Source organism: Xanthomonas sp. BRIP62411 (genome assembly GCF_003993525.1).
GTDB classification, from domain to species: domain Bacteria; phylum Pseudomonadota; class Gammaproteobacteria; order Xanthomonadales; family Xanthomonadaceae; genus Xanthomonas; species Xanthomonas euroxanthea.
The window spans coordinates 57672-115342 of sequence record NZ_QEZI01000022.1 but is presented as its reverse complement, the minus strand read 5'-3'; the positions used below and the strand labels follow the sequence as shown (position 1 = coordinate 115342).

Here is a 57671-nt window from a genome sequence, read left to right as displayed (position 1 = left end):
CCCGCTCGAGGTACCCGCCTGCGCCAGCACATTGCGCGCCTGCAGCTGCAGACGCTGGCCGTATTCGAGCAGGCGCAGTTCTTCGGCCGCGTCGATCAGGACATTCGAATCCGAACCCACGCCAAAGCGCCCGCCCGCGGCGGCAAATGCCTGCATCGGGAACACGCCATCGCCCAGATTCGCCTCGGTGATCGGGCACAGCCCGACCACCGCGCCGCTGCCGGCGATGGCCTGCAGCTCGCTCGCGTCCACGTGCGTGGCATGCACCAGGCACCAGCGCGCATCCACCGGTGCGTTGGTCAGCAACCACTGCACCGGGCGCTGGCCCGACCAGGCCAAGCAGGCCTCGACCTCGCGCTGCTGCTCGGCGATATGGATATGGATCGGGCCATCGGTAAGCGGCACCAACGCTGCCAGCTGCTCCGGCGTGACCGCGCGCAGGCTGTGCGGCGCCAGCCCAAGCACGGCATCCGGCAACGCCGTGAGGCTGCGCCTGCAGTCGTCCAGCAACCGCGCGAAACCATCGATGTCATGGATCAAACGACGCTGGGCTGCGCTGGGCGCGAGGCCGCCGAAATCCGAATGCGCATAGAACACCGGCAACAGCGTCAGCCCGATGCCGGTAGTGGCGGCGGCAGCGGCGATGCGCGCGGACATTTCACCGGCCTGCGCATACGCCGCACCACCGGGGCTGTGGTGCAAGTAGTGGAATTCGCCGACGCGGGTGAAGCCGCTTTCGAGCATTTCCACATAGGCCTGTTCGGCGATCGCCTGCAGGCTGTCGGGATCGAGCCGGTCGACGAAGCGGTACATCAGCTCGCGCCAGCTCCAGAAACTGTCGCCGCTGCGCCCGCCCACCTCGGTCAGGCCGGCCATGCCGCGCTGGAACGCGTGGCTGTGCAGGTTGCCCAGCCCGGGCAGCAGCAGCGTGACCCGGGTATCGCCGGCGACAGGTGCGCGATCGGCCTGCACCGTGGCGATGCGCCCTTGCGCCAGCGTGATCCGCACATCGCCAGCCCAGCCATCGGGCAGGAGCGCCCGCGCTGCCCACAACGCCTGCACCTGTTGGTCTGCCACTGGACACCCTCGATTGCCGGTTCTATTGTATATACATATCAGACAGCATGAGCCTGCGCCATGTATTGCGACGTCCTCTGGCACAACGCACGGCTGATGACCCTGGACGCGGCCGATGGCGGCCTGGGCATCGTGGACGATGGCATTCTGGCCTGCCAGGACGGCCGCATCGCCTATGCCGGCCCGGCCGCGCAGGCGCCGGCGTTGAAGCCGGACATTGCGCACGATTGCCAGCGCCGCTGGATCAGCCCCGGCCTGATCGATTGCCATACCCATCTGGTGTACGCAGGCAATCGCGCCAACGAGTTCGAGCAACGCCTGCGCGGTGCCAGTTATGCCGAGATTGCCGCAGCCGGCGGCGGCATCGTGGCCACGGTGCGCGCCACCCGTGCCGCCGATGACGCAGCGCTGCTGGCCGCCAGCCTGCCGCGCCTGGACGCGATGCTCGCCGAGGGCGTGACCACGCTGGAAATCAAATCCGGCTACGGGCTGACGCTGGAGGACGAAACCAAGCAGCTGCGCGTGGCACGTCAGCTCGCTACGCTGCGCAAGGTCGAAGTGGTGCCGACCTTCCTCGGCGCGCACGCGGTGCCACCGGGCGGCGATGCGCAAGGCTACATCGACGCCGTCTGCACGCAGATGATTCCAGCGATTGCCGCGCAAGGCCTGGCCGAGGCGGTGGACGTGTTCTGCGAACACCTGGCGTTCTCGCCCGCGCAGGCCGAACAGGTCTTCCTCGCCGCGCAGGCGCACGGCTTGCACGTCAAGATCCATGCCGAGCAACTGAGCAACCAGCACGGCGCGCAACTGGCCGCACGCCATGGCGCCTTGTCGGCCGATCACGTCGAATACCTGGATGACGCCGGCGTTGCCGCGATGGCCGGCGCCGGCACGGTCGCGGTGCTGTTGCCCGGCGCGTTCTATTTCACCCGCGATACCCAACTGCCGCCGATCGCTGCGCTGCGCGCCGCCGGCGTGCCGCTGGCCCTGGCCACCGACTGCAACCCCGGCACCTCGCCGCTGACCAGCCCGCTGCTGGCGATGAACATGGCCGCCACGCTGTTCCGCATGACCGTGGACGAGTGCATTGCCGGCTTCACCCGGCACGCCGCACGCGCGCTGGGGCGCGGCGAGCGGCTCGGTCGGCTGCGTGCCGGCATGCACTGCGACCTGGCGATCTGGGACATCGATGCGCCGGCCGACCTGGTCTACCGCATGGGCTTCAATCCTCTTCATGCCCGCGTCTGGCGCGGGCATTCCTGCTGAATCCGGAGTCCTCATGAGTGCATCTGTTGTCCTGCAGCCCGGCCAGGTCACGCTGGCGCAGTGGCGTGCGCTGTATCGCGGCGCCGAGGTCGTGCTGGACGACGCCTGCGCGGCCGCGGTGCTGCGCAGCGCGCAGACGGTGGAGGCCATCGTGGCGCGCGGCGAGCCGGTCTATGGCGTCAATACCGGCTTCGGCAAGCTGGCCAGCGTGCGCATCGAGCGCGAGGACCTGCAGACCCTGCAGCGCAATATCGTGCTCTCGCACGCGGCCGGCGTCGGCGAGCCCACGCCGGTGCCGGTGGTCCGGCTGATGATGGCGCTCAAGCTCACCAGCCTGGCCCAGGGCGCCTCGGGCGTGCAGCCGGGCACGCTGGCATTGCTGGAGGCGATGCTGCGTACAGGCATCACGCCGGTGGTGCCCTGCCAGGGTTCGGTGGGCGCATCCGGCGATCTGGCGCCGTTGTCGCATCTGGCCGCGGTGATGATCGGCGTCGGTGAGGCCTTCGTCGGCGGGCAACGCCTGCCTGCCGCCGACGCGCTTGCGCAGGTGCAGTTGCAGCCGCGCGTGCTGGGCGCCAAGGAAGGCCTGGCGCTGCTCAACGGCACCCAGTTCTCCACCGCCTGCGCATTGGCCGGCCTGTTCGAGATCGAGACCGTGCTGCAGGCCGCGCTGGTCACTGGCGCCTTGTCGGTGGAAGCGGCCAAGGGCTCGGACACGCCATTCGATGCGCGTATCCATGCCCTGCGCGGCCAGCCCGGGCAGATCGCCACCGCTGCGGCACTGCGCGCGCTGATGGCCGATTCGAGCATTCGCGAATCGCACCGGCTGGGCGATGTGCGCGTGCAGGATCCGTACTGCCTGCGCTGCCAGCCGCAGGTGATGGGCGCGGCGCTGGACATCATGCGCCAGGCCGCACGCACGCTGGAGATCGAGGCCAACGGGGTCTCGGATAACCCGCTGGTGTTCAGCGATACCGGCGAGGCCTTGTCCGGCGGCAACTTCCATGCCGAGCCGGTGGCCTTCGCAGCCGACATGCTGGCGATGGCGGTGTGCGAAATCGGCTCGATCAGCGAACGCCGCACCGCGATGCTGGTCGACCCGGCGTTGTCGGGCCTGCCGGCGTTTCTCACCCCGCGCCCGGGCCTGAATTCCGGTTTCATGATTCCGCAGGTCACCGCTGCGGCGCTGGTGTCGGAGAACAAGCAACGCGCGTATCCGGCCAGTGTCGATTCGATTCCGACTTCGGCCAATCAGGAAGATCATGTATCGATGGCCGCGCATGGCGCGCGGCGCTTGCTGGCGATGGCCGAGAACGCCGCACACGTGATCGGCATCGAACTGCTGGCGGCCGCGCAAGGCTGCGACTTCCATGCGCCGCTGCGCTCAAGCGCCGCACTGGAAGCCGCACGCGCGTTGCTGCGCGCGCAGGTGCCCACCTTGCAGGACGACCGCTATTTCCACCCCGACATGCTGGCGGCCAGCGCGTTGGTGCGTTCGGGTGCACTTGCGCAGGCGGTTGCCACGGCATTGCCAGGCGTGGAGCAGCAGGCATGATGCGAGACGCCGCATGAGCGCCCTGCCCTGGCTCGACATCCACCGCGGCGATGCGCCGCTGATCCTCAGCTTCCCGCATACCGGCACCGAGCTGCCCGACGCGCTGGTGGACCAGTTCGTCTCCCCCTGGCTGGCACGTCGCGATGCCGACTGGTGGGTGCATCAGCTGTATGACTTTGCGCAATCGCTGGGCGCCACCACCGTGCGCACCGCGATCTGTCGCTCGGTGATCGACGTCAACCGCGACCCCAGCGGGGCGTCGTTGTATCCGGGCCAGAACACCACCGGCCTGTGTCCGCTGACCACCTTCGACAACCAGCCGCTGTATGCCGATGGCGCCGAACCCGACCAAGCGCAGATCGCCTGGCGCCGCACGCGCTGGTTCGACCCCTATCACGCGGCGATTGCCGACGAAATCGCGCGCCTGCGTCGGCTACATCCCCGAATCGTGGTGTACGACGCGCACTCGATCCGCTCCTTCATCCCGCATCTGTTCGATGGCGAGCTGCCGCAGTTCAACATCGGCAGCAACGACGACCGCAGCTGCGCTCCGGCGCTGGCCGATGCGGTGGAGCGGCTGTGCCGCAGCAGCGGCTCGAGCACCGTGCGCAACGGGCGCTTCAAGGGCGGCTGGATCACCCGCCACTATGCGCAGCCCGAGCAGGGCGTGCATACGCTGCAGATGGAGCTGGCATGCCGCGGCTACATGCGCGAGCCGGACGCGATCACCCCGCAGAACTGGCCGACGCCCTGGCTCCCCGCGCATGCAGTCGCGCTGCGCGCGGTGCTGCGGCACGTGCTGCTGGCCTGCCTGCAATTTGCCGCCGACAGCGCTCAGTCCTCCGACACCACGCCGCCTGCGGCGCACCGTTGATTGCAAGGAAACCGGCATGACCCGTCACGATGCAACCCGCGTCATCCGCGCCGCCACCGGCACCACGCTCACCGCCAGGAGCTGGCTCACCGAAGCGCCGCTGCGCATGCTGATGAACAATCTGGACCCGGACGTGGCCGAGCGCCCGCAGGAGCTGGTGGTCTACGGCGGCATCGGCCGCGCCGCGCGCGACTGGGAATCCTTCGATGCGATCGTCGCCGCGCTCACCCGCCTGGAGGATGACCGGACCTTGCTGGTGCAGTCCGGCAAGCCGGTCGGCGTGTTCCGCACGCATGCCGATGCGCCACGCGTGCTGATCGCCAATTCCAACCTGGTGCCGCGCTGGGCCACCTGGGACCACTTCAACGAACTGGATAAAAAAGGTCTGGCGATGTACGGCCAGATGACCGCCGGCAGCTGGATCTACATCGGCGCACAAGGCATCGTGCAGGGCACCTACGAGACCTTCGTGGAGATGGGCCGCCAGCATTACGGCGGCAACCTGTCCGGGCGCTGGTTGTTCACCGGTGGCCTCGGCGGCATGGGTGGCGCGCAGCCGCTGGCTGCGGTGATGGCCGGCGCCTCGTGCCTGGCGGTGGAATGCCGCCGTTCCAGCATCGACATGCGCCTGCGCACCGGCTATCTGGACACCTGGACCGACGACCTGGACGAAGCGCTGCGCCTGGTCGAGGAATCGTGCACGGCCAAGAAGCCGATGTCGGTCGGCCTGCTCGGCAATGTCGCAGACGTGCTGGACGAACTGCTGCTACGTGGAGTCAAGCCGGACCTGCTGACCGACCAGACCTCCGCGCACGACCCGGTCAACGGCTACCTGCCGCAGGGCTGGACGGTGGAGGAATGGGACGCCAAGCGCGTGTCCGCACCGAAGCAGGTGGAAGCGGCCGCGCGCGAGGCGATGGCCAACCACGTCCGCGCCATGCTCACCTTCCATGCCCTGGGCGTGCCCACCGTCGACTACGGCAACAACCTGCGCCAGATGGCGCTGGAAGCAGGCGTAGACAACGCATTCGACTTCCCCGGCTTCGTGCCCGCCTACATCCGGCCGCTGTTCTGTCGCGGGATCGGGCCGTTCCGCTGGGTCGCGCTCAGCGGCGATCCGGACGACATCGCCAGGACCGATGCCAAGGTCAAGGAACTCATTCCCGACGATACGCATCTGCACCGCTGGCTCGACATGGCGGCCGACAAGATCGCCTTCCAGGGCCTGCCTGCGCGGATCTGCTGGGTCGGTTTGGGTGACCGCCACCGGCTCGGTCTGGCCTTCAATGCGATGGTGCGCAGCGGCGAGCTCAAGGCGCCGGTGGTGATCGGCCGCGACCACCTGGATTCGGGCAGCGTGGCCTCGCCCAACCGCGAAACCGAAGCCATGGCCGACAGCTCGGATGCGGTCTCCGACTGGCCGTTGCTCAACGCGCTGCTCAATACCGCCTCCGGTGCCACCTGGGTGTCGCTGCACCACGGCGGCGGCGTCGGCATGGGGTTTTCGCAACATGCCGGCATGGTCATCGTCTGCGACGGCAGCGAGGCCGCCGACAGGCGCCTGGAGCGCGTGCTCTGGAACGACCCGGCCACCGGCGTGATGCGCCACGCCGATGCCGGCTACGCCATCGCCACCGACTGCGCCAGGCAAAAAGGCCTGGATCTGCCGGGGATTCTCGGCTGAGGATCCTCGGCCGCGGTTTCGCCGGCAGCGTGTACGCTGCACGCTGTCGGCACTTACCACGCCTACATCACTGGTTCTAGGCGCGCTGTCCGCAGCACGCGCCGACTGGCCGCTACATTCTGTCAGCGGCTTTCATTTCCATCACTGTCTACTGGCAGGCCGATGCAGCAGCAGCCAGCAATGCGTCGTCATCGAGCGCCGGCGCCGCCCCGCTTGCCGGATAGGCGGCTGCGATCGCCTTCGCCGCGCGATCGGCGTGCGCCTGGATATACCACTGCGATGACGGCGGCAGCGAACGCCCGCGCACCGCCTGCTCAAAGCGATACTGTCCCCAATAGATCGCCAGTGGTTCTTCCAGCGCGTTGAGCGGGTTCGGCAAGCTGGCCGCACCCGGACACAGCCGCATGAAGTTGGCAGCGAGCAGGCGTTTACGCGCCGATGGTTGCCCCGCAGACAGGTGATGACTCAATTCGTGCAACACGATCGGCGCCCAGTCCATCGAGGCCGTGCCGGCGAGCGCATCCTGCTGCGCATACAGCAGCATGGTGCGTCCGCGTACCTTGGCCTGGGTGGTGTCCGGCTCCGGCCACCAGACGAATCTTGCCTGGAACACCGCAGGCTCCGGCACCGCAAAGAACGCCCGCATCTGCGACGCCAACCGCGCAACGGCGGGGTTGGAAAGTTCCTCGCGCAGCATGCGCGCCTGTTGCTCGAAACGGGGGGCGGCTGTGACCAGCCGCCTGGCGCGTGGAACGAAGCGGGCAAGATACGCACGCAACATCGTCTGGTCATCCGCCGACTGCTCCGCAATGGCGGCGCCCGCTGCAGCCTCGAATTCTGCATCCCCGAGGAAATGCCGCGAGAAAGGATCCACATCACGGGTGGCCTCTGGCGCAAACACACGGTCAAGCACTTCCGGATCGTCGCCCTTTGCCAGCCCCGAGGTGCGGCGGCGGAAATCTGCATAGGCGACCAGTGCTGCGCGATCGGCCTGATCCAGCCCTCCATGGGTTTCGAAATAGCTGCGATACACGGGCACCGTAAAACCCGGCAACCAGTCCGACAGGTTATCCAGCAGGTTGAACAGATCCGTGGCTTCGCTGTAACCCACCTGCACCGGTGCCGATGGCGGCACGGGTGGCGCGGCATGCGCGGTGGCATACAGCAACGCCCAGAGCAGTCCCACTGAGCCGATGCCCCGCAGCATTGGCGGCCAGCGATCGATCCATCTGCGCATGCAAGGCTCCGGGCTGGCGAGTGCGCTGATTCGAGCATGCCTGGATACCGCCCGCCACGTGCCGTTCGTCAGGGGGCGGTGAGAGCTTCCGGCATCAGGATGCAAGCGGGGGACATCGTCATCCATCACATTCCCGACGATTGCCCTCAAGTCCGCGGCGTGCAGGCCGACAAGGTATGCAACGTTTTGAGGAATCTCCATGGGCATCTTGATCTACCTGGTGCCTGCATTCGCGCTCTGGGCGCTGATTGCCACCGTGCTGGCGTTCGTGCGTGGCCGGCAGCTGCGCGCCGAATCCGGCCAGCTCGCCAGCACGCAGGACAGCCTGGCCCGCTACCAGGCCGCGCTCTCGCAGCTGAAGGCGCGCGCGGCCGCCAGCGCGCTGGAACTGGAATCGCTGCAGCGCAGCTATACCGTGCTCAAGCAATCGCTGGAACAGCGGGAACAGACAGCAGCCGAACAGGCGCCGGCCGCTGACAGCCAGGTGATTCCGATGGTGATGGTGCAGCGGCTGGATATCGCCAACGAAATCGGCACGTTGTTCACGCACGTCGCACGGGTGGCACGCAGCCTGCGCCGCTACAGCGCCTACAGCCGCGGCCACACGGCGCCGGAACCGGCCACGGCCCGCTACGACCTGCACTGGCTGGCCGATTGCCTGCACAGCTTCGACCAGATCGGTTATGCCTTGTTGCGCGGCAATGTCGCAGCGCTGATCACCGCCTGCCAGGACCTGCTGTCGATGTACGACCATTACCTGAAGGATGGGTCCGGCTATAACAGCCGCGATACCTTCCAGCGCCTGGGCAGCGATGTGCCGCTGTCGGATGCCACCGATGCCATCCGCTCGATCATCGTCAAGGCGACGCTCGCGCAGGATGTGCGCGATGCGGTGATGGAAGATGCGGCCGCTGCCAACGTCGGGTGATTCGGGAATCGGGAATCGGGAATCGGGAATCGGGAATCGTAAGAGCGTGGATGCGGGGTTCTGTTAGGTCAACAGGTAGATGCATGTTGTTTGGCCACGATGCGATTGCCCATGAAAAAAGCGCACCGCTTGCGGTGCGCTTTTCGTTTCAGGCTTCGGGAGTGGCTAGCAAGCCTCAGCTAGCGCATTCGCTCGCTGCGTGCATCACGGTGCCTTTTGCGGCAGCGCGTAGGCCACCACGGCATCACCTGCAGGCGTCTCCATGAAGTGGTGGCCGCCGGCCATGATCACCAGATACTCGCGGCCGTTGTAGGCGTACACCATCGGGTTGGCCTGGCCGCCGGCCGGCAGCTTGGCATGCCACAGCTCCTTGCCGGTGGCCAGATCGATGGCGCGGATCAGGTCGTCGGTGGCTGCGGCAATGAAGATCAATCCGCCGGCCGTCACCACCGAACCGCCATTGTTCGGCGTGCCGATCTCGATCGGCAGACCCGAACGGATACCGAACGGACCATTGCCGCGTGCGCTGCCGAACGGACGGTCCCACAGCGTCTTGCCGCTGGCCAGGTCGATCGCACGGATGCCGCCATACGGCGGCTGCTTGCACAGCAGCTTGGTGAACGGCAAACGCCAGCCCGCATTGACGTTGATCGCATACGGCGTGCCGGCCTGCGGATCGCCCGCGCCTTCTGCGCCCCCCGTATCGCCACGCACCTCATCGCGCGGCGCCCAGCCCAGCTTGTCGGCCTTGGCGCGCGGCACCAGCAGGTTGTAGTTGGGCATGTCGTTGTAGTTGGCCACGATCACGCCGCGCTGCGGATCCACCGACACGCTGCCCCAATCCGAACCGCCGTTGTAACCAGGATATTCGATCGAATGGCGGTCGGCTTCCGGCGGCGTGTAGATGCCCTTGTAGCTGGCCTTGCGGAACTGGATGCGGCAGACCAGCTGATCGATCGGCGTCATCCCCCACATGTCGCGCTCGGTCAGATCCGGCTTGCGCAGCGTGTGGTACAGCGAAAATGGCTGGGTCCTGGCACGCATCTGCGGCTCCACGCCGCCACCCGGTACTGCACGTTCCTCCACGCCCACCAGCGGCTTGCCGGTGCGCCGATCCAGCACGTACAACTCGCCCTGCTTGCTCGGCAACAACACCGCCGGCACGTTGACGCCGTCCTTGGGGAAGTCGATCAGGCTCGGCTGCGAGCCCAGGTCGTAATCCCAGGTATCGATATGCGTGGTCTGGAAATTCCATACCGGCTTGCCGGTGGTGACATCCAGCGCAACCAGCGAGGTCGCATAGCGATTCTCCTGCGGCGTGCGCGAGCTGCTCCAGTAATCGGCGGTGGAGTTGCCCATCGGCAGATACACATAGCCCAGCTGTTCATCGGCCGCGGCGGTGGTCCACATGTTCGGCGTGCCACGCGTCCAGGTCTGGCCCGGCGGCGGTGCGCCGTTCCAGTCCGGATGGGTCATGTCCCAGGCCCAGCGCAATTGGCCGGTCACCGCATCGAAACCCTCGATCACACCGGACGGCTCGTAACGCTTCTGCCCGTCCAGCACCTGATGTCCGGTGACGACCACGCCGCGCACGATGGCGGGCGGCGAATTGATCGACACATACCCCGGTGGCGTCTGCCCCATGCCGGCGGTGATAGCGACCTGGCCGTTGTTGCCGAAGTCCGTACACGGCTTGCCGCTACGTGCATCCAGCGCGATCAGGCGGCCGTCCAGCGTGCCTTCGATGATGCGCGTGCGGCACAGCGCCGACGCATCGGCCGCCGCCGCTGCCGCGGCATCGTTGGCCGCCGCCGGCACCTGGTAGTACGACACGCCACGGCAGGCGGCCGTATACGGAATCGCCTCGTCCTTGACCTTGGGATCGTAGCGCCAACGCTCCTTGCCACTGGCGGCATCCAGCGCGATCACCTGGTTGCGCGCGGTGCACAGGTACAGGCTGTCGCCCACCTTCAGCGGCGTGGTTTCTGCACCCCAGCGCTTGCTCGGCAGGTCGCCGGTGTGGAAGACCCAGGCCTGCGTCAGCTGCGCCACGTTGTCGCGGTTGATCTGCTGCAGCGGCGAATAGCGCTGCCCGGCCTGGCTGCGTCCGTACGCGGCCCAGTCGTCGTCGGCAGGTGCATTGGCCGGTTGACCATCAGAGACTGCAGGCGATGCAGACGCACTGCGCTTGACCAGGCCCGCAGCCATGGCGGCAGCATGTGCCAGCACACCATCGGCCTCGGTCACTCCAAACGGCACGAAGGCGAGCGCGAAGGCCACCACGAACACCGCTGCCAGGACGCCGGCCACGCTGCGCGACACCGCGCGCGACACCGGGCGCTCCAGCTTCGGCAGCAGCAGCGCCAGCACGAACGCCAGGCCGACGATCAAGCCCAGCCGCGGCACCCAGCGCCAGTAGTCGCTGCCCGATTCCCACCATGTCCACAGCAGTGACGCCGCCACCACGGCGGCAAACCACCATGCGCCCGCATTGCGACCGCGAAACAGCAGCACGCCGGCAATCAGCAACGCCGCGCCCGCAGGCGCGTAATACCAGGAGCCGCCCAGCGCGGCCAGCCACACGCCGCCTGCCAGCAGCACGGTGCCCAGCACTCCAATCACGCCTCCCAACGTCGCCAGCGCCCAGTGGCCGCGACGGGAAGGACGATGCAATGTCGTCATCAGTTGTTCCTCTTCGATCTGCGGCGACGCAACGCCGCCGCACCGCCGACAACCTTCGACCCGCCACGGTGAAAAAGCCGCGTTCTTTGCGAACGCCGTCGAAAAACACTGCGTTGCAGATGTCACCGCGTGCAATAAAAAAACGCCGGCTGTGCGCCGGCGTTTTTCTTCAACTGCGTTGCTCCCCTGCTGCGATCACGCTTCGGTCGGTGGCAGCTCGCCTGTGCTGGCTGCCGGTACGCCCGCTGCATCGTCCAGCACATCCTCGGCCTCCTCCAGCGAGGCATCCAGGCGTTCGACCGCCTGCAGCTTTTCGCCCTTGGACAAGCGGATCAATGTCACGCCCTGGGTATTGCGACCCACGCGCGAGATCTCCGAACCGCGGGTGCGCACCAGGGTGCCGCCATCGGAAATCAGCAGCACTTCGTCGGTGGCGCCCAGCAGCACCGCACGCACCAGCTTGCCATTGCGTTCGGTGGTCTGGATGCCGATCACGCCCTGCGTGCCGCGCCCCTTGCGCGGGTACTCGGTCAGCGGGGTGCGCTTGCCGTAGCCGTTCTCGGTGGCAGTGAGGATGTAGGCCATGTCGTCGCTTTCGGCGCCGTCGATCACCTCTGCCTCGACGCCGTCCGTGCTTTCCACCACGTCCTCGACACCCTCGTCCTCGACATCGCCTTCGATGCCGCCGGCACGCTCGGCCACGATCAGGCTGACCACCTCTTCGCCCTTGGTCAGGCGGATGCCGCGCACGCCGGTGGCGGTACGGCCCATCGAGCGCACCGTGGATTCGCCGAAGCGCACGGTCTTGCCGTTGGAGGCGAACAGCAGCACGTCGCGATCGCCATCGGTCAAGGCCACGCCGACCAGCGCATCGCCCTCGTCGAGGTTGATGGCGATCTTGCCGCGTGCCAGACGGAACGCGAATTCGCTCAACGGGGTCTTCTTGACCGTGCCGTTGCGCGTGGCAAAGAACACATAGCGGTTGTCGGCGTACTCGCGTACCGGCAGCACTGCCTGCACCCGCTCGCCCGGTTCCAGCGGAATCCAGTTGATGATCGGACGACCACGCGCATTGGAGCCGGCCTCCGGCAGCTGGTACACCGGCAGCCAGAACACCTTGCCGCTGCTGGTGAAGGTCAGCAGCGTGTCGTGCGTGTTGACCAGCCACAGCTGGTCGATGAAATCCTCTTCCTTGGTCGCCGCCGCAGACCGGCCACGGCCGCCACGGCGCTGCGCACGATACGCGCTCACCGGCTGGCGCTTGGCATAGCCGGCGTGCGAGAGCGTCACCACCACGTCTTCCGGCGAAATCAGGTCCAGGATGTCCAGATCTTCTTCGCTGTGGCGGATCTCGGTGCGGCGTTCGTCGCCGTACTCTTCGCGAATATTGATCAGCTCGTCGCGGATCACCTGCAGCAGCACGTCCGGGTTTTCCAGGATGCGGATCAGGCCCTGGATCACCTCGAGCAACTGCTTGTACTCGTCGGTCAGCTTTTCCTGCTCCAACCCGGTCAGGCGATGCAGGCGCATTTCCAGGATCTGCGAGGCCTGCACTTCACTGAGCTGGTACAAGCCGTTGGCCAGGCCCACGCCCGGCGCCAGGTCTTCCGGCTTGGAGGCTTCGGCACCGGCAGCGCCCAGCAGCGCGCCGACCAGACCCGGTTCCCAGGTCTTGGCCAGCATGCGCTCGCGCGCTTCCTGCGGATTGGCCGAGGTCTTGATCAGCTCGATCATCTCGTCGATGTTGGCCAACGCGACGGTCAGACCTTCCAGCACATGCGCACGCGCACGCGCCTTGCGCAGTTCATAGATGGTGCGGCGGGTCACCACTTCGCGGCGGTGGCGGATGAACGCCTGCAGCATCTGCTTGAGGTTCATCAACTGCGGGCGGCCATCGATCAGCGCCACCATGTTGATGCCGAACACCGACTCCATCTGGGTCTGCTGATACAGGTTGTTGAGCACAACCTCGGCCGACTCGCCGCGCTTGACCTCGATGTAGATGCGCATGCCGTCCTTGTCGGACTCGTCGCGCAGCTCGCTGATGCCTTCGAGCTTCTTTTCCTTGACCAGCTCGGCGATCTTCTCGATCAACCGCGCCTTGTTCACCTGATACGGAATCTCGGTGACGATGATCGCTTCACGGCCATTGTCGGCCACTTCCACGTCGGCCTTGGCGCGCATGCGCACGCGGCCACGGCCGGTGCGATACCCGGCAGCGATGCCGGCGGTGCCGTTGATGATGCCGGCGGTGGGGAAATCCGGACCGGGGATGTACTCCATCAGGCCTTCGACATCCAATTCCGGCGTGTCGATCAAGGCGATGCAGGCGTTGATCGCCTCGGTCAGGTTGTGCGGCGGGATATTGGTGGCCATGCCCACCGCGATACCGGCCGAGCCATTGACCAGCAGGCTCGGGAACCGGGTCGGCATGACCGTCGGTTCCAGTTCCTTTTCGTCGTAATTGGGCTGGAAATCGACGGTTTCCTTGTCGATGTCGGCCATCAGCTCATGCGCCAGCCGCGACATGCGCGACTCGGTGTAACGCATCGCCGCGGCGGAGTCGCCGTCGACCGAACCGAAGTTACCCTGGCCGTCCACCATCATGTAGCGCAGCGAGAACGGCTGCGCCATGCGCACCAGCGTGTCGTACACCGACTGGTCGCCGTGCGGGTGGTACTTACCGATGACGTCGCCGACGATACGCGCCGACTTGAAGTAGGCCTTGTTGCTGTGAGCGCCCAGCTCGTGCATGGCGTACAGGACGCGGCGGTGCACGGGTTTGAGGCCATCACGGGCATCGGGGAGTGCGCGGCCCACGATCACGCTCATCGCGTAATCGAGATAGCTCTTGCGCATCTCGTCTTCCAGATTGACCTGGATGATTTCCTTGGCGGTTTCTGCCATTCGGGTTCCGTAAGTGAGGTGGCGGGCCAGCCGGAAAGCCGCGTCGGGGGCGCCTTGGTCACAGGCTGCCGACCCCACGCTCCCGCCGATCGATTCAAGCCCCGGATTGTATCACGAAGGGGCACCACGATGCCGCCGGTTTACCGGCCAGAAACAAGCACTTGCAGGATTTTGACGGGACGATGCGGCGATAGCGCGCCGCACTGGCCTCAGCCGCCGAACGCCGCCTGCATGCGCGCCGGGTCCGGCTGCACGATCACTCCGCGTTCGGTGACGATCGCATCGATCAGGCTGCCGGGGGTGACGTCGAACACCGGATTCCAGGCATGGATGCCATCGGCCACCGTGCGCACGCCGCCGACCCCGAACAACTCGCCCGGATCGCGCTGCTCGATCTCGATCTGCTCGCCGCTGGCGGTGTCCATGTCGACCGTGGACGACGGCGCCACCACCATGAACTTGACGCCGTGGTGGCGCGCGGCGATCGCCAGCTGGTAGGTCCCGATCTTGTTGGCGGTATCGCCATTGGCGCAGATGCGGTCGGCGCCGACGATGACCCACTGCACCAGCCCGGACTTCATCAGATGCGAGGCGGCCGAATCGGCGATCAGGGTCGCGTCGATGCCGTCCTGCTGCAGCTCCCACACGGTCAGGCGCGCGCCCTGCAACCACGGCCGGGTCTCGCCGGCAAACACCTTGGCGATGCGCTGCTGCGCCACGCCGGCGCGGATCACGCCCAGCGCGGTCCCGAAACCGGCGGTGGCCAGCGAACCGGTATTGCAGTGGGTCAGCACGCCGCTGCCGGTGTCGATCAACGCCGCACCAAGCGCGCCCATCTGCCGATTGGCCGCCAGGTCTTCATCGGCGATGGCCTGCGCCTCGCGCGCGATCACCTCGCGCCAGTCGGCGCCGGCAGCGCCCAGCACGCGACGCATGCGCATCAGCGCCCAGGCCAGGTTGACCGCGGTCGGACGCGCGGCATTGAGCCGCAACAGCGCCGGTTCGAGTTTCTGCAAGGCCGCACTACCGTCCTCGGCAGCGATGTCGCGCGCCGCCAGTACCACGCCCCACCCGGCCGCGATGCCGATCGCCGGCGCCCCGCGCACGGCCAGCGAGTGGATCGCCTCGGCCACGGCGTCGCTGGTGTCGCAACGCACATGCTCGACCACGAACGGCAGCTTGCGTTGGTCGAGCAGTTCCAGGGCATCGCCGGTCCACAGCAGTGGGCGGATATGGTCGTAGCGGGCGTAGTCGATATGGGCGCTGTCGTTCATGCGGACATTGTAAGTCATGCCCTGCCTGCAACCACGCACGCCGACCGTCGTGACTGGTCCTTGCCCGCTCACCACCGCGGGACCTTACGCGGCAGGGATGCCTCGTAAGAGCCTACAAGGACGTACTTGCGGCGTGTCCTGCGATGGTGGGCGGCCAAGGGCCCTGCGGCCAAGCCGCAGATCGTCCGCGCTACAGCCGGTAAATCCGCAACCCGCTCAGTCCTCTCAAGACAACCGAGGGCTTGAGTTGTTGATCAATTCTCTCAGTCGACGATGAACTCGGCGCGGCAGCCATCGTTGACCCAGACGCCGTCGCGGCTCCAGCCCCAGGTCTGGCCTTCCACGCATTCTTTTTTGGAGAGCTGCCGGCCCACACGCACCCGGCGCTCCACCGAGACGCCGCAGGTGCGACGTGCACCCTTTTTCGATTCGCAGGTCACCATGCGCGGCACTGCCACGAAGCCGGAACCGTCCTCGGCAGCGACTTCGAATTCGCCATCGCAGCCGCGCGAGACCCAGATTTCGTTACGGCGCGCGCCCCAGCTGCGGCCTTCCTTGCACGGCCAGACAGAGCGCTGGCGCAGCAAGCGCACCGGCGCACCACGCAGCACCACCGGGCAGACCACCTTGCCGCCGTTGGAATCGCAGCGCACCACGCGGCGCATCTGCGGGGCCTGCGACGCGCGCGCGCTGGCAAACTCCGCACGGCAGCCCTGTTCGACCCACACGCCATCGCGTTCGACATCCCACTCGCTGCCGCGGATACAGCTGGTTTCGGACAGCTGGCGCACCAGTTGCACGCCATGTTCGGTATCCATCGCGCAATGCACGCGTGCCATGTCCTTGGACTCGCAGCGCACCACGCCGGAGACGCGATCGACCGCGCGCGCATCGGCGAGCATCAGCAGCGGCACGCACCACAAACCGCATAAGCTGATCAGCCACTTCATGCCGACAATCCTCACCCAAACACACTCTGCGCCGCGCCCCCCGTGGACGCCACGATGAGAGCATCATCGATGTGAAGATAGCAATACGGGGGACATGACAGCGGGATGGCAGCGGGGCGCACCGTGCGCGACGATGCCACGCCGGGGCCATTGCAGTCCTTGCCGGGGTCAGGCGCGGGCGAACGCGAAGGCCAGCACATCGGCAATCTGCGTGGTGTTGCGCATGGCCATCAACAGCCGGTCCACGCCGACCGCCACCCCGGCGCAGTCGGGCAGTTGCGACAGCACCGCCAGCAGCCGCTCATCCACCGGCAGCTGCGGCAATCCGCGCGCCGCGCGCACCGCGTTGTCGCGCATGAAGCGCGCACGCTGCTCCTGCGCATCGTTGAGCTCGTGGTACCCGTTGGCCACCTCGTAAGCGCCCAGATACAGCTCGAAGCGCTCGGCCACCGGCGGCTCGTCGGGGCGGATGCGCGCCAACGCGCACTGGCTGGCCGGCCAGTCGTGCACCACGGTCAGCGTGTCGCTGGCAAAGCCCGGCTGGAGCCGATGGGTCATCAGCAGATCCAGCCAATCGTCGCGGGTCAGGCCCTCCGGATCGATCGCGACATCGTGCAGCGGTGCGCGCAGCGTTTCGATCGGGTCGCGCAACGGGTCGATGCCCAGTGCCTGCACGAACAACGCGCGATAGCTCAGTACCTGCACCTGCGCCTGGCGCCCGACCAGCGCAAGCGCGCGGCGCACCAGCGCGATGGTTTCCTGCGCCAGCGCGCGATCGTCCCAGCCCACCCGGTACCACTCGAGCATGCTGAACTCGGGATTGTGGCGGCCGCCGGCCTCGCCGTTACGAAACACCCGCCCCAGCTCGTAGCAATCGCCCACTCCGGCGGCCAGCAGCCGCTTGAGCGGATATTCCGGCGATGTGCGCAACCAACGCACCGGCGCGCCGGCATCGACATGGCCGCTGAAGCGCGTGCTGAAACTGTCGATATTCGGCTCGGTGTTGCCGGCCTCCGACAGCACCGGCGTCTCCACTTCCAGCACGTCGCGCTCGGCGAAGAAATCGCGGATCAGCGCGTTGAGCCGCGCGCGTAACCGCAACGCGGCCAGATCGACCTGCGCTGCATTCATGGCTGCTGGCCGTGCTCGCCGAGGAAGGCCAGCAAGCGCGCCTCATCCCAGATCTCCACACCCAGCGACTGCGCCTTGTCGAGCTTGGACCCGGCCTCTTCGCCGGCCACCAGAAACGCGGTCTTCTTGGAGACGCTGCCGGCGACCTTGGCGCCCAGCGCCTCCAGCCGTTGCTTGGCCGCATCGCGGGTGAGCGCAGCCAGGGTGCCGGTGATCACCACGGTCTGGCCGTCGAGCGGGCCCGTTTGCAGCGCATCGGCTGCGGGCAGACGCGCCAGCACCGTTTCCATCGCCTGTTGCGCGGCGCTGGCCAGGGCCGCGTTTTCCGGCCGCTCCAGCCATTGCAGCAACGACGCCACCACCGCCGCCGGAACGCCGGCCTGCTGCAAGGCATCGGACCCCGCATTGCGCAGCGCGTCGAACGAAGCCACCGCGGCAGCCAGTTGCTGCGCACGCACCGGCGTCACCTTGGGGATGTCCATGTCTTCCAGCACGCTGGCAAAGCTCAGCGCCTCGCGCAGCTTGGGCGATGGCGGATGCGCATCGCCGATGCGCACGCCACGCTGCAGCAGGTCGTCGATGGCCTGCTGATTGCCGGGCTGGTCGAGGAAGTGCCCGAGCGAACGCGCCACCTCGCCACCGATGTCCGGCACGCGCTTGAACAGCGGCCACGGCAGATGGCGGATCAGTTCAAGGTCGCCGAACCACGCCGACAAGGCCTTGGCGGTGCTTTCGCCGACATGCTCGATACCCAGCGCGAACAGGAAACGCTCCAGCGTGGTATCGCGCGATTGCGCGATCGCCGCAATCAGGTTTTCCGCCCACTTGGTGGCGATCTTCTTGCGGTTCCAGTCGAACGCCGGCAGGCCGGCGCGCAACAGGTCCGCCTGCCAGGTGTGCGGCACCTCGCGCTCGCCGGCCAGGTCCACACCGATGCCGACCACGGTGGTTTCCAGCTGGCCATACGCACCGCTGGCCAGATGCTCGCGCGCCTCGCGCAGGAACGCATGCGGGCTCTCGGCGGTGCTGATCAGGCGCAGTTGCAGCAGCTGATCCACGGTGAGCAGATACAGGTCGGCCACGCCCTGCACCACACCGCTATCGACCAGCACCTCGATGAATTTTTCGCCCAGGCCATCGACATCCATCGCGCGGCGCGAGACGAAATGCCGAAACGCTTCCTTGCGCTGCGCCGGGCAGGTCAGCTCGCCGGAGCAGCGCCACACCGCCTCGCCCTCCTCGCGCACGATCTCCGACCCGCACACCGGGCAGTGCGTGGGCATCTGCCATGGCTGGGTGCCGGGTGGCCGTTGCTCGGCAACCACGCCGGCCACCTCCGGAATCACATCGCCGGCACGCCGCACGATCACGGTATCGCCCACGCGCACATCCAGCCGCGCGATCTGGTCGGCGTTGTGCAAGGTGGCATTGGTGACGATCACCCCGGCCACGTGCACCGGCTTCAGCCGCGCCACCGGCGTGGCCGCACCGGTGCGGCCGATCTGGATCTCGATCGCCTCCACCGTGGTGGACTGCTCCTGCGCCGGGAACTTGTGCGCAATCGCCCAGCGTGGCGCGCGCGCGACAAAGCCCATCTCGCGCTGGCCGGCCAGATCGTCGAGCTTGTACACCACGCCATCGATGTCGAAGGGCAAGCCATCGCGCGCTTCACCGATGCGCTGGTAGTAGGCCAGCAGGCCCGCGCTGCCCTGCACCACCTCGACCAGGGCGCTGACCGGGAAACCCCACGTGCGCAACTGCGCCAGGATTGCCGAATGCGTCTGCGGCAACGCACCTTCGCTCACTTCGCCCACGCCGTAGGCAAAGAAACTCAGCGGGCGCTGCGCCGTGATGCGCGCATCCAGCTGGCGCAGCGAACCGGCGGCGCCATTGCGCGGATTGGCCAGCACCTTGCCGCCGTGCAGGCGCATCTGCGCGTTGTAGGTTTCGAAGGCGGCGCGCGGCATGTACACCTCGCCGCGCACTTCCAGCACCTGCGGCCAGCCTGCGCCACGCAGGCGCAGCGGAATCGCCTTGACGGTACGCAGATTGGCGCTGACATCCTCGCCGGTAGCGCCGTCGCCGCGCGTTGCGCCCTGCACGAACTCGCCGTTTTCGTAGCGCAGGCTGATCGCCAGGCCATCGAGCTTGGGCTCGGCCGAGAACAGCGGCTGCTTCACCTCCAGCCGCTCGCTGATACGCCGTACGAACTCGGTCACTTCCTCGTCGCTGAAGGCATTGCCCAACGACAGCATCGGCAGGGCATGCCGCACTTCGGCAAAGCGCGAGGCGGCCAGGTGGCCGACGCGCTGGGTCGGCGAATCGGCGCTGGCCAGCTCCGGATGCGCGGCCTCCAATGCCTCCAGTTCACGCATCAGGCGGTCGTAGTCGACGTCGGCCATCTGCGGCTCGTCGAGCACGTGATAGCGGTAGTTGGCGTCCTCGATACGATGACGCAGGGCGTCGATACGCTGCGCGGGGTCCGGGCTGACAGTCATGCGATCGCTGGGCTGGCTCTGGGCCGCCCATTCTAACGGGCCATGCCGGGGTGCAAGTGCGGCCGGGCAGCTGGCAAACCGTGCGACAGCGAGCCCTGCAGCGATTTTCCCGATAGGCAGACAGGCGCAAACCCGCTAGCGTGGCGCCCTCTTTGCCTGCTCGCCTGGAGCTTACCCGTGTCGTTGCCTGTCTCGCGCCGTTCGTTTCTCAGCCTCGCCAGCGTTGGCGTGGCAGTTTCCGCACTGGGGCTGCCCCCTGCGGCCGAGGCAGCCCGCAAACGCGCGGCTGCGCCGGCCAAGCCCGGCGTGGCGCCGGCAGCGGGCGCGGTGTTTCTCAACCTCAACGAGCATCCGCTTGGCCCCGCACCGGCCGCACTGGATGCCGCAACCCGCTCGCTGGCACGCGCGGGCCGCTATCAGGTCGAGATGGAGCAGGACCTGCGCAATCTGATGACCGGCGAGCTGCAGCTGCCCGGCGACCATCTGGCGTTCTTTCCCGGGTCCAGGGATGCGCTGAATCGTGCCGGCAGCCTGTTCACCTCCGCGCGTGCAGGGCTGGTGGTGGCAGACCCAAGCTTCGATCCGATCGTCGACAGCGCAAATGCCCGCGGCGTGCCGGTACGCAAGGTGCCGTTACGGGCCGACGGCGCCCACGACGTCAAGGCAATGGCCAAGGCCGACCCGACTGCTGGCCTGATCTACCTGTGCAATCCAGGCAACGCCAGCGGCGCCATCACCCCGCGCGCCGATATCGAGTGGCTGCTGGCCAACAAGCCGGCCAGCGCCGTGCTGGTGGTCGACGAAGCGTATATCCACTACAGCAACGAGCCGTCCGTGGCCGACCTGGTGCGTCAGCGCCAGGACCTGATCGTGCTGCGCAGCTTCTCCAAGCTCTACGGCATGGCCGGCCTGCGCCTGGGCGCCGCGCTGGCGCCGCCGGGGCTGCAGACCAAGCTCGCCAGCCTGGGCAGCAACCCGCTGTCGGTCACGGCAATGGCCGCCGGCATCGCCAGCCTGCGCGACCCGCAACTGGTGCAGACCCGTCGCGCGGAAAACGCCCGCGTGCGCGACGACACCATCGCCTGGCTCAAGACCAAGGGCTACACCTGCCTGCCCACGCAGGCCAACTGCTTCCTGCTCGACGTCAAGCGCGATGCCGGCGTGTTCGCCGATTCGATGCAGAAACAAGGCGTCATCGTCGGCCGCAGCTGGCCGATCTGGCCCAAGCGCGTGCGTGTGAGCGTCGGCACCGAGGCGGAGATGCTGCGGTTTCGCGAGGCCTTTGCCAAGGCGAAGCGCTGAGCGCACGGCACTGGGTGGTCATCCCTTCTCCCATCGGGAGAAGGTGCCCCGAAGGGGCGGATGAGGGTGCAAGCGAAGCCTTGTGCCGTCCAACTACCCCAGGGCTTCGCCCCGTACCCTCACCCCAACTCCTCTCCCGCAGGAGAGTGGCTTTGATGCCCTCTCCTGCGGGAGAGGGAACTCACCAGCGCGGCGACTTGGTCAGCGGCGGGGCCTGGTGCTGGCGGTCGTAGGCGCGCAGCTCGTCGCGGATATGCGCCACCCGTTGACGGCCCAGCGCATTGCGGCTGTCGTCCAGCACCACGCCGTCGAGCAGTTCGGCCATGCGCTGCACGGTCGGCAGCATCTTTTCCCAGGCATCCAGCGCGGTCATCGGCGCCGGCAAGGTGAGGAAGAACGCAATCGCCGGGGTCTGCATCTCGCGGATGTTGGCCATGTCGAAACTGCCGGGCTTGAGGATGCTGGCCATGCTGAAGATCGGCCCGCGCTCCGGATGCCCTTCCACCAGGCGGTGGAACACATTCATGTGCCCGAACACCAGCCCGGTCTTCTCGGCAGCGACGACAATGTCTTCGCCGCGCAGGACCTGGCCGGCCTTGGCGGCCACGAACAGCGACACGATCTTGTCGAAGTCCTGGTTCGGGCGCTTGCCGACATCGTTGCCGCCGGCCGCATCGGCATCGTCCAGGTTCAGTTCGCTTTGCTCGGCGCCTTCACTGCGCGCGAACGGGTCGCCCTCCACGCCGGGCTCGCCGGAAATCACCGGCTCGCGGCGCTCGCGCGGCTGCCCGTCGTCCTTGTCGACCCGGCGGCCTTGCGGCGATTTTTTCGGGCGACCAAACAGGAAGATGGCCGCGACCAGCAGCAGTCCAGCGATCAGGATCCCGATCCGGATCATGGCCATGTCGGACATTCAGCGTGCCTCCGCATAAGAGTGACAGGTGTCTATATTCCAACAAGCATGGCACGTCATGCCGCACCCGCCAAACGTGCGGCCTCTTCCAGGTCCACGCTGACCAGGCGGCTGACGCCCGGCTCGCGCATGGTCACGCCCGAGAGCTGACGCGCCGCCTCCATCGTTGCCTTGTTGTGACTGACGAACAGGAACTGCACCTTCTCGCTCATTTCCCGCACCATGTTGGCCAGCCGGCCGACATTGGCTTCGTCCAGCGGTGCGTCCACCTCGTCGAGCAGGCAGAACGGCGCCGGATTGAGCTGGAAGATCGCAAACACCAGCGCCACCGCGGTCATCGCCTTCTCGCCACCGGACAGCAGCGAGATGCTGGACACGCGCTTGCCCGGCGGGCGCGCCATGATGGTCACGCCGGTATCGAGCAGGTCTTCGCCGGTGAGCTCCAGATAGGCGTGCCCACCGCCGAACAGGCGCGGATACAGCGCCTGGACGCCGGAATTGACCCGGTCGAAGGTGTCCTTGAAGCGGCCGCGGGTTTCGCGGTCGATCTTGCGGATCGCCTCTTCCAGCGTCTCCAGTGCAGTGTTGAGATCCAGGTTCTGTGCGTCCAGATATTCCGAACGCTGCGCAGCCTCGCCGTACTCCTGGATCGCGGCCAGATTGACCGGCTCCAGCCGCCGCATGCGCCCGTCGATCTGGCCGACTGCCGCTTCCCACTCGGCCACGTTCGCTGCTTCCGGCAATCCATTGACGACGTCCTCGAGCACGAAGCCGGCCTTCACCACGGCGGCCTCCAATTGCTCTGCGCTGAGCACCAGCGCCTGCTGATCGAGCTTGCGCTGCGAGATGCGCTCGCGCTGGGCCAGCGCCTGTTCGTCGCGTTGCTGACGGGTCTGCTCGTAGCTGCGCAGTTCGCCATCGATGCTCTCCAGCATCGTGCGCGCTTCGCTCAGCACGCGCTCGGTACGCACACGCTCGCTCAAGGCGGCCTGATGCTCGTGTTCCAGCGTTTCCACCGGCGAGTCACCGTCGCTGAGCTGGGCGACCAGATCCTCAAGGCGCGTATCGAGCTGGCCGCGCTGGCTGTCCATGCGCTCCAGCGTCTGGCTCAGCGAGGTGATCTGGGTGCGTTGCGATTCCAGCGTGAGCGCCAATGCGTGCATCGCATCGCGCACGCCACGTGCGGCATCGCGGGCCTGGTCGCGCGCATCGGTGAGCTGGCGGCGTTCGTTCTCCAGCGCCTCGCGGGTCCCTTGCAGATCGCCCATCAGGGTCACCGCGTCTTCGAGCTTGGCGCGTGCCTCGCGTGCCTGCTCGCGGCTGGTGTCCAGCGTTTCCAGCAGCTGCGACAATTCGTTTTCGATGCGTTCGATGCGCGTGCGCGCGGCATCGACCTTGCCCTGCTGACTCTGCAGCTGGCCGGCCAGTTCGGACACGCTGCGATGCGCCATGTACAACTGGCGCTGCGCATCTTCGCGCTGCTGTTCGGCCGCCAGCAGCTGCTCGCGGAAGCTGCCCAGGCGCTGTTCAAGCTCGGCTTCGCGCTCCTGCAGCGTTTCGATCTGCGCGCGCAGTTCCTGGATCTCGCGCTCGCGCAGCAAGGCGCCCTGCTTGGCGGCGCCGGAACGCGATACCCGCACCCAACCCTCGCCCAGCCGCTCGCCGCTGCGGGTGATGACCGAATCGCCCTCGGGCAGGCTGCGCTGCAGCGTACGTGCCGCGTCCAGATCCTCGGCCGCGTGCAGGCGCGCGAGCAGGCGACGGATCGCGATCGGCCCCTGCACCTTGGCCGCCAGCGAGGTCGGCGCAAATGTCGCGTTGTCGTCGGCACTGGACACCAGCGCGATGCGGCCATCACCCAATTCGCCCAGCGCATCGACCAGTTGTTCGGGCGCCTCCACCAGCACGCCTTCGATCAACTGCCCCAAGGCGCCTTCGACCGCGTTTTCCCAGCCGCTTTCGACCGTGATGCGCTCGCCCACACGCGCGGCAGAATCCAGCCCGCGCGAGGTCAGCCACGCCACCGCCGCGCCCTGCTCCTGGCCGAGTGCGGCCTGCTGCAAGGTTTCCAGCGACGACAGCCGGCCACGCGCGGCCTGCGCCTGCTTGCGCACCTCGGCCAGCTCGCCCTGGCTGGCGCGCTGTTGTTCCTGCAGCCCGCCGAGCGCGTGCTTGCGCGCTTCGACCTGTTCGGTCAGCCCGTCCAGCGAGGTCTTCTGGGTTTCGTGGCGCAACTCGATCTGCTCGAACGCCTCGGCCAGCGCGTCCAGATCCAGCCCGGCGCGCTCGTTGACCAGCGCTTCGCGGCGGCGTTCGGCCTCCAGCGACTGGCGATCGAGATAATCCACACGCGTGCGTTCCACCTCGCCGGCACGCGAGGCTTCGCCGGTGTCGCGGTTATGGGTTTCCCAACGCTGCTGCCAGTCGGCCAGGCGCGCCTCGGCTTCGCGTAGCGACTCCTGGCGGAATTCGTGGTCTTCGCGCAGCTGTTCCAGCTGCGGTTCGGCAGCGTCCACCGCCTCGCGCAACACCGCCAGCCTGGCCGAGTCGCCGCTGATGTGCTGGGTCAGTTCCTGCAGTTGGCTCTGCGCCTCGTCGCGCGCCTTGTGCAGGCGATGCGAGAGCTCGCGCTGGTGCTGGATCTGCTGCTCGATGCGCGCCAACGCACCACCGACCTGATAGACATCGGCCTGCGCCTTGGCCACCGCTTCGGCGGCTTCCTCGCGACGCGCGCGCCCGGTTTCGATCCGCGCCTCGGCATCGCGCTGTTCGGCGATCAGCTGCTGCAGCCGGGTCTCTTCCTGGTTCAATTTCTCGCGCAGGCCCTGCAGCCGCCCGTCCAGCCCGCGGTATTCCAGCGCCTTCCACTCGGCGTCCTTGATCCGGCGCTCTTCCTGCAAGGCCTGATACTGCTCGGCCTGGCGCGCCTGGCGCTGCAGATGCGCCAGCTGCTTGGTGATCTCTTCGCGCAGGTCGCCCAGGCGATCGAGGTTCTCGCGGGTATGCCGGATGCGCGTTTCGGTTTCCTTGCGGCGCTCCTTGTACTTGGAAATGCCGGCGGCTTCCTCCAGGTACACGCGCAGGTCTTCCGGGCGCGCCTCGATGATCTGGCTGATCATGCCCTGCTCGATGATCGAATAGCTGCGCGGGCCAAGACCGGTGCCCAGGAACAGGTCGGTGATGTCGCGGCGCCGGCACTTGGTGCCGTTGAGGTAGTAGGCGCTGTTGCCGTCGCGGCTGACAAGGCGCTTGACCGAGATCTCGTTGAACGAGGCGAACTCGCCGCTGATGGTGTGATCGGAATTGTCGAAGATCAGCTCCACCGTCGCCTGCGACACCGGCTTGCGCGCCGAGGAGCCGGAGAAGATCACGTCTGTCAGCGAGTCGCCGCGCAGGCGGCTGGCCGAACTTTCGCCCATCACCCAGCGCACCGCGTCGATGATGTTGGACTTGCCGCAGCCATTGGGTCCGACGATGCCGGTCATGTTGGTGGGCAGGTGCAACGTGGTCGGGTCGACGAACGACTTGAAACCGGACAGTTTGATCGTGGACAGGCGCATGGGGCTGAAGGTTCCGGGCACCGCACGGGCGAGGCCGGCAGGCGCTTTTTCCTGTGAAGCCGACACCTAAGCCCTTGATCCACAAGATCTGCAGGCCGTGGAACCGGCAATGGAACACGAGTATAGCGGGCCTGCCATCGTTGGCGCGGCCGCACAAAGACGAAGGGCGCCCAACCAGGCGCCCTTCGGGTACAGCGTGCAGCGTGGATCAGGCGTCGGATTCGACGATGACCTTGACCGAGGTTTCCACATCGGCGTGCAGGTGCAGCACAACGTCGTACTCGCCGACATTGCGGAACGCGCCTTCGCCCAGGATCACTTCACTCTTTTCCAGCGGCAGGCCGGCGGCGGTGAACGCCTCGGCGATGTCGCGCGGACCGACCGAGCCGTACAGCTTGCCTTCGGTCGACGCATGCGCGCCGATGGTGACGCTGGCGCCTTCGAACTTGCCGGCGCGGCTCTGGGCATCGGCCAGGATGGTGTTGGCCTTGGCTTCGTAATCGGCACGCTTGGCTTCAAACGCTTCGACGTTGGCAGCGGTGGCCGGTACGGCCTTGCCCTGCGGCACGAGGAAGTTGCGGCCGTAACCCGGCTTGACGCTGACCTTGTCGCCCAGGCCGCCGAGATTGGTCACTTTCTGCAGAAGAATCAGATCCATGGTGGTGCTCCGTTATTCGTTAGCGCCGGCGCTTTGGCCGACGCAACGTTTGCTGTCCGAAAAGACGGGATTCGGGAATCGGGATTTGGGAATCGCAACAGCACGATCAACACCGCATCTCGAACGACCGGCCTCTATATTTTTAGTAACCCGCACATGGATGTGCGGGCTCTTGTGAGGGACCCATATACAACTGAGGGACTCACATACAACCGTGCGGGCTATTCCGAGGGACTCGGATTAGACGTCGTGATTGTCCGTGTACGGGATCAGCGCCAGGAAACGCGAGCGCTTGACGGCCGTGGCCAGCTGACGCTGGTACTTGGACTTGGTGCCGGTCACGCGGCTCGGCACGATCTTGCCGTTCTCGGTGAGGTACTGGCGCAGGGTGTTGAGATCCTTGTAATCGATCTCCTTGACGCCCTCGGCGGTGAACTTGCAGAACTTGCGACGACGGAAGAACTTGGACATGACAGCGCTCCTTAAGCGGCTTCGGCGTTGTCGCCGTCGGTATCGGTGGCGGCAGGTGCAGCATCGCCCTCATCGTCATCACGACGACGACGCTCGCTACGCTCGGGCTTGTCGCCCTTCTCGTCCTTGCTCTTCATGATCAGCGACTGCTCGGTGTCCGGGCCATCGCGCTTGACGACCAGGTGACGCAGCACCGCATCGTTGAAGCGGAAGCTTTCCACCAGCTCGCTCAGCACGGCCTGGTCGACTTCGATGTTGAGCAGCACGTAGTGCGCCTTCACCAAGTTCTGGATCGGGTAGGCCAGCTGACGGCGGCCCCAGTCTTCCAGACGGTGGATGGTGCCGTTACCGCCCTCGATCAGCGACTTGTAGCGCTCGATCATGGCCGGGACCTGCTCGCTCTGATCCGGGTGGACCAGGAACACGACTTCGTAATGACGACTCATGTTGTATTACCTTTCGGATGTGGCCACGTGGGCCGGACAGCTCCCCGGTGACCCGCGCAAGGCGGCCGGTGGAGCAAGGGTTCCCGCCCGGAACCGGGCAGGAAGCAGGAAAGTATGGCAGTTCAGTCGCTTAGCCGCAACCAGGCAGACTGCCGTGAGGCTAAAAGCCCCTCTCCTCTCGGGAGAGGGGTTGGGGTGAGGGTCGGGTGGCGAAGCCCGCGCAGCATTCGAAGGCTCATGGCTTCGCCCGTGCCCTCATCCGCCCTTCGGGCACTTTCTCCCCTGGGGAGAAGGGACTCCAGTGCCGGTGGGCTCAGCCGGGCTCAGCGATGCTCGGCTTCGGTCGTGAAGCTTTCCCCGCACCCGCACTCGGCGGTCGCGTTGGGGTTGCTGAAGGTGAAGGTCTCGCTGAGGCCGTGCTTGCCGAAATCGATGCAGGTGCCATCGACCAGCGGCAGGCTGACCGCGTCGACGAAGATGCGCACCCCCTGCTGCTCGAACACCGCATCGTCGTCGCGCTTCTCGCGCGCCAAGTCGGTGACATGGCCCCAGCCCGAGCAACCGGTCTTGGTCACGCCAAAGCGCAGACCCAGCGTCCCCGGGGTCTGCTGCACGAAACGCTGCACGCGCTCCAGCGCGGCGGGGGTGAGGCTGATGGCCATGGGAGATGCTCCGAAAACGATGGTAAAACACTGGTGGCAAGTATAGCGAGGCTGCACCGACCGGGGCTGCGCCCGCTGATACGACGTGTTCCCCAGATGGGGCCATGCCCCGCCGTCGACAAGCGCGACCACCGGCAAGCCGTTCAGATGCTCGCGCCAGCGCGCCCGCAGCCAGTAAACTCGCAGACCATTCAAAGTCGCTACGGCGAGGACAAGTCATGACGGTGGTCAGCGTTGAACATGCGCTTGCGGGAAAACTCCCGGAAGGCGGCGAAGTCACGGTACGGGGGTGGGTGCGCACGCTGCGCGGATCTGCCGGACTGGCCTTCATCAACGTGACCGATGGCTCGTGCTTTGCCCCGATCCAGGTGGTGGCCAACGACACCTTGCCCAACTTCGACGAGATCAAGCGCCTGACCAGCGGCTGCTCGCTGATCGCCAAGGGCGTGCTGGTGAAATCGCAGGGCAAGGGCCAGTCGTTCGAGATCCAGGCCAGCGGCGTGGAGATCGTCGGCTGGGTCGAAGACCCGCTGACCTACCCGATCCAGCCCAAGCCGATGTCGCCGGAGTTCCTGCGTGAAGTGGCGCACCTGCGCCCGCGCACCAACCTGTTCGGTGCGGTCACCCGCATCCGCAACTGCCTGGCGCAGGCGGTGCACCGCTTCTTCCACCAGAACGGCTTCAACTGGATCAGCACCCCGATCATCACCACCTCCGACGCCGAAGGCGCCGGGCAGATGTTCCGCGTCTCCACGCTGGACATGGTGAACCTGCCGCGCGATGCCAGCGGTGCGGTGGATTTCAGCCGCGACTTCTTCGGCAAGGAAACCTTCCTGACCGTGTCCGGCCAGCTCAACGTGGAGGCGTACTGCCTGGCGCTGAGCAAGGTCTACACCTTCGGCCCGACCTTCCGCGCCGAGAACAGCCATACCACGCGCCATCTGGCCGAGTTCTGGATGATCGAGCCGGAAATCGCCTTCGCCGACCTGACCGAAGACGCGCGCCTGGCCGAACAGTTCCTCAAGTACCTGTTCCGCGCCGTCCTGGACGAACGTGGCGACGATCTGGCCTTCCTGGCCGAGCGCGTGGACAAGAACGCCATCAGCAAGCTGGAAGCCTTCATCAATGCGCCGTTCGAGCAGATCGACTACACCGAGGCGGTGAGGCTGCTGCAGAACTCGGGCAAGAAGTTCGACTTCCCGGTCGAATGGGGCCTGGACCTGCAGACCGAGCACGAGCGCTGGCTGACCGAAGAACATATCGGCCGCCCGGTGGTGGTGACCAACTACCCCGAGCACATCAAGGCCTTCTACATGCGCCTGAACGACGACGGCAAGACCGTCGCGGCGATGGACGTGCTGGCGCCGGGCATCGGCGAGATCATCGGAGGCAGCCAGCGCGAAGAGCGCCTGGACGTGCTGGATGCGCGCATGGCGCAGTTCGGCCTGGATCAGGAGCACTACGGCTGGTACCGCGATTTCCGTCGCTACGGCTCGGTGCCGCATGCCGGCTTCGGCTTGGGCTTCGAGCGCCTGGTGGTCTACGTGTGCGGGCTGAGCAATATCCGCGACGCCATCCCCTACCCGCGCGCACCGGGCAGCGCCGAGTTCTGACCGTGCGCCTGCTGGCTGCCGCCGCCCCGCACCTGCAATCGCCGGCCTTGGCGCCGGCCCTGCCAAGCCTCGGCATGGCAGGCGTGTGCGGCGTCCGGCCAGCCGAGCCGGCAGCCACGCTTCCGGTTCCAGGTGCGTGGCGGCAGGGTGACACGGCACGCCAGGCCCTCCTCCGGGCCAGGCGTCCGTTAGGGTGGAGCATCGCTGCGCCGGTGGCTGGCGCAGCACTTCTGCAACGCTTACTGAGGCCGGCGGGCACATGACCCTGTTCTTCGCACTGTGTTTTGTCGGCGTCGCCGTCGCCGGGCTCACCGCCTTGCTGATCTTCTGGCCACTGACGCTGGTGCACCTGCGCGACCGTCATCCCGAGGCGCTGGCCAGCTTCGGCGATCCGGCCTTCATCAGCCCTGCGGCACTGCGCTGGTTGCTGACACGGCGCTACCGCAGCCACCGCGACAATGCGCTGTCCGGTCTGGCCACACCCGCCTGGCTGTCGCTGCTGACCATCTTCTTCGGCCTGGGCATGGCGGCCCTGCTCGGCCTGCTTTCCAAGGTAATGCCATGAATACCCCGCAAGACACTGCACAGGACCACCACGATTCGTGGTGGCTGGCCACGATCGGCCGCACGCTGATCTGGGCGCGCCTGCGCGTCAAGCAGGCCGGTACCGCCGAAGTCCTGGACAGCGACGGCAAGATCCTGCCCTACGACAGCGAAGACAGCGCCCGTGCGGCCTTGTTCGATGCCGAATTCGTCGCGCTCGACGGCCTGGACGAGGAAGACGCGCTGATGCGTGGCTTCTCGCTCGACGAGGTGTCGCCGCCGCGCGGCGACGACGATGCCGACCTGCGCGAACGCATGGTGCTGACCCTGGGCGGTCGCGCCTGACATGTACGCCCCGCGCGCGTTCGCGCAGACCGATCTGGCACTGCTGGACTGGCTGATCGCGCGCGACCCGTTCGTCACCCTGATCAGCGGTGGCGAGGACGGGCAGCCGGCGATCTCGCATCTGCCGGTGCTGTACCGACGCCAGACGCAGGCAGTGGTCATCGAAGGCCACTGGGCGCGCCCCAATCCGCAGGCGCGCAGCCCCGGCGATGCGGTAATCGTGGTGCAGGGCCCGCACGCCTATGTGTCGCCGAGCTGGTATCCGGACAAGGAAACGGCCGCACGCGTGCCGACCTGGAACTACGCCGTGGCGCATCTGCATGGACGCTGCGAGCAGGTCAGCGATGAGGTGGCGCTGGGCGACCTGATCGGCCGCATGAGCGCGCACTTCGAGCAGCGCGTCGGCAGCGACTGGCTGTTCGAGATGGAACGCGACAGCCACCGCCGCCAGTTGCGCGGCCTGGTCGGCTTCCGCTTCGTCCCCAGCCGCATCGAGCTGACCTTCAAGCTCAGCCAGAATCATCCGGCCGGTAATGTCGCTGCCGTGAGCGAGGCACTCCAGCAACAGGCGTCCGCCGACTCCCGCGAGCTGGCATCGCTGATGCGCGATGCCCTGCAGGTACGCGATGGCGCAGCATGAGCGGTGCCATACAGCATCGATTTGCGCATCACTTCCTTTCGCTCATCTGTCGATCACACACTGCCCTTCGTCCTCTGGAATACTGCCCCCATGAACGAGCTCAACCATTTGCTTGAAAACAACCGTGCCTGGTCCGAGCGCATCCGTCGCGAGGACCCGGAATTCTTCTCCAAGCTGTCCACCCAGCAGACGCCCGAGTATCTGTGGATCGGCTGCTCGGACTCGCGCGTGCCGGCCAACCAGATCATCGACATGGCGCCGGGCGAGGTGTTCGTCCATCGCAACATCGCCAACGTGGTCGTGCACACCGATCTGAACTGCCTGTCGGTGATCCAGTTCGCCGTCGACGTGCTCAAGGTCAAGCACATCCTGGTGGTCGGCCATTACGGCTGCGGCGGCGTGTTTGCCAGCCTGACCCAGAAGCGCATGGGCCTGGTCGACAACTGGATCCGCCACGTCACCGATGTGGCCGACAAGCACGAGGCCTGCCTGCACGATGCGGGCGACCTGCCGATCCAGCATGCGCGCCTGTGCGAGCTCAACGTGCTCGAACAGGTGGTCAATGTCTGCCGCACCACCATCGTGCGCGATGCCTGGGAGCGCGGCCAAGCGCTGCAGGTGCATGGCTGGGTCTACAGCCTGCGCGACGGACGTGCGCACGACCTGGGCATGTCGATCGACCGCCCCGAACTGCTGCAGGAACGCTACGACGCGGCGCTGGCACAGATCCAGGCCGATCACGCCGAACGCTGAGCCGCACCCGCACGCCATCCCGCCGCGGCGCCCATCGGCGCCGTCGGTTGGCTATGCTGGACGTCTTCTTTGCCGAGGAACGTCGATGCTGGTCCCGCCGATCAACCTGCAAGCCTGGATCGAGCAACACCGCCACCTGCTCAAGCCGCCGGTGGGCAATAAATGCATCCAGCAGGACGGCTTCATCATCATGATCGTCGGCGGGCCGAATGCGCGCACCGACTATCACTACGACGAAGGCCCGGAGTGGTTCTTCCAGCTCGAAGGCGAGATGGTGCTGAAGGTGCAGGATGACGGTGTGGCACGCGACATCCCGATCCGCGCCGGCGAGATCTTCCTGCTGCCGCCCAAGGTGCCGCATTCGCCGCAGCGCGCGGCCGGCTCGATCGGCCTGGTGATCGAACGCGAGCGCCTGCCCGACGAGCAGGACGGCCTGCAGTGGTATTGCCCGCAGTGCAATCACAAGCTGTACGAGGCGATGTTTCCGCTGCAGGACATCGAAACCGATTTTCCGCCGGTGTTCGATCATTTCTACCGCTCGCTCGCGCTGCGCACCTGCACCCGGTGCGGACACCTGCATCCTGCGCCGGAGCGCTATGCCACTGTCCAGGCATGAGCGGGCGATGACGTATGGCACGGCTGGGCACGTCTTGCGCAGGTCTTCGGAGCGCGTTCGCTCGATGGCCGCGCGTGTGCGTCACGTCGGCAGCGTAATGCCGCGCAATTGCAACGACGGCGCAACTGCCCGCAACGTGCTGCGTTTCAACCGCGTGCACGCGCGGCGGCCACGCTGCGTGCCCGCGCTGAGCCGCATGCCATGCTGCGCACGCTGATCGACCTCAAACCGCGCGACGTGCCGCTGCGCGTCGCGCTGCGCAACACCGCCGCGGTGGTGCTGCCGCTGGCGGTCGGCGTGGCCACCGGGCATGTCGCCGCCGGCCTGGCCGTGTGTACCGGCGCGCTCAACACCATGTTCACCGACCAGCCCGGCCCGTATCGCGCGCGCCTGCAACGCATGCTGATGGCCGCGCTGGCTGCCGGTCTGGCCGCGTTGCTCGGCATCTGGGTCGGCCACAACACGCCGGCCCTGGTGATCGCCGGGCTGCTGCTCGGCCTTGGCGGCGGCTTGCTGGTGGCGCTCGGCCCGGTGGCGGCGCGTGTAGGGCTGACCAGCATGATCCTGCTGGTGGTCAGCGCCGACATGCGCTTGCCGGTGCAGCAGGCAGCGGGTGTGGCGGCGTTGATCTTTGCCGGCGGCCTGCTCCAGGTGGTGCTGGCGTTGGCCGCCTGGCCGCTGCAACGCTATCGCCCGGAGCGCTTCGCGCTGGCCGACCTGATGCGTCAACTGGCCGGCATCGCACGCCAGCGTCCGGAAGCCAGCGCCCCGCCGCCGGCCACCCAGGAAGTGCTCGATGCGATGGTGATGCTGCATGGCGAGCATCGCTCGCGCGCGATCGCCGTGCAGAGCTTCCGCATCATTGCCGAGCTGTGCGAGCGCGTGCGGCTGGAGCTGCTGTCATTGGCCGATGCCGACACCCGCCTGACCGAGTCGCAGGCGCGGCCGGCGATCGAGCGCGTGCTCGAACGCAGCGCCATCGTGCTGGAACAGCTCGCGCATGCAATGACGGTGGGCGAAGACCCGCTCGCCGCCAATGCCTCGATGACCGGCTTCGACGATCTGGTCGCCGCGCTGGCGCAGTTCCAGCACGACAACGCCGACACCCGCGAGCGCCGACTGGTGCGGGTGGCGGTAGCACGCGCGCAAGGCCTGGGCGGCCAGCTGCGCGCGCTGATCCGCAACGCGCATTGGGCCAGCAGCCGCGGCGAAATCCAGGCGCAGCTGGCCGAAGCGCGCCTGCCGGCGGCACTCAGGCCCGCCGCGACCTGGGCCACGCTGCGCGCGAACCTGGATCTGTCCTCGGTGGCCTTCCGGCATGCCTTGCGCTGCGGCGTGTGCCTGGCACTGGCGATCGCCTTCCAGCGCTGGCAGCAGATCCCGCACGGCTTCTGGATTCCGATGACCACCGCCATCGTGCTCAAGCCGGATTTCGGCGGCACCTTCAGCTTCGGTGCCCTGCGCGTGGCCGGCACCTTCGTCGGCCTGCTGGTGGCGACCTTGCTGGCGCATCTGGCGATGGATGGCGCGAGCGTCCGCCTGGCGTTGCTGGCACTGTTCTGCCTGGGCTTCCGTTTGCTGACGCAGGTGAACTACGGCATCGGCGTGGCGTTCCTGACCGGCATGCTGGTGCTGCTGCTGTCCTTCGAGGGCGTGGCACCGGGCGAGGCCATCGGTGCGCGCCTGCAGGCGACGGTGGCCGGCAGCGCCTGGGCGCTGATCGCCTACGCGCTGTGGCCCACGCGCGAGCGCCGGCACATCCGCGCATCGCTGGCGCAGCTGCTCAGCGCGTATCGCGATCATCTGCGCAATCTGTTACTCGGCAGGATGGAGGATCTGGGCGACACCCGCGCTGCCGCACGCGTGGCGCGCACCAATGCGCAGGCCTCGATCGAACGCCTGCGCGGCGAGCCGCGCAGCCGGCGCAATCTGCACGAGCTCAAACTCGCCGAGTCGTTGCTGGCCAACGGCAACCGGCTGATCCGCGCCACCTTGTCGCTGGAGGCGGTGCTGCGCGACGGCCATCCCCTGCCTGCGCTGGACGCGCTGCCGGCATTCGCGCAACAGGCCGACCAGGCGCTGTCCGAGCTGATCGCCTGCCTGCTCGACGGCGGCATTCCCGCCGCGGCCACCTTGCGCAGCGCCGAGCGCCAGCTGTCCGATGCATTGGCGGCCCTGCCCGACGGCTCGCCGGCCACCGCCGCACTGGCCGACACCATAGACCGCATCACCGACAGCATCGGCACGTTGACGCATCTGCTGCGCCCTGCCCGGCCAGCCGCGACCACCGCCGCGCCCGACGTACCGGCCGCGCATGACGGCGCACAGGGTGCCGGCGGGTAAACTGCGCCACTGACCTGCGTTGCGAGCCGTGATCATGACCGACCTGCTGTCCCGCGCCCATGCCGTTGCACTGGACGCCGCCGACCCGCTGCGCCAGCTGCGCGATGACTTCATCTTCCCGCAGCATGCCGGCCAGGATCAGACCTATTTCGTCGGCAACTCGCTGGGCCTGCAGCCACGCGCCGCACGCGCGATGGTGGCCGAGGTGCTCGACCAGTGGGGTGCGCTCGCGGTGGAGGGCCACTTCACCGGTCCCACCCAGTGGCTGACCTATCACCAGCTGGTGCGCGATGGTCTGGCCCGGGTGGTCGGCGCACTGCCCGGCGAAGTGGTGGCGATGAACACGCTCAGCGTCAACCTGCACCTGATGATGGCCAGCTTCTACCGCCCCACGCCCGAGCGCGGCGCGATCCTGATCGAAGCCGGCGCGTTTCCATCCGACCGCCATGCGGTGGAATCGCAACTGCGCCTGCATGGGCTGGATCCGGCCACGCAGCTGATCGAAGTGCAAGCCGACCAACCCAACGGCACGCTGTCGATGGCGGCCATTGCCGATGCCATCGCCCTGCATGGTCCGCGGCTGGCGCTGGTGCTGTGGCCCGGCATCCAGTACCGCACCGGCCAGGCCTTCGACCTGGGCGAAATCGTGCGGCTGGCACGCGCACAGGGCGCGGCGGTGGGTTTCGATCTGGCGCATGCGGTCGGCAATATCGCGATGACGCTGCACGACGACGGCGTGGATTTCGCGGTCTGGTGCCACTACAAATATCTCAATGCCGGCCCCGGCGCGGTGGGTGGCTGTTTCGTGCACGAACGCCATGCCAACAGCGACCTGCCGCGTATGGCCGGCTGGTGGGGACACGAGCAGCAGACCCGGTTCCGTATGGATCCGCAGTTCGTGCCCTCGCCTGGGGCCGAAGGCTGGCAGCTGAGCAATCCGCCGGTGCTGGCGCTGGCGCCGCTGCGTGCCTCGCTGGAATTGTTCGACCAGGCCGGCATGGCGGCGCTGCGCGCCAAGTCCGAACACCTCACCGGGCATCTGGAACAGCTGATCCACGCCCGTGTGCCGCAGGTGCTGCAGATCGTCACCCCGGCCGCGCCGGCGCAGCGTGGCTGCCAGCTGTCGTTGCGGGTGGCCGGCGGCCGCGCGCAGGGGCGTTCGCTGTTCGAGTCCCTGCAGTCGGTGGGCGTGCTCGGCGACTGGCGCGAACCGGACGTGATCCGCATCGCACCGGTGCCGCTGTACAACCGCTTCTGCGACCTGCACCAGTTGGTCGAGCACGTGGAAACCTGGGCCGCCGCCTGAGCACGTACGGCACAGACTGTGCCAGCGAACACGGCTGCGCGTGAGCCGGAATCGGCACCCGCGCACGTACACTCCGAACCCGCACCTGGCCGACGCAGCAGGTGCCGCTGCCAGCCACTCTCCTTCCTCCCTCTTGGCCGGCACTCGCGTCCGGCCGCTGCCGGATACCGCATTGAGCGCAGTCTCTCCCCGTTCCCTGACCCTGATCGGCGCTGGCCTGGCCGGTTGCCTGCTGGCCATCCTGTTGTCGCGTCGCGGCTGGCAGGTCACCGTCTACGAGCGCCGCGGCGACCCGCGCATCAAGGGCTACGAGTCCGGCCGCTCGATCAACCTGGCGCTGGCCGAACGCGGCCGCCATGCACTGCGCCAGGCCGGCGCCGACGACGCGGTGATGGCCAAGGCGGTGATGATGCGCGGGCGCATGGTGCACCCGCTGCACGCGCAGCCGCAGCTGCAGCGCTATGGGCGCGACGACAGCGAAGTGATCTGGTCGATCCACCGCGCCGCGTTGAATGTCGCGCTGCTGGATCTGGCCGAACAGTCCGGCGCATGCGTGCACTTCTACCGCCGCCTGCATACGGTGGACTTCGACGCCGGCTATGCGCGCTTCATCGACGATCGCGACGACCAGCCGCACGAAATCCATTTCCAGAGCCTGATCGGCAGCGATGGCGCCGGCTCGGCATTGCGCGCGGCGATGCAGCGCAAATCGCCGCTGGGCGAGCGCACCGAATTCCTCGATCACTCCTACAAGGAGCTGGAAATTCCGCCGTTGCCCGGCGGCGGGTTCCGCATCGAAGGCAACGCGCTGCACATCTGGCCGCGCGGGCGCTACATGTGCATCGCGCTGCCCAACGACGGCGGCACCTTCACCGTCACGCTGTTTCTGCCCAACGCCGGCGAGCCCAGCTTTGCCACCACCCGCAACGGCGACGAAGCGCTGGCCTTGTTCGCGCGTGATTTCCCCGATGCGCTGCCGCTGATCCCGCAGCTCAAGGAACATTGGGAAGAACATCCGCCCGGCCTGCTCGGCACCCTGACGCTGGACCGCTGGCATCTGGGCGGCCGCGCATTGCTGATCGGCGACGCCGCGCACGCGATGGTGCCGTTCCACGGCCAGGGCATGAATTGCGCGTTCGAAGATTGCGTGGCGCTGGCAGAGCAACTGGACGCGCACCACGATCTGGAAACTGCGTTTGCCGCGTTCCAGGCTGCACGCCGTGAGGATGCCGCGGCGATCCAGCAGATGGCGCTGGAAAACTATCTGGAGATGCGCGACCGCGTCGACGATCCCGACTTCCTGCTGCAGCGCGCGCTCGAACAGCAACTTCAGGCACGCTGGCCCACCCGTTTCGTGCCGCATTACACGATGGTGACCTTCCTGCGCACGCGCTACTCGATCGCCCTGGCGCGCAGCGAGATCCAGCGCGAGATCCTGGTCGAGGCCACGCGCGGGCACAGCGACCTGTCGCGCATCGACTGGGCGGCACTGGAAGCGGTCGTGCATGCGCGCCTGCAACCGCTGGAAGGCGCGCACTGATCAAGCTGCACAGGCCGGCGTCAGCGGGCCGGCGCGCGGATAAGAGATACTAGGCAGCACTGGCGGCGCCCTCCGCAGCGCGCCGCGGATCTGGATTTGATACGGCATGCCTGACAGCTTTCTCTTCTACGACCTGGAAACCTTCGGCCAGGATCCGCGCCGCACGCGCATCGCGCAGTTCGCCGCGGTGCGCACCGATGCGCAGCTGCGCGTGATCGAAGAACCGATCAGTTTCTACGTGCAGCCGGCCAACGACCTGCTGCCCTCCCCGTACGCGACCATGGTCACCGGCATCACCCCGCAGCACGCACTGCGCGAAGGCGTGAGCGAGGCCGAAGCGTTCGCGCGCATCTCCGAGCAGATGAGCCGGCCGCAGACCTGCACACTGGGCTACAACTCGATCCGCTTCGACGACGAATTCGTGCGCTGCGGGCTGTTCCGCAATTTCTATGACCCGTACGAGCGCGAGTGGCGCGGCGGCAATTCGCGCTGGGATCTGCTGGACGTGCTGCGGCTGGTGCATGCGCTGCGCCCGGACGGCATCGTCTGGCCGCAGCGCGAAGACGGCGCCACCTCGTTCAAGCTCGAACACCTGGCCGATGCCAACGCGGTGCGCGAAGGCGATGCACATGAAGCGCTGTCGGACGTGTACGCCACCATCGGCATGGCACGCAGGTTCCAGCAGCATCAGCCCAAGTTGTGGGACTACGCGCTGCGTCTGCGCGACAAGCGCTTTGCGGCAACGCTGCTGGACGTGATCGGCATGCAGCCGGTGCTGCATGTCTCGCAGCGCTATCCCGCCTCGCGCATGTGCGCTGCCGCAGTGCTGCCATTGACGCGCCATCCACGCATCGACAGCCGCGTGATCGTGTTCGATCTGGAAGGCGACCCTGAAGTGCTGTTGCGCCTGAGCCCGGACGAGATCGCCGACCGGCTGTATATCCGCGCCGCCGACCTGCCCGAAGGCGAGCAGCGCATTGCGCTCAAGGAAGTGCACGTGAACAAGTCGCCGGCGCTGGTGGCCTGGCAGCATCTGCGCGCGGCGGATTTCCAGCGCCTGGGCATCGACCCGGACGCGGTGCTGGCCAAGGCTGCACGCCTGCGCGCGCTCGGCCCTGAACTGGCCGAAAAAGTGCGCCAGGTGTACGGCAACGAGCGCGCTGCGGCGCCGGCGGTCAACGATGCCGATGCCTCGCTGTATGACGGCTTCCTGGCCGAAGGCGACAAGCGCCTGCTGGCGCAGGTGCGCGCCAGTGCACCGGCCGAGCTGGGCGCGCTGGAATCGCGCTTTCGCGATCCGCGCCTGGTCGAGTTGCTGTTTCGCTACCGCGCGCGCAACTGGCCGCAGACCTTGTCGTTCGACGAGCAGGAACGCTGGAACGTCTACCGCCGCCAACGCCTGCTCGAAGACCGTGGCCTGGGCGAGGTCACGCTCGACCAGTTCCATGCGCAGATCGCGGATTTACGGCTTGCTCACCCGGACGATGCTACCAAGCAGTCCCTGCTCGACCAGCTCGCCGCCTGGGGTTTGGACCTCCAACGCACGCTATGACCACCTATTTTTCCGACGCCAGTTTCAAGTTCCTGCGCGCCCTGGCGCGCCACAACGACAAGACCTGGTTCAACGACCACCGGCATCAGTATGAGGCGCATGTGCGCCAGCCGTTCCTGCAGCTCATCACCCACCTGCAGCCCGCGCTGGCACAGGTCAGCGAGCACTATCGCGCCGACCCCAAGACCCAGGGTGGCTCGCTGTTTCGTATCTACCGCGATGCGCGTTTTTCCAACGACAAATCGCCGTACAAGAACTGGCAAGGCGCGCGCCTGTTCCATGAGCGCCGCCGCCAGGTGCCGGCGCCGTCGTTCTATATCCATTTGCAGCCGGGCGAGAGCTTCGTGGGTGCGGGGCTGTGGCATCCGGAGCCGGACACCCAGCGCAAGCTGCGCCAGTTCATCTTCGACAATCCCGCCAACTGGAAAGCGGCCGCCTACGAGCCAAAACTACGCCGCAAGTTCGCGTTGGATGACAGCGAGAAACTGGTGCGTGCGCCGCGCGGCTTTCCCAACGATTTCGAGTTCATCGACGATCTCAAGCATCGCAACTGGGCGTACCTGCGTCCACTCGACGATGCCATCATGACCAGCCCGCGCCTGCGCCAGACCATCGAGGCGGACCTGGTGGTGCTGGCGCCGTTCGTCGATTACCTGTGCGCCGCGCTGGATCTGGAATTCTGATGCATCGCACGGCGCCGACGGCAATCGACGCTGCGCAGGTAACCGGCGGACCGCGGCGATTTCTCGCTGCGCGGCGCCATGCCTCGATGCGCCTGGTACAGACAACAGCAATGGACTGCATGCCATGAAGAAGCGCTGGTTGCTGCTGCCTGTGCTGGCCGCGTTGCTGCTGGCCAGCTATGTGGTTGCGGGCCCGTATCTGGCCATTCGCGGCATCAGCGAGGCAGTCGCCAGTCGCGACGCCGCACAGCTGGAACGTCATGTGGACTTCCCCAGCCTGCGGGTCAACCTCAAGGCGCAGCTGGACGATTACCTGATCCGCCAGGCCGGCAGCCGCATGCAATCCAGCCTGCTGGGCGGATTCGCCCTGCAGCTTGCCAGCGGCATCAGCGGCGCCGGCGTGGACACGCTGGTGACGCCGCTGGGCATCGGCGCGTTGCTGCAAGGCCATAGCGTGTGGAATCGCGTTACCGGCACCACCGTCAGCCCGGACACCTATGCGGCGCCGGCACCTGCTCGTCCGCTGCAAGGCGCGCAGCAGCGCTTCGAGTCCACCCGCCGCTTCACCGCCACCACCCGCACCGCAGCCGGAGCGCCGGTGGTGTTCGTGCTGACCCGGCAAGGCCTGCGCTGGCGGTTGACCGATATCCGCTTGCCGCTGGCAGAGGCGGAAGCGGAACATCCGCTGACCCCATAAGCGCGCGCCCGCGAGCGATGTTGGGCTTGTCGCATTTGCAAGCGGACGACGGGCGCCGGACAGCGGCTCAGGAAAACCGCCAGGCCCGCTCCATCCACGCCGCCTGCAGCCGCAACATCGACGGCCGCAGCTGCCGGCGTGCCGACCACGGCAGCACCGCCAACGCCTGCTCCGCAGTGCCCGGCGTGCGCTTGCCGTTCCAGGCGTACAGCAGCTGGTTTCGCGGGTCCGGCTCGGGCAATAGCAGCACCCGCCCCTCGAACACCTCGCGCAGCGCGGCCAGATGCCCGGCCAGCGGCACCTGGAACAGGTTCAGGGCCAGCACACCGCCCGGCGTCAGCGCAGCGCGGCAGTCGGCGTAGAACCCGGGCGTGCACAACGCCGGCGGAATGCCATCGGCATCGTAGGCATCCAGCAGCAGCAGGTCGTAGCGTCCGGCACGCGTGCCGATCCACTGCGCACCATCGCCGTGCGTGACCTCCAGCCGCGCATCGTCGCGTGGCACGCCGAACGCATCGCGCAGGGCCAGCACCTGCGCATCGGCGTCCACCGCTTCGATGCGCGTGCTGCGCAGATAGCGGTGACAGAACTTGGCCTGCGCGCCGCCGCCGAAGCCGATCAGGCCGACGCGCTCGGGGCGCGGCTGCAACCACAGCGCCGCGAGCATGCCGCGCGTGTACGGCAGCATCAGCCGGTACGGCGCCCAACGCGACATGCGCGTCTGGACGGTGTCGTCGGCAAAATACAGCTCCAGTTGCCGCCAGCTGGAGCGCAGCGCGGCGCGTCCAGACGGCCTCGGTGCCTCGCTCACTCGCTCACCTGCCCGGCGGATCGTTGGCCACGCCATGTGGTACGTGACCGGCCGCCACATGCTGGTGTTGGCGCGCACTGTCGATGTTGTGCTGCGAATCGTCGAAGAAGATATCCGCGCCGAACGCCTCCAGGAACGGCCCCTTGTGGCGTCCGCCGAGGAACAGCGCCTCGTCCAGGCGCACGCCCCATTCGCGCAGGGTGCGGATCACCCGCTCGTGCGCCGGCGCCGAACGCGCGGTGACCAGCGCGGTGCGGATCGGCGAGGCCTCGCCGGGCGGGAATGCCGCCTGCAGCGCATGCAGCGCCGACAGGAAATTGCGGAACGGCCCGACCGACAACGGCTCGCGCGCACGTTCGCGCTCGTGGCGCCCGAACGCCTCCACGCCCTGCTCGCGCGAGATGCGTTCGCTCTCGTCGCCGAAGATCACCGCATCGCCGTCGAAGGCGATACGCAATTGGGTGGACAGGCGGCTTTCGTCGTTGTGCACGATCGCCGCGGCGGCCTCGGCGCGTTCGCCCGGCGCACGCGGCATGATGGTCGCCGCCGCGATGCCATGGGTGAGTGCGCGGCGTACCGATTCCGGATTGGCCGACAGGAACAGATCGGTGCCGAACGGCTTCACGTACGGCCAGGTCGGCTGGCCCGAGGTGAAGGTCGCCCGCAGGATGCCCAGGTTGTAGTGCTGGATCGAATTGAAGATGCGCAGCCCGGTATCGGCGGAATTGCGCGACAGCAGGATCACCTCGACACGCGGGGTTTCCTCGGGCACATCGTGGTTGAGCGCCAGCAGCTTGCGCACCACCGGAAAGGCGACGCCCGGCTCCAGGATGTCGTCCTCGTGCTCGCGCTGGAACGCCGAATACGCCTCCACGCCATCGGCCTCGAACAGCGCATGGCCTTCTTCGAGATCGAACAGCGCGCGCGAGGTCACCGCGACGGTCAGGAGCCTGGGGGAATTATCAGCCATTGGGGTGCCGGGAATGGGGAATCGGGATTGGGGAATGGGTTGGAGCAACAACGAAGTTTCTGGGATTTGAGATCGTTACTTGCACTGCATCGTACCTTGGGCACGCGCGGGCTCGGCTGCACGTCGCGCTACTGCGGTGCCAATCCCGAATCCCCAATGCCCAATCCCCGCCCCTCAGACCGCAAACTGTTCGCTGAAGATGCGCTCTTCCAGATTGTGTTCGGGATCGAACAGCAGCGTCACCTGGCGTTGGGTGGATTCGCGGATGGTCACTTCGACTACGTCGCGGATCTCGTGCGAGTCGGCAGTGACGCTGACCGGGCGCTTGTACGGGTCCAGCACGCGGAAACGCACTTCGGTATCGGCCTTGAGGATGGCGCCGCGCCAGCGGCGCGGCCGATACGGGGCGATCGGCGTCAGCGCCAGCGTGTGCGACCCCAGCGGGAGGATCGGCCCATGCGCGGAATAGTTGTAGGCGGTGCTGCCGGCCGGCGTGGCGACCATGACCCCGTCGCCGATCAACTCGGCGATGCGGGTCTGGCCATTGAGATCCACGCTCAGGTGCGCGGCCTGGCGGGTCTGCCGCAGCAGCGAGACCTCGTTGTAGGCCAGCGACACCGTGCTGGCACCGGACTCGGTCTGCACCTGCATTTCCAGCGGGCGCAGATGCGCCGGTTCGGCCCGTTGCAGACGTGCGAGCAGGTCGTCCTCGTCGTCGCGGTACTGGTTCATCAAGAACCCGACCGAGCCCAGCTTCATGCCGAACACCGGCTTGCTGGCAGCGCCATGCCGGTGCAGGGTCTGCAGCATGAAGCCGTCCCCGCCCAGGGCGCAGACGATGTCGGCGGTGTCCAGCGCATGGTCGCCATAGCGCTGCACAAGACGCGCGCGCGCGGTCACCGCCGGCTCGGCGTGACTGGCAACAAAGGCAATCCGTGGTGGTGCGGTCATCGTTGACTCCAAAGCATGCGAATCAGCATACCGCAGCGCTGTGGTCGGCTTGTTGGCTGCCCGCCCCGCCCTGGCCTGCACGGCTGCAGCTGCGCCACCACGCGCCGCTGGCATGGCGCACCGCAGCCAGCCGGGCGCCGGCGACAGCGGGCGCGCAATGCCTGCACTGCCCGGTCAGACGCGACCGGGCCGCGGCATCAGGCGGTCAATCGCCAGGCACGGTGGATGCGCGCATGCCGCTCGAAATCCGGGTCGATGGTGCGCGGGCTGATTTCCTCGCACTGCGCAAACTCGGCCACCAGTTCCTCGTCCAGCTTGAAGCGACGGAAGTTGTTGGAGAAGTACAGCACCCCACCCGGCGCCAGCCGCGCCATCGCCGCACGCAGCAGCCGCACGTGCTCGCGCTGGATGTCGAAGTCCTCGGCGCGTGCGGAGTTGGAGAAGGTCGGCGGGTCGCAGAAGATCACGTCGAAATGCGCGCGCTCGGCTTCCAGCCAGGCCAGCGCGTCGGCCTGCACCAGCGTGTGCTTGCTGCCGGCCTGGCCGTTCAGGGCCAGGTTGTCGGCACACCACTGCAGATAGGTGCCGGACAGATCCACGCTGGTGGTCGCGCTTGCCCCGGCCACCGCCGCTTCCACGCTGGCCACGCCGGTGTAGCAGAACAGGTTGAGGAAACGCCGCCCCTTCGATTGCATGGCCATGGTGCCGCGCAACGGGCGATGGTCCAGGAACAGGCCGGTATCGAGGTAATCGAACAGATTCACCCGCAGCAAGGCGCCATGCTCGCGCACGTTGATGAATTCGTTGCGCTGCTCGAAGCGGCCGTACTTGCTGCCACCCTTGCCACGCTCGCGCGATTTGAGCGCCACGCGTTCGCCCGGCACCTCGAAGACCTCGCGTGCGGCGGCCAGCAGCTCGCCCAGACGGCGGCGCACGTCGGCTTCGGGAATCGTCGCCGGCGCGGCGTATTCCTGCACATGCAGAAACACGCGGCGATCGCCATCGGCCTGCTGGTACACGTCGATGGCGGCGGAATATTCCGGCAGATCGGCGTCGTAGGCGCGGAAGCATTCGATGCCTTCGCGTGCGCGCCACTTCTTGAACTTCTGCAGATTCTTGCGCAGGCGGTTGGCGACCATCTGCGCGCCTTCGCTGAGCGCGGTCGGCGCCGCCAGCGGGGTGCGCCGCGGCACCGCGATCGGGTCGCAGACGATCAACGCGCATTCGATCGCGCCATTGAACAGCTGGTATTTCTTGCCCGCGCGCAGGCCGGTGGCATACGCCAGCTCGGCGTTGCCGCACAGCAGGCTGGCCCGCCATTGCGGCACGGCGCGCTGCAAGGTGTCGCCCAGGCGGCGGTACAGCGCCGCGTCGGCAGCCAGGCGTTCGTCGTAAGGCGGATTGCACACCACCACGCCGGTGGCCTGCGGCGGGGTCTGCAGATCGCCCACCTCGCGCACACCGAACCAGATCGCCTCGGCCACACCGGCCACCTGCGCATTCTCCTTCGCGGCGCGGATCGCATGCGGGTCCATGTCGCTGCCGTGGATCACCTGCCTGAGTGCGGCGCGGCCGAGACTGTCGCGCTCGCGCGCTTCGCCCACCAGCTGCTGCCAGCCCTCGCGGTCGAAGCCGCGCCAGCGGCTGGGGATAGCGCTGCCATAGCGCTGCAGGCCGGGCGCCACGTCGGCGGCCATCAGCGCGCCTTCGATCAGCAAGGTGCCGCTGCCGCACATCGGATCCAACAGGCCGCCGCCATCGGCGTAGGCGCGCGGCCAACCGGCGCGCAGCAACACCGCCGCGGCCAGATTCTCCTTGAGCGGTGCATCGTTCTGCGCCATGCGCCAACCGCGCCGATGCAGCGGGCCGCCGCCCAGATCCACCGAAATGGTGGCGCGGCCCTTGCGCAGTGACAGGTTCAAACGCAGATCCGGGCTGTCCACATCCACCGACGGGCGCTCCAGGCCCTGCCGGCGCATGGTGTCGACCACCGCGTCCTTGATGCGCTGCGCCGCGTAACGGGCGTGCGTGATCGCGGTACCGGAGACATGCGCGTCCACCGACAGCGTGTGGCCGACGGACAGGTGCTCGTCCCACGGCAATTCGGCCACCCCGGCATACAGTGCGTCCTCGTCCGGGCAATCGAACTCGCTCAGCGGCCACAGCACCCGGCTGGCCAGCCGCGACCACAGCACGGCGCGCTGCGCATCGCGCAGCTCGCCCTCGACGTTGACGCCGGAGACGGTGGCGGTGGCCTTGCTGGCACCGAGCGACAGCAGCTCGTCGGCAAGCAGGTATTCCAGGCCCTTGGCACAGGATGCAAAGAATTTCACGTAGGCAGGTATCGATGGAGACGCTGGCCGTGGGGGCGAGCGCGGGAGCAGGACGCTGGGCCGGCGCCCTGGAGGGCAGAGCCGTGGCCGCCGCGGGCGGGGCGCAAATGGTCGGCCATCGGGGCCGGCTTTACCAGCCCGCCGGCCGGATCGCCCGCTGCGCGGTTCACCACGGCGCCAGCCGCCACTGCGCCTGCGCGGTATCCAGGCGCTGCCGCAGGCCCAGCCGCTGCAGGAAGGCGGCATCGTGCGAGGCGACGATCAGCGCACCGGGGTAGCTGTGCAGCAGTGCCTCGATCGCCTCCACCGCGGCCAGATCCAGGTGGTTGGTCGGCTCGTCCAGCAACAGCAGTTGCGCCGGCTGCGCCCGGTACAGCGCGCAGGCCAGCGCCGCCTTGAGCCGCTGGCCGCCGCTGAGCTGGCCGGTGGGCAGGTCGGCATGCCTCTGGTCCAGCCCCAGCAGCGCCAGGCGCAGCCGCTGCGCATGCGCCGGCGCGCCCGGGTCTGCATCGTGCAGCTGCGCAGCCGCCGAGCGCGCCGGGTCCAGCAGCCCCAGGTCCTGATCCAGATACGCCACCGGCACATGCACCTGGCACTGCCCCGCGCTGGGCTGCAGGCGCCCGGCCAGCAGCTGCAGCAACGACGACTTGCCGCTGCCGTTGGGGCCGACCAGGCCGATCCGCGGCTGCCTATGCAACAGCAGATCCACCCGCCGCCCGCCCAGCCGCCCGTGCGCCAGTTCCACCTGTTGCAACGTGGCCAAGCGCTGCGATGCGCCGGCGGGCGATGTCGGCGCCAGTAGCGCGATCGTGGGGTCGTCTTGCACCAGCGCCGCGGCCTGCACCACCGCCTCGCTCAGCCGCGCCTGGTCGGCCTGGCGTTGCTGTTGCAGCCGCCCCGCGCTGACCTCGCTGCGCTGCTTCTGCGCGCCAAGCAGGATCGCGGCCTGGTTGGCCTGCCCCGCAGCACGCGCGCCGCGTGCCTGGCGTTGCTGGTGACGTTGCCGCTGCTCGCGCAGCGCCTGTTCGCCGCGTGCGCGCGCCTGTTTGCGCTGGGCCAGCAACGCGCTGGCGGCCTGCTGTTCGATGGCGCGCTGCTGCGCATAGGACGTGTAATTGCCGCCGTAGCTGCGCAGCCCCTGCCCGGACAATTCAACAATGCGCTGCATCGCATCGAGCAGGCCGCGGTCGTGGCTGATCACCAGCACGCCGCCGTTCCATGCCAGCAACTGATCCATCAGCCGCTGCCGCTGCGGGCCATCCAGGTGATTGCTGGGTTCGTCCAGAATCAACAGGTCCGGCTGGCTCAGGAACGCACCGGCGAGTGCCACGCGCATCGCTTCGCCGCCACTGAGATGCGCGGCCGGTGCACGCGGATCGCGCCCACCCAGGCCTTGCCGTTCGAGTTCTGCAGCAAATTGCGCATGGGCGGCCCAGCGCTCGCCGACCAGTTCGAAATCGGCGGGCGCAACGCTGCCAGCAGCGATACGGTCCAGCGCCTCCAGCAGCGCCGCGACACCGGCCAGGTCGGCAATGCTCTGCCCCGGCGCCACGCGCACGCGCTGCGGCAGGTAGTGCACGCTGCCGTTGCGCACACAGCGCCCGGCACTGGGCAGCAACGTGCCGGCCAGCAGGCGCGCAAGCACGCTCTTGCCCACGCCATTGCGCCCCACCAGGCCGGTGGCGCGCTGGTCGATGTGGATTGTCAGATCGGAAAACAGCGGGCTGCCATCGGGCAACACATACGCAACGCCTTCCAGCGTCAGCGACGGACAGGTCATACGGATCTCCATTGCATGCCAGCACACGCACCGATCCAGCCGGACCGGCAGCGGGTAAGGCCGTCATCACGACGGCGGCATCAATGGCGCATTGGACCAATCCTCAGACAGTGGGCAACGCGACAAAGTGTAGGTCAGCCTGCGATGCAAGCCAAATCCCGGGCACTGCGGCAGACTGGCCCTGTTCAAGCGCAGCAGCAGCATCGGCAGGCGGCACCGTGCAGACATGCCCACGCTCCTGCAGGCCGGATCATTGCCGGCTAACAGGGACCATCGAAGACAGCCATCGCGGGGATCGCTGCCGTGGCAAAATCACCGACAACGCGGGCCATCAGGTGTCCCGATGATGCAACGCTCACCCCAGCCCGAACGCCGGGTGATAGGCCACATCGGCCAGCGGCAGCAGGCGGTCGCCAAACGCCAGCGCCTGCAGCTCGGATGCCGGGACGCCGGGCAAGGTCAGCCCCGGCTCCACCGCAAAACCCAGGCGCCTGAAAAACGCCGGCTCGCCCAATGCCAGGCAGCCGGCCGCGCCACGCTCGCGCAAGCTGGCCAGCGCCGCCTGCACCAGGCGCGTGCCCAGCCCCTGGCGCTGATGCCCCGGGCCGATCGCCAGCGGCCCCAACGCGTACCAGCCGGGCGAGTCGTCCGACAGCCACACCGGCGATACCGCCAGATGCCCGACCACATACCCGTCGTGGTCGGCCACCAGCGACAACGCCAGCGCGCCGTCGTTGCGCAACCCGGCGATCACGTGCTGCTCGTCATGGCGGCTATGTTCGTCGCGCATGAACGCGACCATCGTCAGCAGTTCGATTGCCGCCGCATCGCCGTCGCTCGCTTCGCGAATCAATACGTTCATCGGACGCCCCAAAACCCGCACACCCTGGTCCGCATCACAGGCTCTGCAACAGTTCGGCGAAGGCGCGCGCCGATGCATCCACGTGCGACGCCAGCCGGTGTTCGTCGTCGACCAATAGCAAGCGCGCATGCCGCGCCTGCGCCCAGGCGATCACCTCGCTGGCCGGAATCAGTTCATCGCGCCAGGCATGCACGATCGAAATCGGCACGCGCGCCGCATCCAGTGCCGGCAACGGCCCCATCCTGGTCGGCGGCACCATCAGGAACAGCCCGCGCGTGGGCACCTGCAACGACACCTGCGCGGCGATGTACGAGCCCAGGCTGGAACCGACCAGCACCAGCGGGCCCTTGTCGGCCGCCGCACGCGCAATCTCCAGCAGGCGCTGCAGCCGGCCTTGCACATCGCCCAGCGAACTCACCTCGCGGCGTGCGTCCAGATCGGTGTAGTCCGGGCGCTCGTGGGTCCAGCCCAACTGCGCGGCGACATCGGCCAGGGCGGTGACCTTCAGCGCATCCGGGCCGCTTTCGAAGCCGTGCGACAGGATGCAATGACCGCGGCTCATAGCGCCTGCACCGTATCGCCGAGGCGCAGCACGCCGCCACGCAGGACGCGCGCACACAGGCCGCCATGACCGCGCATGGCGTTGTAGCCGCCCGCACCCAGCGCGTCCTCCATGCGCGAGCACGGATCGCAGGGATCGGTGCCTTCCAGCTCGACATCACCGATGCGGAAACGCCGGCCTTTCAAGGCGATCAGCGGAATGCCGGACACCACCAGGTTGCGGCGCAAGGTGGCGGGCGCGATCGCGGTGTGGCCGGCCAGTGCCGCGATCACCGGCAGATGTTCGGCCTGGATCAAGGTCACGCCGCGCTTGCCGCTGCCGCCCTTGTAGCGGTCGCCGACCAGGCCGACGCCGGTGGTGGCCTGTGCCGCGTCCACCGCAATCATCTCCACGTCGCGCGCGGGACGCACGCCGATCCAGGTCACCTGGCCGGTCTGCGGCAGGGTCGCCATCAATTTGCCCAAGGGGCTGTCGGGATTCAAAGCCATCGGGCAATGCTAGCATCCGCCTCATGTCCGATGCCGTCCTGCCGTCGCCACCGATCACCTACGCGCCGTTGTCCTACGAATCGCGGCTGGCGCGACGCGCGCTCACGCAGATCGACATGGTGGTCATCCATTGCACCGAGTTGCCCGACATGGCGATGGCACGCGAATACGGCGAACGCGTGCTCTACGACAGCGGCACCGGCAACAGCGGGCATTACTACATCGACCGTAACGGCAGCATCCAGCAATACGTCGCGCTGGAGCGCGTGGCCCATCACGTGCGCGGCCACAACCCGCATACGCTGGGCATCGAACTGGTCAACAGCGGCCGTTATCCGCACTGGCTGGACTCACGCCATCAGTGCATGAGCGAGCCGTATCCGCAGGCGCAGATCACTGCGCTGATCACGCTGCTGCAGTGGCTGCAACAGCAGCTGCCATCGGTCCGCCGCATCGCCGGCCACCAGGCACTGGACACCACCCAGGAAGCGGCCAGCGACGATCCGTCGCGCAAGATCCAACGCAAGCTCGACCCCGGCCCGCTGTTTCCGTGGCCGCAGATCGAAGCGGCGGTCAGCTGGGCGCACACACCGCGCTAGCAGCGGCGCACACAGGGCCATCGACACGGCTGGCCGCCTTCTCGAGTTCGGTGCTCAGCGCTCGGTCGCGCGGTAGGTCTTCTCGCCGGCATTCACTGCCAGATCCAGGCGATTTTCCGGCGATGCGATCGGGCAGACCACGTGCGGCGTCAACGCACAGGGCGGATTCTCGGCCAGATTGAAGTCGAGCACGAGCCGGCCGTCGTGTGGTGCCGCGGTGTAGAGATAGCGCGCGCCGCCATACGTTTCCTTGCCGCTGGTGCGATCGGCGAACAGGAAGAACAGGCCTCGCCCGTCGTCGCTGACGATCGGCTGCAACCGGTAGTCCCGGCCATTGCGCGAAAACACCGCCTCGCCCGGCACCTGGACAGTGAGCGGTGTACCGATCGAGGTCAGCAGCGTGGTCGTGCGCGGCGTGGGATACGCCTGCCAGCGCGCCTGGATGCGCCACTGCGGGTCGGTCGGAAAATATTCCAGCCCGGCGAAGTGGGTCAGCAACGGCGCTGCCGGGTCGCGGAAACGCCAGCCGAACAAGCTGCCGGTCTGCACCAGATAGAACTGCCGGCCCTCCACATCCAGGCGATCGCCACGCTGCCCTGCACGCTCCGGCCTCAGGCGCACGCGATCGATGCGCTGGCCGTTCAAGTGCACCGGTGCGGCAGCAGCGGCGTCGAAGTGCACACGGCCGTCGGCATCCAGCGTCAGCTGCCCCAGTTGCGCAGGCCCGGCCGGCAACACCAGGTCGCTACGTGGATCGCTGCCCACCTGGTACCGGCCGGCACGCACGCGCCCGGACCCGGTATAGCTCAGCCAGCCATCGGGCGCACGCAAGCGCTGCACGCGCTCGGCGCGTGCATGTTCGAGTTCGACCTGATACATCGCGTGGCGATCGCTCTGCCCACGACCGGCGATGCGCGCACCGTTGGCGTCGGCGGTCGACCCCGCCGAACAGGCAGCCAACGATACCATCGCGACGCACAACGCGCCGACCTGCAACTGCAACCGCATGAGTCACCCAGCACTGCGAGAAACTGCGCTCCGCGCAGCGAACCTGCGTCCCCACAGGTCACCGTTCCTGCCGCCATTGTGCCTGCAATCAGGGGCTGGTCGCGACCGGACGTGTCGAATCCTGCAGCCACCCACTCCAGGAGCCGGCGTAAACGCGCGCGCCCGACAATCCGGCCACTTCCAGTGCCAGCAGCAGATGGCATGCGGTCACCCCGGAGCCGCACATCACCACCGCCTGCTCGGGACGATACGCGCCCAGCAGCGCCGACAACTCGGCGCGCAGTTCCTCTGCCGGCTTGAACCGCCCGTCGCGCAGGCTTACGCCCAAGGGGCGACTCACCGCACCGGGCACATGCCCGGCCACCGGATCGACCGGCTCCACCTCGCCGCGAAAACGCTCGCCTGCACGTGCATCCAGCAACCAGCCCGGCGCCTGATCCAGCCGCGCCAGGATCTGCCCGGCCTCGACCACCGCATCGCTGTCGAAGCTGCCTGGGTATGCCGCGCCATCGCGCTCTGCAGGCGGCTCGGTGCTTTCCGGCAAGCCGGCAGCGCGCCAGGCGGCCAACCCGCCATCGAGCACCGCCACGCGGCGATGTCCCATCAGCCGCAGCATCCACCATGCCCGCGCCGCGGCCATGCTGCCGTCGGCGGCATCGTAGATCACCACCTGGCTGTCCGGGTCGATCCCCCACGCGCCCAGCCGCCTGGCGAATGACGCACTGTGCGGCAGCGGGTGCCGCCCCTGCGCAGGCAGCGACAGATCGGCCAGATCCTTCTCGAGATCGACGTAGTGCGCGCCTGGCAGATGCCCTTGCGCATAGGCCTTGCGCGCGGCATCCGGGTCCGGCGCAGTCGGTGGCGCAGCGCGCGCGTCCAGCAATCGCAACTGCGGATGCGGCAATGCCGCTGCCAGCGTGGCGCTGTCGACCAGCGTGGTCCAGTGGGGTTCCGCACTCATGCAGCCTGCTCCAGACGACGACGAAGATTGAGGAGGATGGCCGCGGTGGCACCCCAGATGCGGTGGCCCGGCCAGTCGTATTCCAGCACGCGGCGCGGCCGGCCGCGATACTCCAGCTCCACGCTGCGCAGGTTGTCCGGATCCATCAGGTAGGCCAGCGGCACCTCGAACACCTCGGCCACTTCGTCCGGCTGCGGCACCGCCACGAACGCCGGGTCGATCACTGCCACCACCGGCGTGACGCGAAAACCGCTCACGGTCAGAAACGGATCCAGATAGCCCAGCGCATGCACCTGGCCGGCGCCGAGCGCGATTTCCTCGCAACTCTCGCGCAGGGCCGCGGCGGCCGCATCCGCATCCGACGGCTCGATCCGTCCACCGGGAAAACTGACCTGCCCGGCATGGTGACGCAGGCTGTCGGTGCGCCGGGTCAGCAGCACCATGGTGCCCTGTGTGCGCGGCACCAGTCCGCACAGCACCGCGGCCTCGGCCGAGGCGCCGCCCTCGGTCAGGTCGATCAATTCGGCATGATTCCAGCCCGGCCCGTCGGGCGCGGTGTCCAGCGCATACAACGCGCGCCGCAACTGCGCACATTCGGGCAGCCGCGCGGCCAACGCGCGCGCCGGCAGAACCGTATGCAGATACTGCTGACGTTCGGTGTCGCTCATGCTCATCCAGCGTGCAATTTCATCCAGGCTGCGCAGGCAGCCGACACAGTGCGCCTGCGCGTCCAGCGAACATACACCGATACACGGGCTGGGCAGACCATTGCGGGTCGAATCCGTGTCGCTCATCGCTGGCTCCCGCCGCACCGCATCGTCACGCCGTTCGTCCATCCTCTCGCGCTTGGCCGCTGGATCCAAACGACAACGCCGGCCTGGTGGCCGGCGTTGTCACAGCAACATCCAATGCAATTACTTGACGCTGACCAGCTTGATCTCGAACTGCACAGCCACGTTCGGCGGGAACGGGGTGCGCGGATCGGCACCGTAGGCCTTCTCCGGCGGCAGGGTCACTTCCCACTTGGAGCCGGCCGGCATCTGCAGCAGCGTGTCGCGCATGGCCTGCATTTCGACTTCGCTGACCTTGATGGCCGGGATCTGCTGCGCCGGACGTGCCTTCTCGCGGTCGCCGAACGGGAACGGACCAGCCACTTCCAGCTGCACGGTGCTGGCCTGGGTCGGCTTGGCGCCCTTGCCTGCTTCGATCACGCGGTACTGCACGCCGCTGGGCAGCGTCTGCACGCCCGCGGTGCCCTTGTTCTTGGCCAGGAACTGGTCGCTCTTGGTCTTGTTGGCCGCAGCGGCCTTGTCGTACTCGGCCTTGGCCTGCTGGGCACGGCCCTGCTCACGCTTCTGGAACGCTTCCACGGCCGGCTTCAGCTGGTCGGCAGTGATGGCCGGCTGCTTCTTGGCATAGGCGTCCTGCAGACCCTTTACCACCGAGTTGATGTCGAGCTGCTCGCCGCGACCGGTGAGCTCGGCAAGGTTGTTGCCGTAGTCATAGCCGAAGTAGTAGCTCAACTTGCCCTTCTCGGACGTCGTGTCCTGGGCCAGTGCATTGCCCGTCAGGGCCAGGGCCGCCACAGCGACCGCGATAGAACGCAACTTCATCAAACAATTCTCCAGGGTGGTGGCACAGGACGGGTCTGCCGCCTGAGATGACGCGCTAGGATAGCGGCCGCGATACCGAACCGCTACTTATCACGAAAGCTAGGACCAGCAAGGCTTTCGGAAGTTCCGTATTTACTAATTTTTTACGTTCGCAAGGATTTCCATGTCCAATCACGTCATTCTGATCGCCGACCACGCCAGTGTACGGACGATCACGGTCAATCGACCGGACAAACTGAACGCCTTGAACCAGGAAACGCTGCGGGCACTGGATCATGCCTTTGCCGAGGCAGCCAGCGCAGACCACATCCGCGTGGTGATCCTGACCGGCGCAGGCCCCAAGGCATTTGTCGCGGGCGCGGACATCGCCGAAATGCGCGAGCTGTCGGCGATGCAGGGCCGCGAGTTCTCGCTGCTGGGCCAGCAGGTGATGCGCCGGATCGAGCGCATGCCCAAGCCGGTGATCGCCATGGTCAACGGCTTTGCGCTGGGCGGCGGGCTGGAGCTGGCAATGGCCTGCCATCTGCGTATCGCCGCATCCACCGCACGCCTGGGGCAGCCGGAGATCAACCTCGGCCTGATCCCCGGTTTCGGCGGCACGCAACGGCTATTGCGTCTGACCGGGCGAGCGGCGGCGCTGGAGCTGTGCCTGCTCGGCCTGCCGATCGATGCGCCGCGCGCGCTGCAGCTGGGCCTGGTCAATCGCGTGGTCGAGCCGGAAGCCCTGGAGGAAGACACCCTGGCCCTGGCACAGCGTCTGGCCGTCGCCGCACCGCTCGCGCTGCGCGGCATTCTGGATGCGGTGGTGTTCGGTGGCGAATGCGCCATCGAAGAAGGCCTGCAGCTGGAAACCGCGCAATTTGCGCTGCTGTTTTCCAGCGACGACATGCGCGAAGGCACCGGCGCGTTTCTCGAAAAACGCCCCGCGCACTTTCTCAATCGCTGATCGGCTTGCCATGACGTTCGACCCCAACCCGGCAGCACGTCCCCTGCCCCTCCAGCTGTTCGACTGCGTACACGCCGACGATCTCGATCGCGCGTTGGCACTGGGTTTGATGGAGTATCGGCCCGATCCGGGCGACGACCTGCTGGATCCGGCCTGCCCGCAGCTGCGCGCGGTGTTGCTTGCCGCACAACAGCGGCTGCGCGATGCCTGGGCCGCCCGCGACCGCTACCGCGCACGCGCCGCGCGCCTGCAACGTCGTGCTGCCGAACGCGATGCACGCCGAACGCCGGCACCGGCGCCCAGCCAACCCGCCGCAGCCGCATTACCGCCGCTGGCCGCAGCCATCCTGGCGCGCGCAAAGGCCAAGGCCGCTGGCGGCGCACCGCCATGAACGCGATCCGTCAGACCCCGCCGGCAAGGCGCGGCAACCTCATGCGCAAGCCTGAAATACAGGAGATGTTCGCGCGGTTGCGCGAGCTCAATCCGCACCCGACCACCGAGCTGGAATACACCACGCCATTCGAGTTGCTGATCGCGGTACTGCTGTCGGCACAGGCCACCGATGTCGGCGTCAACAAGGCCACCCGCAAGCTGTATCCGGTGGCCAATACCCCGCGTGACATTCTCGATCTCGGCGAAGAAGGCCTGAAGCGCTACATCGCCACCATCGGCCTGTTCAATGCCAAGGCCAAGAACGTCATCGCCACCTGCAGGATCCTGCTGGAGCAATACGGCGGCGAAGTACCGCACGATCGCGCCGCGCTGGAAGCCTTACCCGGTGTCGGCCGCAAGACCGCAAACGTCGTGCTCAACACCGCGTTCGGCGAGCCGACCATGGCGGTGGACACGCATATCTTCCGCGTCGCCAACCGCACCGGTCTTGCGCCGGGCAAGGACGTGCGCGCGGTCGAGGACACGCTGGTCAAGGTCATTCCTGCCGAGTTCCTGCACGACGCACATCACTGGCTCATCCTGCATGGCCGCTACGTCTGCAAGGCACGCAAGCCCGACTGCCCAGGCTGCGTGATCCACGACCTGTGCCGCTACCGCGACAAGACCCCCGCACCCGCCGAACGGCCAAAAACTCCCAAAAGCTGACGCAATCCGAATCAACATGGCTGACACGAACTAACAAAACCATCGCAACTGCAAGCGCTCAGTCGGGCACCAGGCCTGCCGTATCAGCACCTCAGCACCGCCAATCCTGGCTTTTCCGATTCCCCAATCCCGAATCCCGATTCCCGATTCCCGGCCATAAAAAATCGCGACCAGATGATGCGTCTTGCGGCGCCATGCATCACCCGGTCACGATAGAGTTCACCCGGCGCGAGCGCCGGGCGTTGCAGCAGGTTTACGCCGCCTTGGCTTGTTCGACGCGCTGTTCGACCAGCACGCTTTCCACCGCCGGCTGGCCTTCCACGCGTCGATCCAGCTCCTTCCAGTCCACCACCAGCTCGCAGCCGCGCGAGGCCGCATTCCGGCTCCAGTCGCGCAACAACTCGATGCAGGCATGGTCGACGTGGTGCAGCTTGGCCACATCCAGATGCAGGGCGGTGTTCGGCGGCACGCTCTCCAGCGTACGCGCCATCGCCGGCACCTTCAGGAAGGTTGCCGAACCCTGCAGGGTCAGATGCATCTCGTCCTTCTTGTGCTCGTGCTCACGCACGTCCACCTTCAGGCGCGAAGAATGCAGGGCCAGACGGAACAACGACAGGCCGAAGCCGATCAGCACACCGGTCAGCAGGTCGGTCGCCACGATTGCGAAGGTGGTCGCCAGATAGATCGCCGCGGTGCCACGACCATAGGTCGCCAGCTCCTTGACCTGACCGATCTTGATCATCTTCACGCCCGTGTAGACCAGGATGCCGGCCAGACATGCCACCGGCGTCATCCGCAACAGCCACGGCAGCAGCATTGCGAAGACCAGCAACCAGCCGCCATGCAGCACCGTGGACATGCGCGTGGCCGCTCCGGCCTGCACATTGGCCGCGCTACGCACGATCACGCCGGTCATCGGCAATGCGCCCAGGAAGCCGCACAGCATATTGCCCACACCCTGCGCCGCCAGCTCACGGTCGTACTGCGTGCGCGCGCCCTGATGCATCCGGTCCACCGCCGCCGCCGACAGCAAGGTCTCTGCGCTGGCGATGAAGGCAAAGGTCACTGCAGACACAAGCAACGTCGCATTGAACACGCCGAAGATGTCCGCCACGCTGGGGATGCTGATCGCCGAGAACAGATTGGTCGGCACGTCCACCTTGTTGACGTTCAGGCCCTGCAACTGCACCGTCGCCGTGACCACCACTACGGCGATCAACGCACCTGGCAAAAAGCGCAGACGCTGCGGACGCAGCTTGTCCCAGGCCAGGATGATGCCGATGGTGGCCAGGCCCACGAACAACGCGGTACGGCCGGTACCTTCGGTGATTGCCTGCCACACCACGGCCGGCAATGCAGCGAAGTTTTCCAGACCGCGCGCCTTGGGAGCGGCGTCCATCAGCACATGCGCCTGCGAGGCCACGATCAGGATGCCGATGCCCGACAGCATGCCGGCCACCACGGCCGGCGATGTCATCCGGAACCACACGCCTGCGCGGCACAGACCGGCGATCAGCTGGATCGCACCGGCCACCAGGATCACCGGACCGAGTGCGGCAATGCCGTGCTCGCGGACCAGTTCGAACACCAACACAGCCAGGCCGGCGGCCGGTCCGCTCACCTGCAGAGGAGAGCCCGCCAGAAAGCCGACGACCAGTCCACCGATAATGCCGGTGATCAGGCCTGCGGCCGGCGGCATGCCGGAAGCGATCGCAATGCCCATGCACAACGGGAGTGCGACGAGGAAGACCACGACAGACGACAGCAAATCACGCCCGAACAGTCCCTGGCGGAAATATCCGCCGATACCTGATGTGTTCATGATGTGCTCCGTCAGGCGAGTTCGGCGCGCACGACTTGCTGCAGTCGCGGACGTGGGGTGGCTTCGGGGGTGTTGTCCGCCAACAACGGACGGAAGCCACCCTTCTCGGCATCGAAGGCGCGGATCTCGCCGTGGGCGATGTCATAGATCCAGCCGTGGAT

General features: G+C 67.3%; 51 protein-coding genes (2 of these 51 cut by a window edge). 22 read left to right on the top strand and 29 right to left on the bottom strand.

Translation table 11 applies throughout. The features are described from left to right. Positions 1–1077, bottom strand: the 5' portion of a protein-coding gene (locus EO139_RS17200; protein WP_164739897.1) for a formimidoylglutamate deiminase. The gene continues 294 nt to the left of window position 1, outside the view; only the first 1077 of its 1371 coding nucleotides appear in the window; it begins with the start codon at positions 1075–1077; the stop codon falls past the left edge of the window. Between the two features lie 60 nt (positions 1078–1137). On the opposite strand from EO139_RS17200, the gene hutI reads away from it, so the two are divergent. Genes hutI through hutU form a run of 4 tightly spaced genes read left to right on the top strand, consistent with a single transcriptional unit; the run spans position 1138 to position 6456 of the window. Next, positions 1138–2343 (top strand): imidazolonepropionase, encoded by a 1206-nt coding sequence (gene hutI / locus EO139_RS17195; protein ID WP_104582821.1) that lies wholly within the window; start codon positions 1138–1140, stop codon positions 2341–2343. 13 nt (positions 2344–2356) lie between these two features. Then, positions 2357–3898 carry a histidine ammonia-lyase gene (gene hutH, locus EO139_RS17190; protein WP_104582820.1) on the top strand — a complete coding sequence of 514 codons (1542 nt, stop codon included), beginning with the start codon at positions 2357–2359 and terminating at the stop codon, positions 3896–3898. Positions 3899–3911: 13 nt separating this feature from the next. Further along, a complete protein-coding gene (gene hutG, locus EO139_RS17185; RefSeq protein WP_104582819.1) occupies positions 3912–4772 on the top strand; it encodes an N-formylglutamate deformylase in 861 nt (286 codons plus the stop codon). Positions 4773–4788: 16 nt separating this feature from the next. Further along, positions 4789–6456, top strand: coding sequence for a urocanate hydratase (gene hutU / locus EO139_RS17180; protein ID WP_126971610.1), 1668 nt, complete (start codon positions 4789–4791; stop codon positions 6454–6456). A gap of 148 nt (positions 6457–6604) precedes the next feature. Here the strand turns inward: hutU and EO139_RS17175 are convergent, their stop codons facing one another. Then, on the bottom strand, positions 6605–7894 hold the full coding sequence (locus EO139_RS17175; protein WP_241235976.1) for a hypothetical protein: 1290 nt from the start codon (positions 7892–7894) through the stop codon (positions 6605–6607). On the opposite strand from EO139_RS17175, the gene EO139_RS17170 reads away from it, so the two are divergent. Then, positions 7893–8621: a hypothetical protein gene (locus EO139_RS17170; protein WP_104582817.1), complete on the top strand. Its 729-nt coding sequence runs from the start codon at positions 7893–7895 to the stop codon at positions 8619–8621. The genes EO139_RS17175 and EO139_RS17170 overlap by 2 nt on opposite strands. Positions 8622–8825: 204 nt before the next feature. Here the strand turns inward: EO139_RS17170 and EO139_RS17165 are convergent, their stop codons facing one another. The 6 genes from EO139_RS17165 to ligA form a co-directional block, all read right to left on the bottom strand. After that, a complete protein-coding gene (locus EO139_RS17165) occupies positions 8826–11303 on the bottom strand; it encodes a membrane-bound PQQ-dependent dehydrogenase, glucose/quinate/shikimate family (RefSeq protein ID WP_126971608.1) in 2478 nt (825 codons plus the stop codon). Between the two features lie 195 nt (positions 11304–11498). Beyond that, a complete protein-coding gene (gyrA, locus tag EO139_RS17160) occupies positions 11499–14210 on the bottom strand; it encodes a DNA gyrase subunit A (protein ID WP_115676691.1) in 2712 nt (903 codons plus the stop codon). A 209-nt stretch (positions 14211–14419) separates the two neighbouring features. Then, positions 14420–15484 carry an S-methyl-5-thioribose-1-phosphate isomerase gene (gene mtnA, locus EO139_RS17155; RefSeq protein WP_104582814.1) on the bottom strand — a complete coding sequence of 355 codons (1065 nt, stop codon included), beginning with the start codon at positions 15482–15484 and terminating at the stop codon, positions 14420–14422. A 263-nt stretch (positions 15485–15747) separates the two neighbouring features. Then, positions 15748–16434 carry a DUF3011 domain-containing protein gene (locus EO139_RS17150; RefSeq protein ID WP_115676690.1) on the bottom strand — a complete coding sequence of 229 codons (687 nt, stop codon included), beginning with the start codon at positions 16432–16434 and terminating at the stop codon, positions 15748–15750. A gap of 168 nt (positions 16435–16602) precedes the next feature. Then, entirely contained in the window at positions 16603–17565 is a 963-nt protein-coding gene (epmA, locus tag EO139_RS17145) for an EF-P lysine aminoacylase EpmA (protein ID WP_126971606.1), read from the bottom strand. Then, complete coding sequence (ligA, locus tag EO139_RS17140; RefSeq protein WP_126971604.1) at positions 17562–20063, bottom strand: NAD-dependent DNA ligase LigA; 2502 nt, start codon at positions 20061–20063, stop codon at positions 17562–17564. Before ligA ends, epmA begins: the two co-directional genes overlap by 4 nt. A 177-nt stretch (positions 20064–20240) precedes the next feature. Between ligA and EO139_RS17135 the strand changes: the two genes are divergently transcribed. Continuing rightward, positions 20241–21365: a pyridoxal phosphate-dependent aminotransferase gene (locus tag EO139_RS17135; protein WP_126971602.1), complete on the top strand. Its 1125-nt coding sequence runs from the start codon at positions 20241–20243 to the stop codon at positions 21363–21365. A gap of 181 nt (positions 21366–21546) precedes the next feature. Here EO139_RS17135 and zipA read toward each other — a convergent pair whose 3' ends face one another. The 6 genes from zipA to EO139_RS17105 all read right to left on the bottom strand — a co-directional run bounded on the left by zipA (position 21547) and on the right by EO139_RS17105 (position 28075). Next, entirely contained in the window at positions 21547–22278 is a 732-nt protein-coding gene (gene zipA / locus EO139_RS17130) for a cell division protein ZipA (RefSeq protein WP_104648445.1), read from the bottom strand. A gap of 56 nt (positions 22279–22334) precedes the next feature. Beyond that, the gene (smc, locus tag EO139_RS17125) at positions 22335–25838 is read right to left on the bottom strand and encodes a chromosome segregation protein SMC (protein WP_119129115.1); all 3504 of its coding nucleotides are present in this window, start codon (positions 25836–25838) and stop codon (positions 22335–22337) included. A 208-nt stretch (positions 25839–26046) separates the two neighbouring features. Next, positions 26047–26496 (bottom strand): 50S ribosomal protein L9, encoded by a 450-nt coding sequence (gene rplI / locus EO139_RS17120; RefSeq protein WP_016904199.1) that lies wholly within the window; start codon positions 26494–26496, stop codon positions 26047–26049. A 240-nt stretch (positions 26497–26736) separates the two neighbouring features. Further along, complete coding sequence (gene rpsR / locus EO139_RS17115; protein WP_005991243.1) at positions 26737–26967, bottom strand: 30S ribosomal protein S18; 231 nt, start codon at positions 26965–26967, stop codon at positions 26737–26739. An 11-nt stretch (positions 26968–26978) separates the two neighbouring features. After that, positions 26979–27413, bottom strand: coding sequence for a 30S ribosomal protein S6 (gene rpsF / locus EO139_RS17110; protein ID WP_006451585.1), 435 nt, complete (start codon positions 27411–27413; stop codon positions 26979–26981). Between the two features lie 323 nt (positions 27414–27736). Beyond that, positions 27737–28075 (bottom strand): iron-sulfur cluster assembly accessory protein, encoded by a 339-nt coding sequence (locus EO139_RS17105; RefSeq protein WP_126971600.1) that lies wholly within the window; start codon positions 28073–28075, stop codon positions 27737–27739. A gap of 218 nt (positions 28076–28293) precedes the next feature. On the opposite strand from EO139_RS17105, the gene asnS reads away from it, so the two are divergent. The 12 genes from asnS (at position 28294) to EO139_RS17035 (ending at position 40706) form a co-directional block, all read left to right on the top strand. Next, complete coding sequence (gene asnS, locus EO139_RS17095) at positions 28294–29688, top strand: asparagine--tRNA ligase (protein ID WP_126941790.1); 1395 nt, start codon at positions 28294–28296, stop codon at positions 29686–29688. 259 nt (positions 29689–29947) lie between these two features. Further along, on the top strand, positions 29948–30253 hold the full coding sequence (locus EO139_RS17085; RefSeq protein WP_104582804.1) for a hypothetical protein: 306 nt from the start codon (positions 29948–29950) through the stop codon (positions 30251–30253). Then, on the top strand, positions 30250–30576 hold the full coding sequence (locus EO139_RS17080) for a hypothetical protein (RefSeq protein ID WP_104648442.1): 327 nt from the start codon (positions 30250–30252) through the stop codon (positions 30574–30576). Before EO139_RS17085 ends, EO139_RS17080 begins: the two co-directional genes overlap by 4 nt. Position 30577: 1 nt before the next feature. Continuing rightward, positions 30578–31216, top strand: a complete 639-nt coding sequence (locus EO139_RS17075) for an FMN-binding negative transcriptional regulator (protein WP_126971598.1) — start codon at positions 30578–30580, stop codon at positions 31214–31216. Positions 31217–31306: 90 nt separating this feature from the next. Continuing rightward, positions 31307–31969 carry a carbonate dehydratase gene (can, locus tag EO139_RS17070; RefSeq protein WP_126971596.1) on the top strand — a complete coding sequence of 221 codons (663 nt, stop codon included), beginning with the start codon at positions 31307–31309 and terminating at the stop codon, positions 31967–31969. An 85-nt stretch (positions 31970–32054) separates the two neighbouring features. After that, positions 32055–32585, top strand: a complete 531-nt coding sequence (locus EO139_RS17065; protein WP_126941784.1) for a 3-hydroxyanthranilate 3,4-dioxygenase — start codon at positions 32055–32057, stop codon at positions 32583–32585. A 201-nt stretch (positions 32586–32786) separates the two neighbouring features. Next, a complete protein-coding gene (locus EO139_RS17060) occupies positions 32787–34928 on the top strand; it encodes an FUSC family protein (protein ID WP_104648438.1) in 2142 nt (713 codons plus the stop codon). Between the two features lie 34 nt (positions 34929–34962). Further along, a complete protein-coding gene (gene kynU / locus EO139_RS17055) occupies positions 34963–36234 on the top strand; it encodes a kynureninase (RefSeq protein WP_126971594.1) in 1272 nt (423 codons plus the stop codon). A 172-nt stretch (positions 36235–36406) separates the two neighbouring features. After that, positions 36407–37774 carry an NAD(P)/FAD-dependent oxidoreductase gene (locus EO139_RS17050; protein WP_126941780.1) on the top strand — a complete coding sequence of 456 codons (1368 nt, stop codon included), beginning with the start codon at positions 36407–36409 and terminating at the stop codon, positions 37772–37774. 106 nt (positions 37775–37880) lie between these two features. Further along, entirely contained in the window at positions 37881–39326 is a 1446-nt protein-coding gene (sbcB, locus tag EO139_RS17045) for an exodeoxyribonuclease I (RefSeq protein ID WP_126941778.1), read from the top strand. Then, the gene (locus EO139_RS17040) at positions 39323–40009 is read left to right on the top strand and encodes a DUF2461 domain-containing protein (RefSeq protein WP_126971592.1); all 687 of its coding nucleotides are present in this window, start codon (positions 39323–39325) and stop codon (positions 40007–40009) included. The genes sbcB and EO139_RS17040 overlap by 4 nt, the downstream gene beginning before the upstream one ends. Before the next feature lie 124 nt (positions 40010–40133). Continuing rightward, positions 40134–40706: a DUF2939 domain-containing protein gene (locus tag EO139_RS17035; protein ID WP_115676679.1), complete on the top strand. Its 573-nt coding sequence runs from the start codon at positions 40134–40136 to the stop codon at positions 40704–40706. A gap of 67 nt (positions 40707–40773) precedes the next feature. On the opposite strand, the gene EO139_RS17030 is transcribed toward EO139_RS17035, so the two are convergent. The 9 genes from EO139_RS17030 to EO139_RS16990 all read right to left on the bottom strand — a co-directional run bounded on the left by EO139_RS17030 (position 40774) and on the right by EO139_RS16990 (position 49463). Beyond that, a complete protein-coding gene (locus EO139_RS17030; protein WP_126971590.1) occupies positions 40774–41517 on the bottom strand; it encodes a transferase in 744 nt (247 codons plus the stop codon). A gap of 4 nt (positions 41518–41521) precedes the next feature. Next, complete coding sequence (locus EO139_RS17025) at positions 41522–42487, bottom strand: 5'-nucleotidase (RefSeq protein ID WP_126971588.1); 966 nt, start codon at positions 42485–42487, stop codon at positions 41522–41524. Between the two features lie 174 nt (positions 42488–42661). Beyond that, positions 42662–43438, bottom strand: a complete 777-nt coding sequence (locus EO139_RS17020) for an NAD kinase (protein WP_104582792.1) — start codon at positions 43436–43438, stop codon at positions 42662–42664. A gap of 197 nt (positions 43439–43635) precedes the next feature. Then, entirely contained in the window at positions 43636–45771 is a 2136-nt protein-coding gene (gene rlmKL / locus EO139_RS17015; protein WP_104582791.1) for a bifunctional 23S rRNA (guanine(2069)-N(7))-methyltransferase RlmK/23S rRNA (guanine(2445)-N(2))-methyltransferase RlmL, read from the bottom strand. Then, the gene (locus EO139_RS17010) at positions 45768–45959 is read right to left on the bottom strand and encodes a hypothetical protein (protein WP_104582790.1); all 192 of its coding nucleotides are present in this window, start codon (positions 45957–45959) and stop codon (positions 45768–45770) included. Before EO139_RS17010 ends, rlmKL begins: the two co-directional genes overlap by 4 nt. Beyond that, positions 45938–47551, bottom strand: coding sequence for an ABC-F family ATP-binding cassette domain-containing protein (locus EO139_RS17005; RefSeq protein WP_104582948.1), 1614 nt, complete (start codon positions 47549–47551; stop codon positions 45938–45940). The genes EO139_RS17010 and EO139_RS17005 overlap by 22 nt, the downstream gene beginning before the upstream one ends. A 355-nt stretch (positions 47552–47906) precedes the next feature. Next, entirely contained in the window at positions 47907–48413 is a 507-nt protein-coding gene (locus EO139_RS17000; RefSeq protein WP_126971586.1) for an N-acetyltransferase, read from the bottom strand. A 34-nt stretch (positions 48414–48447) separates the two neighbouring features. Continuing rightward, positions 48448–48975 carry a YqiA/YcfP family alpha/beta fold hydrolase gene (locus EO139_RS16995; protein ID WP_104582788.1) on the bottom strand — a complete coding sequence of 176 codons (528 nt, stop codon included), beginning with the start codon at positions 48973–48975 and terminating at the stop codon, positions 48448–48450. Further along, complete coding sequence (locus EO139_RS16990; RefSeq protein ID WP_104582787.1) at positions 48972–49463, bottom strand: MOSC domain-containing protein; 492 nt, start codon at positions 49461–49463, stop codon at positions 48972–48974. The genes EO139_RS16995 and EO139_RS16990 overlap by 4 nt, the downstream gene beginning before the upstream one ends. Before the next feature lie 23 nt (positions 49464–49486). On the opposite strand from EO139_RS16990, the gene EO139_RS16985 reads away from it, so the two are divergent. Further along, positions 49487–50062 (top strand): N-acetylmuramoyl-L-alanine amidase, encoded by a 576-nt coding sequence (locus tag EO139_RS16985; protein WP_104582786.1) that lies wholly within the window; start codon positions 49487–49489, stop codon positions 50060–50062. Positions 50063–50116: 54 nt separating this feature from the next. Here the strand turns inward: EO139_RS16985 and EO139_RS16980 are convergent, their stop codons facing one another. The 4 genes from EO139_RS16980 to EO139_RS16965 all read right to left on the bottom strand — a co-directional run bounded on the left by EO139_RS16980 (position 50117) and on the right by EO139_RS16965 (position 53644). Beyond that, entirely contained in the window at positions 50117–51070 is a 954-nt protein-coding gene (locus EO139_RS16980; RefSeq protein WP_126971584.1) for a DUF1684 domain-containing protein, read from the bottom strand. 88 nt (positions 51071–51158) lie between these two features. After that, positions 51159–52031, bottom strand: a complete 873-nt coding sequence (locus EO139_RS16975) for a sulfurtransferase (RefSeq protein ID WP_126971582.1) — start codon at positions 52029–52031, stop codon at positions 51159–51161. Then, the gene (locus EO139_RS16970; protein ID WP_126941758.1) at positions 52028–52825 is read right to left on the bottom strand and encodes a CoA pyrophosphatase; all 798 of its coding nucleotides are present in this window, start codon (positions 52823–52825) and stop codon (positions 52028–52030) included. The genes EO139_RS16975 and EO139_RS16970 overlap by 4 nt, the downstream gene beginning before the upstream one ends. 120 nt (positions 52826–52945) lie before the next feature. Continuing rightward, positions 52946–53644, bottom strand: a complete 699-nt coding sequence (locus EO139_RS16965) for an FKBP-type peptidyl-prolyl cis-trans isomerase N-terminal domain-containing protein (protein WP_016902469.1) — start codon at positions 53642–53644, stop codon at positions 52946–52948. 163 nt (positions 53645–53807) lie between these two features. On the opposite strand from EO139_RS16965, the gene EO139_RS16960 reads away from it, so the two are divergent. Genes EO139_RS16960 through nth form a run of 3 tightly spaced genes read left to right on the top strand, consistent with a single transcriptional unit; the run spans position 53808 to position 55688 of the window. Further along, positions 53808–54590, top strand: coding sequence for an enoyl-CoA hydratase-related protein (locus EO139_RS16960; RefSeq protein ID WP_126971580.1), 783 nt, complete (start codon positions 53808–53810; stop codon positions 54588–54590). A 10-nt stretch (positions 54591–54600) separates the two neighbouring features. Further along, on the top strand, positions 54601–54981 hold the full coding sequence (locus EO139_RS16955) for a hypothetical protein (RefSeq protein WP_104582781.1): 381 nt from the start codon (positions 54601–54603) through the stop codon (positions 54979–54981). Next, positions 54978–55688, top strand: a complete 711-nt coding sequence (gene nth, locus EO139_RS16950; protein WP_119132251.1) for an endonuclease III — start codon at positions 54978–54980, stop codon at positions 55686–55688. Before EO139_RS16955 ends, nth begins: the two co-directional genes overlap by 4 nt. Before the next feature lie 253 nt (positions 55689–55941). Here nth and EO139_RS16945 read toward each other — a convergent pair whose 3' ends face one another. Together EO139_RS16945 and EO139_RS16940 are read right to left on the bottom strand one after the other, a co-directional pair. Further along, positions 55942–57510: a SulP family inorganic anion transporter gene (locus tag EO139_RS16945; protein WP_104582779.1), complete on the bottom strand. Its 1569-nt coding sequence runs from the start codon at positions 57508–57510 to the stop codon at positions 55942–55944. A gap of 11 nt (positions 57511–57521) precedes the next feature. Beyond that, positions 57522–57671, bottom strand: partial view of a carbonic anhydrase gene (locus tag EO139_RS16940; RefSeq protein ID WP_016902474.1) — the 3' end only. Its footprint extends 531 nt past the window's final position; 150 of the gene's 681 nt are visible here — the last part of the coding sequence; the start codon falls outside the window, past its right edge; the stop codon is at positions 57522–57524.

Excerpts from the sequence above, each read along its gene's own strand:
- hutI (WP_104582821.1), top strand. The coding sequence starts at position 1,138 with ATGTATTGCGACGTCCTCTGGCACAACGCACGGCTGATGACCCTGGAC.
- hutH (WP_104582820.1), top strand. The coding sequence starts at position 2,357 with ATGAGTGCATCTGTTGTCCTGCAGCCCGGCCAGGTCACGCTGGCGCAG.
- hutG (WP_104582819.1), top strand. The coding sequence starts at position 3,912 with ATGAGCGCCCTGCCCTGGCTCGACATCCACCGCGGCGATGCGCCGCTG.
- hutU (WP_126971610.1), top strand. The coding sequence starts at position 4,789 with ATGACCCGTCACGATGCAACCCGCGTCATCCGCGCCGCCACCGGCACC.
- EO139_RS17170 (WP_104582817.1), top strand. The coding sequence starts at position 7,893 with ATGGGCATCTTGATCTACCTGGTGCCTGCATTCGCGCTCTGGGCGCTG.
- EO139_RS17175 (WP_241235976.1), bottom strand. The coding sequence starts at position 7,894 with ATGGAGATTCCTCAAAACGTTGCATACCTTGTCGGCCTGCACGCCGCG.
- EO139_RS17165 (WP_126971608.1), bottom strand. The coding sequence starts at position 11,303 with ATGACGACATTGCATCGTCCTTCCCGTCGCGGCCACTGGGCGCTGGCG.
- gyrA (WP_115676691.1), bottom strand. The coding sequence starts at position 14,210 with ATGGCAGAAACCGCCAAGGAAATCATCCAGGTCAATCTGGAAGACGAG.
- mtnA (WP_104582814.1), bottom strand. The coding sequence starts at position 15,484 with ATGAACGACAGCGCCCATATCGACTACGCCCGCTACGACCATATCCGC.
- EO139_RS17150 (WP_115676690.1), bottom strand. The coding sequence starts at position 16,434 with ATGAAGTGGCTGATCAGCTTATGCGGTTTGTGGTGCGTGCCGCTGCTG.
- epmA (WP_126971606.1), bottom strand. The coding sequence starts at position 17,565 with ATGAATGCAGCGCAGGTCGATCTGGCCGCGTTGCGGTTACGCGCGCGG.
- ligA (WP_126971604.1), bottom strand. The coding sequence starts at position 20,063 with ATGACTGTCAGCCCGGACCCCGCGCAGCGTATCGACGCCCTGCGTCAT.
- zipA (WP_104648445.1), bottom strand. The coding sequence starts at position 22,278 with ATGTCCGACATGGCCATGATCCGGATCGGGATCCTGATCGCTGGACTG.
- smc (WP_119129115.1), bottom strand. The coding sequence starts at position 25,838 with ATGCGCCTGTCCACGATCAAACTGTCCGGTTTCAAGTCGTTCGTCGAC.
- rplI (WP_016904199.1), bottom strand. The coding sequence starts at position 26,496 with ATGGATCTGATTCTTCTGCAGAAAGTGACCAATCTCGGCGGCCTGGGC.
- rpsR (WP_005991243.1), bottom strand. The coding sequence starts at position 26,967 with ATGTCCAAGTTCTTCCGTCGTCGCAAGTTCTGCAAGTTCACCGCCGAG.
- rpsF (WP_006451585.1), bottom strand. The coding sequence starts at position 27,413 with ATGAGTCGTCATTACGAAGTCGTGTTCCTGGTCCACCCGGATCAGAGC.
- EO139_RS17105 (WP_126971600.1), bottom strand. The coding sequence starts at position 28,075 with ATGGCCATCAGCCTCACCCCCGCCGCGCTGGAGCGCGTGCAGCGTTTC.
- asnS (WP_126941790.1), top strand. The coding sequence starts at position 28,294 with ATGACGGTGGTCAGCGTTGAACATGCGCTTGCGGGAAAACTCCCGGAA.
- EO139_RS17085 (WP_104582804.1), top strand. The coding sequence starts at position 29,948 with ATGACCCTGTTCTTCGCACTGTGTTTTGTCGGCGTCGCCGTCGCCGGG.
- EO139_RS17080 (WP_104648442.1), top strand. The coding sequence starts at position 30,250 with ATGAATACCCCGCAAGACACTGCACAGGACCACCACGATTCGTGGTGG.
- EO139_RS17075 (WP_126971598.1), top strand. The coding sequence starts at position 30,578 with ATGTACGCCCCGCGCGCGTTCGCGCAGACCGATCTGGCACTGCTGGAC.
- can (WP_126971596.1), top strand. The coding sequence starts at position 31,307 with ATGAACGAGCTCAACCATTTGCTTGAAAACAACCGTGCCTGGTCCGAG.
- EO139_RS17065 (WP_126941784.1), top strand. The coding sequence starts at position 32,055 with ATGCTGGTCCCGCCGATCAACCTGCAAGCCTGGATCGAGCAACACCGC.
- EO139_RS17060 (WP_104648438.1), top strand. The coding sequence starts at position 32,787 with ATGCTGCGCACGCTGATCGACCTCAAACCGCGCGACGTGCCGCTGCGC.
- kynU (WP_126971594.1), top strand. The coding sequence starts at position 34,963 with ATGACCGACCTGCTGTCCCGCGCCCATGCCGTTGCACTGGACGCCGCC.
- sbcB (WP_126941778.1), top strand. The coding sequence starts at position 37,881 with ATGCCTGACAGCTTTCTCTTCTACGACCTGGAAACCTTCGGCCAGGAT.
- EO139_RS17040 (WP_126971592.1), top strand. The coding sequence starts at position 39,323 with ATGACCACCTATTTTTCCGACGCCAGTTTCAAGTTCCTGCGCGCCCTG.
- EO139_RS17035 (WP_115676679.1), top strand. The coding sequence starts at position 40,134 with ATGAAGAAGCGCTGGTTGCTGCTGCCTGTGCTGGCCGCGTTGCTGCTG.
- EO139_RS17025 (WP_126971588.1), bottom strand. The coding sequence starts at position 42,487 with ATGGCTGATAATTCCCCCAGGCTCCTGACCGTCGCGGTGACCTCGCGC.
- EO139_RS17020 (WP_104582792.1), bottom strand. The coding sequence starts at position 43,438 with ATGACCGCACCACCACGGATTGCCTTTGTTGCCAGTCACGCCGAGCCG.
- EO139_RS17005 (WP_104582948.1), bottom strand. The coding sequence starts at position 47,551 with ATGACCTGTCCGTCGCTGACGCTGGAAGGCGTTGCGTATGTGTTGCCC.
- EO139_RS17000 (WP_126971586.1), bottom strand. The coding sequence starts at position 48,413 with ATGAACGTATTGATTCGCGAAGCGAGCGACGGCGATGCGGCGGCAATC.
- EO139_RS16995 (WP_104582788.1), bottom strand. The coding sequence starts at position 48,975 with ATGAGCCGCGGTCATTGCATCCTGTCGCACGGCTTCGAAAGCGGCCCG.
- EO139_RS16990 (WP_104582787.1), bottom strand. The coding sequence starts at position 49,463 with ATGGCTTTGAATCCCGACAGCCCCTTGGGCAAATTGATGGCGACCCTG.
- EO139_RS16985 (WP_104582786.1), top strand. The coding sequence starts at position 49,487 with ATGTCCGATGCCGTCCTGCCGTCGCCACCGATCACCTACGCGCCGTTG.
- EO139_RS16980 (WP_126971584.1), bottom strand. The coding sequence starts at position 51,070 with ATGCGGTTGCAGTTGCAGGTCGGCGCGTTGTGCGTCGCGATGGTATCG.
- EO139_RS16975 (WP_126971582.1), bottom strand. The coding sequence starts at position 52,031 with ATGAGTGCGGAACCCCACTGGACCACGCTGGTCGACAGCGCCACGCTG.
- EO139_RS16970 (WP_126941758.1), bottom strand. The coding sequence starts at position 52,825 with ATGAGCGACACGGATTCGACCCGCAATGGTCTGCCCAGCCCGTGTATC.
- EO139_RS16965 (WP_016902469.1), bottom strand. The coding sequence starts at position 53,644 with ATGAAGTTGCGTTCTATCGCGGTCGCTGTGGCGGCCCTGGCCCTGACG.
- EO139_RS16960 (WP_126971580.1), top strand. The coding sequence starts at position 53,808 with ATGTCCAATCACGTCATTCTGATCGCCGACCACGCCAGTGTACGGACG.
- EO139_RS16955 (WP_104582781.1), top strand. The coding sequence starts at position 54,601 with ATGACGTTCGACCCCAACCCGGCAGCACGTCCCCTGCCCCTCCAGCTG.
- nth (WP_119132251.1), top strand. The coding sequence starts at position 54,978 with ATGAACGCGATCCGTCAGACCCCGCCGGCAAGGCGCGGCAACCTCATG.
- EO139_RS16945 (WP_104582779.1), bottom strand. The coding sequence starts at position 57,510 with ATGAACACATCAGGTATCGGCGGATATTTCCGCCAGGGACTGTTCGGG.